This window comes from Pseudarthrobacter sp. NPDC055928 (assembly GCF_042270935.1).
In the GTDB taxonomy this organism is placed as follows: Bacteria; Actinomycetota; Actinomycetes; order Actinomycetales; family Micrococcaceae; genus Arthrobacter.
This window is the reverse complement of sequence record NZ_JBHJZH010000009.1, coordinates 57,672-115,342: the sequence shown is the minus strand read 5'-3', so window position 1 is coordinate 115,342 and position 57,671 is coordinate 57,672. Positions and strand designations below refer to the sequence as shown.

General features: G+C 64.7%; 40 protein-coding genes and 1 tRNA gene (2 of these 41 cut by a window edge). 32 read left to right on the top strand and 9 right to left on the bottom strand.

Annotated features, from left to right (window positions below; genetic code table 11):
- Positions 1-2,992: the 3' portion of a glycosyltransferase family 2 protein gene (locus ACFC25_RS12885; RefSeq protein WP_376045679.1), read on the top strand. The gene continues 356 nt to the left of window position 1, outside the view; the window shows 2,992 of its 3,348 coding nt (coding positions 357-3,348); the start codon falls outside the window, past its left edge; the stop codon is at positions 2,990-2,992.
- Complete coding sequence (locus tag ACFC25_RS12880) at positions 2,985-4,586, top strand: DUF5719 family protein (RefSeq protein ID WP_376045676.1); 1,602 nt, start codon at positions 2,985-2,987, stop codon at positions 4,584-4,586. The genes ACFC25_RS12885 and ACFC25_RS12880 overlap by 8 nt, the downstream gene beginning before the upstream one ends.
- A 34-nt stretch (positions 4,587-4,620) precedes the next feature.
- On the opposite strand, the gene ACFC25_RS12875 is transcribed toward ACFC25_RS12880, so the two are convergent.
- The gene (locus ACFC25_RS12875; RefSeq protein ID WP_376045673.1) at positions 4,621-5,136 is read right to left on the bottom strand and encodes a metallopeptidase family protein; all 516 of its coding nucleotides are present in this window, start codon (positions 5,134-5,136) and stop codon (positions 4,621-4,623) included.
- Between the two features lie 117 nt (positions 5,137-5,253).
- Here ACFC25_RS12875 and ACFC25_RS12870 point away from each other — a divergent pair, with 117 nt between their 5' ends.
- The 4 genes from ACFC25_RS12870 to ACFC25_RS12855 all read left to right on the top strand — a co-directional run bounded on the left by ACFC25_RS12870 (position 5,254) and on the right by ACFC25_RS12855 (position 8,821).
- The gene (locus tag ACFC25_RS12870; RefSeq protein ID WP_337346621.1) at positions 5,254-5,643 is read left to right on the top strand and encodes a DUF3499 domain-containing protein; all 390 of its coding nucleotides are present in this window, start codon (positions 5,254-5,256) and stop codon (positions 5,641-5,643) included.
- 77 nt (positions 5,644-5,720) lie between these two features.
- Positions 5,721-5,966 (top strand): Trm112 family protein, encoded by a 246-nt coding sequence (locus ACFC25_RS12865; protein ID WP_337346620.1) that lies wholly within the window; start codon positions 5,721-5,723, stop codon positions 5,964-5,966.
- A gap of 74 nt (positions 5,967-6,040) precedes the next feature.
- Complete coding sequence (ahcY, locus tag ACFC25_RS12860) at positions 6,041-7,519, top strand: adenosylhomocysteinase (RefSeq protein ID WP_337350038.1); 1,479 nt, start codon at positions 6,041-6,043, stop codon at positions 7,517-7,519.
- A gap of 63 nt (positions 7,520-7,582) precedes the next feature.
- Positions 7,583-8,821 carry an Ig-like domain-containing protein gene (locus tag ACFC25_RS12855; RefSeq protein ID WP_337346618.1) on the top strand — a complete coding sequence of 413 codons (1,239 nt, stop codon included), beginning with the start codon at positions 7,583-7,585 and terminating at the stop codon, positions 8,819-8,821.
- Between the two features lie 3 nt (positions 8,822-8,824).
- Here the strand turns inward: ACFC25_RS12855 and ACFC25_RS12850 are convergent, their stop codons facing one another.
- Positions 8,825-9,625, bottom strand: a complete 801-nt coding sequence (locus ACFC25_RS12850; RefSeq protein WP_337346746.1) for an RDD family protein — start codon at positions 9,623-9,625, stop codon at positions 8,825-8,827.
- Positions 9,626-9,697: 72 nt separating this feature from the next.
- Between ACFC25_RS12850 and ACFC25_RS12845 the strand changes: the two genes are divergently transcribed.
- Positions 9,698-10,690, top strand: coding sequence for a stage II sporulation protein M (locus tag ACFC25_RS12845; RefSeq protein ID WP_337346617.1), 993 nt, complete (start codon positions 9,698-9,700; stop codon positions 10,688-10,690).
- Between the two features lie 123 nt (positions 10,691-10,813).
- Entirely contained in the window at positions 10,814-11,899 is a 1,086-nt protein-coding gene (locus ACFC25_RS12840) for a TIGR01906 family membrane protein (RefSeq protein ID WP_337350036.1), read from the top strand.
- A gap of 34 nt (positions 11,900-11,933) precedes the next feature.
- Here the strand turns inward: ACFC25_RS12840 and ACFC25_RS12835 are convergent, their stop codons facing one another.
- Both ACFC25_RS12835 and ACFC25_RS12830 read right to left on the bottom strand, forming a co-directional pair.
- The gene (locus ACFC25_RS12835) at positions 11,934-13,760 is read right to left on the bottom strand and encodes an AMP-dependent synthetase/ligase (protein WP_376045668.1); all 1,827 of its coding nucleotides are present in this window, start codon (positions 13,758-13,760) and stop codon (positions 11,934-11,936) included.
- Between the two features lie 68 nt (positions 13,761-13,828).
- Positions 13,829-15,559: a dolichyl-phosphate-mannose--protein mannosyltransferase gene (locus ACFC25_RS12830; protein ID WP_376045665.1), complete on the bottom strand. Its 1,731-nt coding sequence runs from the start codon at positions 15,557-15,559 to the stop codon at positions 13,829-13,831.
- Between the two features lie 46 nt (positions 15,560-15,605).
- On the opposite strand from ACFC25_RS12830, the gene rsmI reads away from it, so the two are divergent.
- Both rsmI and ACFC25_RS12820 read left to right on the top strand, forming a co-directional pair.
- Positions 15,606-16,511 (top strand): 16S rRNA (cytidine(1402)-2'-O)-methyltransferase, encoded by a 906-nt coding sequence (gene rsmI / locus ACFC25_RS12825; RefSeq protein ID WP_376045662.1) that lies wholly within the window; start codon positions 15,606-15,608, stop codon positions 16,509-16,511.
- Between the two features lie 215 nt (positions 16,512-16,726).
- Entirely contained in the window at positions 16,727-18,226 is a 1,500-nt protein-coding gene (locus ACFC25_RS12820; RefSeq protein ID WP_337346613.1) for an NAD-dependent succinate-semialdehyde dehydrogenase, read from the top strand.
- A gap of 37 nt (positions 18,227-18,263) precedes the next feature.
- Here the strand turns inward: ACFC25_RS12820 and ACFC25_RS12815 are convergent, their stop codons facing one another.
- The 3 genes from ACFC25_RS12815 to ACFC25_RS12805 are packed head-to-tail and all read right to left on the bottom strand — an operon-like array spanning position 18,264 to position 23,399.
- On the bottom strand, positions 18,264-20,756 hold the full coding sequence (locus tag ACFC25_RS12815; RefSeq protein ID WP_376045659.1) for a transglutaminaseTgpA domain-containing protein: 2,493 nt from the start codon (positions 20,754-20,756) through the stop codon (positions 18,264-18,266).
- A complete protein-coding gene (locus ACFC25_RS12810) occupies positions 20,753-22,258 on the bottom strand; it encodes a DUF58 domain-containing protein (protein ID WP_337346611.1) in 1,506 nt (501 codons plus the stop codon). Before ACFC25_RS12810 ends, ACFC25_RS12815 begins: the two co-directional genes overlap by 4 nt.
- A 10-nt stretch (positions 22,259-22,268) precedes the next feature.
- Positions 22,269-23,399, bottom strand: coding sequence for an AAA family ATPase (locus tag ACFC25_RS12805; RefSeq protein ID WP_376045657.1), 1,131 nt, complete (start codon positions 23,397-23,399; stop codon positions 22,269-22,271).
- A gap of 163 nt (positions 23,400-23,562) precedes the next feature.
- Here ACFC25_RS12805 and ACFC25_RS12800 point away from each other — a divergent pair, with 163 nt between their 5' ends.
- The 5 genes from ACFC25_RS12800 to ACFC25_RS12780 all read left to right on the top strand — a co-directional run bounded on the left by ACFC25_RS12800 (position 23,563) and on the right by ACFC25_RS12780 (position 29,766).
- On the top strand, positions 23,563-24,468 hold the full coding sequence (locus ACFC25_RS12800) for a TatD family hydrolase (protein ID WP_337346609.1): 906 nt from the start codon (positions 23,563-23,565) through the stop codon (positions 24,466-24,468).
- Positions 24,469-24,750: 282 nt separating this feature from the next.
- Positions 24,751-25,908 carry a transglycosylase family protein gene (locus ACFC25_RS12795; protein WP_337346608.1) on the top strand — a complete coding sequence of 386 codons (1,158 nt, stop codon included), beginning with the start codon at positions 24,751-24,753 and terminating at the stop codon, positions 25,906-25,908.
- Positions 25,909-26,070: 162 nt separating this feature from the next.
- Positions 26,071-26,943, top strand: coding sequence for a 16S rRNA (adenine(1518)-N(6)/adenine(1519)-N(6))-dimethyltransferase RsmA (rsmA, locus tag ACFC25_RS12790; protein WP_337346607.1), 873 nt, complete (start codon positions 26,071-26,073; stop codon positions 26,941-26,943).
- A complete protein-coding gene (locus ACFC25_RS12785) occupies positions 26,940-27,902 on the top strand; it encodes a 4-(cytidine 5'-diphospho)-2-C-methyl-D-erythritol kinase (RefSeq protein ID WP_337346606.1) in 963 nt (320 codons plus the stop codon). Before rsmA ends, ACFC25_RS12785 begins: the two co-directional genes overlap by 4 nt.
- A 37-nt stretch (positions 27,903-27,939) precedes the next feature.
- Positions 27,940-29,766, top strand: coding sequence for an ABC-F family ATP-binding cassette domain-containing protein (locus tag ACFC25_RS12780; protein WP_337346605.1), 1,827 nt, complete (start codon positions 27,940-27,942; stop codon positions 29,764-29,766).
- Between the two features lie 366 nt (positions 29,767-30,132).
- Here the strand turns inward: ACFC25_RS12780 and ACFC25_RS12775 are convergent, their stop codons facing one another.
- On the bottom strand, positions 30,133-30,759 hold the full coding sequence (locus ACFC25_RS12775) for a TetR/AcrR family transcriptional regulator (RefSeq protein WP_376045651.1): 627 nt from the start codon (positions 30,757-30,759) through the stop codon (positions 30,133-30,135).
- Positions 30,760-30,883: 124 nt separating this feature from the next.
- On the opposite strand from ACFC25_RS12775, the gene ACFC25_RS12770 reads away from it, so the two are divergent.
- From ACFC25_RS12770 to sufU, 9 genes are all read left to right on the top strand, one after another.
- Positions 30,884-30,955, top strand: a tRNA-Gln gene (locus ACFC25_RS12770).
- Positions 30,956-31,079: 124 nt separating this feature from the next.
- Positions 31,080-32,561: a bifunctional UDP-N-acetylglucosamine diphosphorylase/glucosamine-1-phosphate N-acetyltransferase GlmU gene (gene glmU / locus ACFC25_RS12765; protein WP_337346603.1), complete on the top strand. Its 1,482-nt coding sequence runs from the start codon at positions 31,080-31,082 to the stop codon at positions 32,559-32,561.
- Positions 32,561-33,541 carry a ribose-phosphate diphosphokinase gene (locus tag ACFC25_RS12760; protein ID WP_337346602.1) on the top strand — a complete coding sequence of 327 codons (981 nt, stop codon included), beginning with the start codon at positions 32,561-32,563 and terminating at the stop codon, positions 33,539-33,541. The genes glmU and ACFC25_RS12760 overlap by 1 nt, the downstream gene beginning before the upstream one ends.
- Positions 33,542-33,823: 282 nt before the next feature.
- Positions 33,824-34,420 (top strand): 50S ribosomal protein L25/general stress protein Ctc, encoded by a 597-nt coding sequence (locus ACFC25_RS12755; RefSeq protein ID WP_337346601.1) that lies wholly within the window; start codon positions 33,824-33,826, stop codon positions 34,418-34,420.
- Positions 34,421-34,496: 76 nt separating this feature from the next.
- Entirely contained in the window at positions 34,497-35,087 is a 591-nt protein-coding gene (gene pth, locus ACFC25_RS12750; RefSeq protein ID WP_337346600.1) for an aminoacyl-tRNA hydrolase, read from the top strand.
- Between the two features lie 120 nt (positions 35,088-35,207).
- Entirely contained in the window at positions 35,208-37,946 is a 2,739-nt protein-coding gene (locus ACFC25_RS12745) for a LuxR C-terminal-related transcriptional regulator (protein WP_376045646.1), read from the top strand.
- Between the two features lie 37 nt (positions 37,947-37,983).
- Positions 37,984-40,671 carry a LuxR C-terminal-related transcriptional regulator gene (locus ACFC25_RS12740; protein ID WP_376045643.1) on the top strand — a complete coding sequence of 896 codons (2,688 nt, stop codon included), beginning with the start codon at positions 37,984-37,986 and terminating at the stop codon, positions 40,669-40,671.
- A 463-nt stretch (positions 40,672-41,134) separates the two neighbouring features.
- Entirely contained in the window at positions 41,135-42,460 is a 1,326-nt protein-coding gene (locus tag ACFC25_RS12735) for a SufS family cysteine desulfurase (RefSeq protein WP_376045640.1), read from the top strand.
- A 25-nt stretch (positions 42,461-42,485) separates the two neighbouring features.
- Positions 42,486-42,935, top strand: a complete 450-nt coding sequence (sufU, locus tag ACFC25_RS12730; protein WP_337346596.1) for a Fe-S cluster assembly sulfur transfer protein SufU — start codon at positions 42,486-42,488, stop codon at positions 42,933-42,935.
- 158 nt (positions 42,936-43,093) lie between these two features.
- Here the strand turns inward: sufU and nhaA are convergent, their stop codons facing one another.
- Entirely contained in the window at positions 43,094-44,437 is a 1,344-nt protein-coding gene (gene nhaA / locus ACFC25_RS12725; protein WP_376045635.1) for a Na+/H+ antiporter NhaA, read from the bottom strand.
- Positions 44,438-44,946: 509 nt separating this feature from the next.
- On the opposite strand from nhaA, the gene ACFC25_RS12720 reads away from it, so the two are divergent.
- From ACFC25_RS12720 to ACFC25_RS12685, 8 genes are all read left to right on the top strand, one after another.
- Positions 44,947-45,408: an adenylyltransferase/cytidyltransferase family protein gene (locus tag ACFC25_RS12720; RefSeq protein WP_376045632.1), complete on the top strand. Its 462-nt coding sequence runs from the start codon at positions 44,947-44,949 to the stop codon at positions 45,406-45,408.
- Positions 45,405-46,595, top strand: coding sequence for a DUF1972 domain-containing protein (locus ACFC25_RS12715; RefSeq protein WP_376045629.1), 1,191 nt, complete (start codon positions 45,405-45,407; stop codon positions 46,593-46,595). Before ACFC25_RS12720 ends, ACFC25_RS12715 begins: the two co-directional genes overlap by 4 nt.
- A complete protein-coding gene (locus ACFC25_RS12710) occupies positions 46,595-47,437 on the top strand; it encodes a CDP-alcohol phosphatidyltransferase family protein (RefSeq protein ID WP_376045626.1) in 843 nt (280 codons plus the stop codon). The genes ACFC25_RS12715 and ACFC25_RS12710 overlap by 1 nt, the downstream gene beginning before the upstream one ends.
- A 42-nt stretch (positions 47,438-47,479) precedes the next feature.
- Positions 47,480-48,223: a hypothetical protein gene (locus ACFC25_RS12705; RefSeq protein ID WP_376045623.1), complete on the top strand. Its 744-nt coding sequence runs from the start codon at positions 47,480-47,482 to the stop codon at positions 48,221-48,223.
- The gene (locus ACFC25_RS12700; protein ID WP_376045620.1) at positions 48,220-49,134 is read left to right on the top strand and encodes a hypothetical protein; all 915 of its coding nucleotides are present in this window, start codon (positions 48,220-48,222) and stop codon (positions 49,132-49,134) included. The genes ACFC25_RS12705 and ACFC25_RS12700 overlap by 4 nt, the downstream gene beginning before the upstream one ends.
- 52 nt (positions 49,135-49,186) lie before the next feature.
- On the top strand, positions 49,187-53,620 hold the full coding sequence (locus ACFC25_RS12695) for a PKD domain-containing protein (protein ID WP_376045617.1): 4,434 nt from the start codon (positions 49,187-49,189) through the stop codon (positions 53,618-53,620).
- Positions 53,621-53,676: 56 nt separating this feature from the next.
- Complete coding sequence (locus ACFC25_RS12690) at positions 53,677-55,344, top strand: hypothetical protein (protein WP_376045614.1); 1,668 nt, start codon at positions 53,677-53,679, stop codon at positions 55,342-55,344.
- 469 nt (positions 55,345-55,813) lie between these two features.
- A protein-coding gene (locus ACFC25_RS12685; RefSeq protein WP_376045612.1) for a PKD domain-containing protein crosses the window boundary here: on the top strand, positions 55,814-57,671 show its 5' portion. The gene runs 896 nt beyond the window's last position; the window shows 1,858 of its 2,754 coding nt (coding positions 1-1,858); the start codon lies at positions 55,814-55,816; its stop codon lies off the right edge, out of view.

The following is a 57,671-nucleotide window of genomic DNA, read 5'->3' as shown; positions in this document are numbered from 1 at the left end:
GGTGACGGTCGCCGGCTGCAAACAGCTCGACTGGCACGCCCAGCGCCGGCTGATCGACGTCGGACTTTCCACCAGCAGGTGGGCGGAGCGCCTTACCCTGATCGATGCTGACGAGCTGGACCAAGGCCAATACGATGGCCGCAGCGACACCTTCGCGGTGAACTCAGCCGGGATGCTGGTCCGCCGGGACGTTTGGGAACAGTTGCAGGGATTTGACCCCGCACTGCCAGGCAGCGGTGACGACATCGATTTTTGCTGGCGAAACCGCCTTGCCGGCCACCGGGTGGTGGTGGTCCCTACCGCCAGGATGTTCCATGTGGCCCACAGGCCCCATGCCCTCGGGAACGCTTCCGCCGCCAGGAAGGCACAGGTTCACCTAAGGCTCAAGCACGCACCGCTATGGAAGGTGCCGCTGCACGCGGTTGGCGCGCTCCTTGGGAGCATCTTCAAACTCGTCCTCAGCATCGCGGTCAAGGATCCGGGGTACGGGTTTGCCCAGTTCGCAGCCACCTTGACAGCCTTGGGCCGGCCGCGCGCAGTGGCGAAGGCGCGTCGGGCTGCCGCGCGAACGCGACGCATCCGCCGCTCGGTCGTCAGCAAGCTTCAGACGTCCCGCCGCGAGGTCTGGAGCCACCGCCGCTCCCTCATGGAGGCGCTGGGGTCCGACGCCTCGCCCACGGAAGGCCTCAAAAAGGATCCCCTCGCCGACCAGCCGAGCGGCGATTCAGCAGATGATTTTGCCGCCCTGACCACCAGCGAACGAGGCTGGGTGGGCAGCGGCGCGCTGGCAACGGTATTGATTGCGTCCGTGGCATCTCTGACTGCACTCTCCGGCCTCTTTCGTGCAGAGGCTGTTTCCGGCGGTGCCCTGATACCTGTCTCCTCCACCCTTGGTGAGATCTGGCATCACGCGTCCAGTTGGTGGATCAGCCTGGGCGCCGGTCTGCCAGGCAAGGGTGACCCTTTCGGCTACGTGTTGTGGATCCTCGGCCTGTTGGGCGGCGGCGACGCAAACGGCGCCATGGCATGGCTGCTCCTGCTGGCGGCCCCGCTGGCCGGTCTGACGGCTTGGTTCGCCTCCGGCGCCCTGACGCTCCGACGCAGGTTCCGCCTTGTCGCCGCCCTGTTCTGGGCCGCCGCGCCGGCACTGCAGGTCGCGTTGAACCAGGGCCGGGTTGGCGCCTTGATCGCGCACATCATGATCCCCCTGGTTGTCCTGGCACTGCTGCGCGCCACCGGCACCGCCTTGGGACACGGTCGCTTCCTGCTGCCCTCGCCCGGTGACCGGCGCTTCACCGAGAGGCCGCCGGAGAAGCCGGGAATCAACGGCACGCCGTCCTGGACGGCCGCTGCGGCCGCAGGCCTGGCACTGGCGGTCGTCGCCGCCTCCGCACCTTCGCTGCTGGCCCCGGCCGCCGTCGTCATTGTCCTGTGCGGGCTGCTGCTGGGCCGTCGCGGCCGCACCGTTTGGTGGGCCCTGCTCCCCAGCGCGGCGCTGTTCATCCCGTTCGCCCTGTCGGTGCTGGACAGGCCGCGCGCACTGCTTGCTGATCCAGGCCTTCCGCTGGGTTTCACGGGCGCCCCCTTGTGGCAGCAAATCCTGGGCCAGCCGATCAGGTTCACCGCCGACGGCGGGCTCTCCGGACTTCCGTTCTTCAGCGGCGCCGTCCCGTGGGCCCTGCTGCTCGCCCTGCTGGTAGCCGTGCCCGTGCTGGTCCTCGCGGCTGCGGCGATTCTGGTGCCGGGAAAGCGGAGCCACGCGGCACGTGCCCTCTGGTTGGCCGCACTCATCGTCCTTGCTGCCGGCTGGTTGGCCAGCCACGTCGCCACCGCCGTCAACGCGGACACCTTGGTGACACCCTTCACCGGCCCATCGGTCTCGGCGGCCGGCTTCGCCTTGCTGGGTGCCGCACTCATCGGCGCCGAACGGCTACTCGATGCCGCGGACGGGGTCTCCGCTGCCACAAGGCCGCGGAGAATTCTCCTTCGTTCTGCCGTCGCGCTGGCCACGGTCCTGCTGCTGGCCGGCCCTTTGGCCGGAATGGCAGCCTGGTCCGCCCAGAACCTGCTCAGGCCAGCCACCGCGGCGGGTCCGCCCCAGGATGCAGCAGGCGAACCGCTCGGCGTTCCCCGGCTGGTGGAAGCCGGCGATCCCAGGACACTCCCGGCCACCGCAATCGACCGCGGAACAGGCCCGGAGCAGACCCGGACGCTGCTGATCAGCACCTCCGAAGACGGCACATTCAACGCTGCCCTGATGCGCGGTGCCGGCACCACCTTGGACAGCCTGTCCACCATCGCGTCGTCCCGGAACATCCTGGGCGCGCCTGGCATCGAAACAGTGCGCGACGACGACACCGTCACAAGCACACTCCGCGGCGTCGTAGCAACCATCGTGGCCGGAGAAGGAGTCGACCCCCGCCCTGAACTGGAGCAGCTGGGGGTGGGGTTTGTGGTTCTGCGTTCTGTGGATACTGCTGCCCAGCTGACCGCCAGCAGGATGGACGCAGTGCCTGGACTCATCGCCGTCGGACAGACGGACGTCGGGTGGCTCTGGCGGATCACTCCGTTGAACCAGCCCGTCCTGCAGCCAGCGGATGTTGCCCACCGTGCCCGGATCGTTGACAGCAAAGGCGCCGCTATTGCGCTGCTGCCGTCAGGTTTTGACGACGTCGACACGGCAGTCCCGGAGGGAACTGACGGACGGCTGGTGGTACTCGCTGAACGTGCAGATCCCGGGTGGAGCGCCTGGTTGAACGGCCGGAAGCTCACGTCCACCACCTCAGGCTGGGCCCAGGCGTTTACCCTGCCGTCTTCGGCGGGGCAGCTCACCATCCGCTACGAGAACCCCTGGGCACTGTGGTCCGCCATCCTGCAGATCACCGTCATTGGCCTCACTGTCATGCTCGCGATCCCCATGCCGGCCCGCCGGCCCAATACCGGGCTGTCCCGGGATGAAGGCTCCTTGCGTAAGGAACACCAGAATGCATAAGGACAAAACCCCGGAAGGGGGCAACGCGTCCCGCAAGGGCCTCTTGACCGGCCTGGTCTCCTCCGCGGCGATAATTGCCGCCGCCGGGGGAATCATTGCCGCGGGCACGCTTGCTCCCGAACCGGCGGGCAGCCGAAGCCTCCCGGCCGCGCTGGCTGCTGTGCCGGCAGGCTCCAGCGTTGGCGTCTGCCCGGGTCCTGCCCGGCTCCTGGAAGGTACCGAAGCAGGTACCGATCCTCAGTTCAGTCCGAAATCCGCGACAGCACGCAGCGCCGTCTCCGGCGCCGTCATCAGTGCTCCCGGCGGGGTCCTCCCCGGCAGCCGTCTGTCCGCCCTTGACGGGACGGCCGCCGTCGAAATCGCGCGGGACGACGCCCAGGCCGGCGGGGCCGCCGGTCCGCAGGAGCTCAAAGCCGGCGTCATCGAACAACGGGCCGTGGACGCCGCGAGCGTTTTGAGCGCTGATGCCCGCAACGGCCAAAAGGCCTCGGCGGCGGCACTGATGAAGTTCTCGGCAACCGATGGCGATCTCCAGGGTTTCGCTGCTGCCAATTGCCAGCCGCCTTCCAACGACGTCTGGCTGGCCGGTGCCAGCACCACGCTGGGGCGCACCTCCGTCCTGACCCTCAGCAATGCCTCGACCACGCCAGCTACCGTAAGCCTGGAGCTGTACGGCGCCAAGGGCCAGATCCAGGCGCCAGGAAGCCGCGGCCTGCTGGTGGCACCAGGCAGTACGAGGTCCATCGTCCTGGCAGGACTCGCTCCCGGCGAAGCGCAGCTCAGCGTCCACGTGCGGAGCGCAGGAGGTCCCGTGGCCGCAGCGATCCAGCAGAGCGTATTGAGGGGTCTGACGCCCGGCGGGGTGGATTTCATTTCCCCCGGGGCCGCCCCGGCTGCACGCCAGGTCATGACCGGCATCGACATCCAGGACGCCGGCGCCCTCTCGTCCCTTACCCGCGAAAAGGGCTATGAGGACGCCGGCCCTGCACTGCAAATCACTGTCCCGGGGCAATCAGACGCGGTGGTGGAGATCAAGCTGTTTGGGCGCGACGGCCAGAAAGCGTTGCCGGGCGGGGGAGTGGTTACTGCCAAAGCCGGTTCCGTGACGGAGGTTTCCCTGGCGGGCGTTCCGACAGGCCACTACACCGTGGCCGCCAGCTCCGACGTGTCGTTTGTAGCTGCGACACGGGTGACGCGCGGGCTCAAGGACAACCAGGCGTCCGACGTCGCGTGGGCCGCGGCTGGAATTCGGCTGGGCAGCCAGCACGTGGTGCCGGTGCCCCAGGGCGGCAAACGAATCCTGATTTTTGGCGCACTGGAGGACCGGGCTTCCATTTCTTACTCAGCCATCACAGCCGACGGCAAGATCCAGGCCGCGTCCACGGCGGACATTGCAGGGGGAACCACCACGTCAATCGATGTCCCCGAGAAGGTCGAAGAATCCACAGTGGTGGGGTATATCGTTTCCGCCTCGGGAGACGCCGCGTACGGGGCGCTGTTGCTGCAGCAGGACGGCCGGGAGGACATCTCTTCGCTTGCCCTCATGCCCGCCGCGTCAGGCCAGGAACAAGTTCCGGTCACGCTCGGGTACTGACGCAACCCCTGCCGGCAGGACCACTGTCCGGTAGTCAGTAACGGCGGCGGTACACCGGGTCGAGGGTTTCCGGCGCCACGCCAAGCATCTCGGCTGTGTGTTCCACAACGACGTCGTGGACCAGGTCCTGGAGCTCTTCCCGGCTGGCGCAGCCCTGTTCCACGACTCGGCGGTACAGGGTGATGATGGGTCCCTCGTCGGCGGTGGCCGGAGTATAGGAACCCATGGGGGCCGCACCGGAGTCGGCAACGAGCTGTTCCAGCTGAGGGGGTATTTCGTCCACGGCAAACCGGACACCGTCCAGGGTTTTGCCCCAGATATCGTGGAGCCGTTGCGCGGAGTCGAGAACCATGTCATCGAAGCGGTCTGACCGGGTCCGGTAACCGGGATGGGTGGGCAGCATCAGCTCGCCCCGCAGGCCGCGCCCGTGCCTGTTGCGGCGGCGCATCGCGAAACTCCTGCCCGGGGAGTCCGAACCCGTGTCCCCACTGCGGACACCCGGGTCAGCCAACCGGACCGTAAAGCCTGAATCATGGTTCGATGACTGCATACATTGACTCTAAACCCGGCGGCTCGATTGCGCGACATAAAGTGCCACGGCCGCCATGGCGCGGCGTGCGGGGGCAATGCAGGGAACCGGCGGCGACAGCGAGTAGTCTGGGATGTCGTGGGAGCTATCCGTCAATGTTCAAGATCAGGCTGCCGCCAGTCGGCGGTGGCCACTCTGACGTACGTATACGCAGACTCCACTGCCGTCCTGGGCCCCCTGGCCACGTACGCCGAGCCGCATTGTTACGATTTGTGCGAGCAGCATGCCGGGTCACTGACAGTTCCCCGCGGCTGGGAAGTCCTCCGGCTGGCGATGCCGTCCACACCGCACCAGCCCGGGCCTGATGACCTCCTGGCATTGGCCAATGCCGTCCGGGAAGCCGCAGCCCTCCCACCGCAGGCTCCCGCGTCGCAGGCGCAGCGCCTGACCCACTCAGCACTCGAGGCCCCGGCTGCTGCCGAAGGTGCCCGCCGTGGCCACCTCCGTGTGCTCCGTGAACCGTCCTGACGCCCATCTGGCGGTAGGCTGGAAGCTGCTAATCAGTCAGCCACCGGGGCGAACAGGCCCTCCAGGGAGCATCAAACATGCCAAAGATCAGTCCTGAACTGTTGTCAGTCCTGCGCTGCCCTGTCACCGGGTCGAAGCTGGTCCAGGAAGGCGAGGAACTCGTCTCGACGGCTGCTGGGGACTCCGGCGAAAAGCTCCGCTACGCGATCGAGGACGGCATTCCGCTGCTCCTGCCGCCGGAACTGCTTCAGGCTGCCAACGCCGCCGGCTCGGACCAGCACGACTCCCGGTCTGGTTCGGCCGCCGCTGCCGGCACGCCATAAGCCTTCAGCACCCGCCCCACCCACCGCAGGCGCATTGACGCCGTCGCCCCCATCGGACAGAGCAAAGGATCCCCATGACTTTTGATTACAAGGTTGCCGACATTTCGCTGGCAGAGGCCGGCCGGCACCAGATCCGCCTCGCGGAGCACGAAATGCCCGGGCTCATGTCGCTCCGCGCAGAATTCGGACCCACGCAGCCGCTCAAGGGCGCCAGGATCGCCGGTTCCCTCCACATGACGGTCCAGACTGCCGTGCTGATCGAGACGCTCACGGCCCTGGGCGCGGAGGTCCGCTGGGCTTCCTGCAACATCTTCTCCACCCAGGACGAAGCCGCTGCTGCCGTCGTAGTGGGTAAAGGGACCATTGAGGATCCACAGGGCGTTCCAGTCTTCGCCTGGAAGGGCGAGACCCTTGAAGAATATTGGTGGACTGCCCAGCAGATCCTGACCTGGCCCGGGGCCGACACCGACCCTGACCTCGGGCCGAACATGATCCTCGACGACGGCGGAGACGCCACCATGCTGGTGCATAAGGGTGTCGAGTTTGAGGCCCTTGGCGCCGTTCCGGCAGCCGCCGCGGACGAATCCGAAGAAGGCATTGTCTTCCTGGATGTCCTGCGTGCGTCCCTGCAGGAGGACGCGCAAAAGTGGACCCGCATCGGTTCCCGCCTGCGCGGCGTCACCGAGGAAACGACCACTGGCGTGCACCGTCTCTACCAGTTGGCTGAACAGGGCAAGCTGTTGTTCCCGGCCATCAACGTCAACGACTCCGTCACCAAGAGCAAGTTCGATAACAAGTACGGCATCCGCCATTCACTTCCGGACGGCATCAACCGCGCCACGGATGTCCTGATGGGTGGCAAGGTCGCCGTCGTCTGCGGCTATGGCGACGTCGGCAAGGGCGCCGCTGAGGCGTTCCGCGGTCAGGGTTCGCGGGTCATTGTCACGGAGATCGACCCCATCTGCGCGCTCCAGGCTGCCATGGACGGCTACCAGGTGGCAAAGCTGGAGTCCGTGCTGGGCGAAGGCCACATCTTCATCACCACTACCGGCAACAAGGACGTCATCCTGGCCGAGCACATGGCCGGCATGCGCGACAAGGCCATCGTGGGCAACATCGGCCACTTCGACAACGAGATCGACATGGCAGGACTGGCCCGCATCCCCGGCATCAAGAAAGTGGAGATCAAGCCCCAGGTGCATGAGTGGGTCTTCGACGCCGGGACCGCGGAAGAGCGCTCCATCATCGTCCTGTCGGAGGGGCGGCTGCTGAACCTTGGCAATGCCACGGGCCACCCGTCCTTCGTGATGAGCAACTCCTTCGCCAACCAGACGATCGCCCAGATCGAGCTGTGGACCAAGCGCGACCAGCCCGAAGGGGAGCGCGAGTACGTCAACCAGGTGTATGTCCTGCCGAAGATCCTGGACGAAAAGGTTGCCCGCCTCCACCTCGCGGCCCTCGACGTCGAATTGACGGAACTCTCCAAGGAGCAGGCCAGCTACCTTGACCTCGACGTCGCGGGCCCCTATAAGCCAGAGCACTATCGTTACTGAGGCGTGACGCCCCGGGCGCTGGCCGTGCCCGGGGTTGTTACCTGTTACCCATAAGATCGGTATATGGAGCCTGACAATAAGCCGCGCCGTCCCGGAACCGCCAAGAAGATCTTCCTGGTGGCTATGGTGTGCGTCCTGGCCGCTGCCGGTGGGGCGTTCGCCGCGGTAGCGCCGGGCCTGGCCAATGCTTCTTTGGAATCCGAGGCGGGCTCTGCTGTCCGCTCGGCCCCCGGCGTCGCGTCGCCCGTGATTGCTCCGGTGAAGGTGGATGTCGCACCGGCCGACGGCGCCAAACAGGTCAATCCAGCAGCGCCTGTCGCCGTCAAGGTTGGCAATGGGCGGATCGAGAGCGTCACGCTGACCAGCACGGCCGGCCACCCCGTTCAGGGCACCTTTGCTGACGACGGGAGCAGTTGGACCGCCGCCGAACCCCTCAAGTTCAACACCGAGTACAGCTACACCTACGTGGTCACCGACGGGGCCGGGCGCGAAACAAGCACAACGCACTCGTTCAGTACTGTTTCAAGCACGCATGAAGCGGATGCGGCCATCTACCCCCTGGATGGCATGAAGGTCGGTGTGGGCCAGCCCCTCCAGGTCATTTTCAGCGAGCCGGTGGTGAACCGTGCGGACGTCGAAAAGGCCATCAAGATCACCTCCAGCGCCGGCCAGACCGGAGCCTTCCACTGGTTCAGCGACACTATGGTCCGGTACCGGCCGGAGGCCTTCTGGGCGGCCAATTCCACAGTCACCATGGACATGCAGCTCTTCGGCGTTGACCTCGGAAACGGGCAGATCGCCAACTTCAATAAAAAAGTCAAGGTCAACTTCGGCGACAAGCGGGTGGCCATCGCCGACGCCGCCGCGCACACGTTTACCCTGAGCGTCAACGACCAAGTAGTGAAGACGCTGCCGGTCAGCATGGGAGATGAGCGATTCCCCTCCGCCCGCGGCTATGCCGTTCTGATGGAGAAGAACCGGTACGACCACTTCAGGGCAGCGAGCATCGGCCTCAAGCCCGGGGATCCCGCGTACTACGGCGAAGTGGATGTTGAGTACGCAATCCGCCTGACGCTCAGCGGCGCCTACATTCACCAGGCGCTCGAATCAGCATTCCCGTACATCGGAAACAAAAACGTCTCGCATGGCTGCATCGGCTTCGCCCCCGACGGCGCCGCCTGGGTCTTTGACAACATGACCACTGGTGATGTTGTGCAGATCATCAACACCGAAGGGGATTACGCGGCCCACGAAGACGGCTACGGTGACTGGAACATCCCTTGGGCTGAGTACGACAACTGACCGTCACGACCCAAACGGGAGCCGTTCCAGCCGCTCGCCCACTACGGAATTACGACGACGGGCCTCGGCGAGCCGGGACAGCTCCCGGTTGCGGCGCTCGGCAACCACGGCGGCCAGGTACTCGTCAGGGCCGGTTCCCGGCGGCGGGGGAGGTGCCACATGCCGTGCCAGTTCGGTCGCAATAGAGGCGGCCATGCCTGTACGCGACAGTGGTGACATCCGGCCCGCCTGGCGAATGAACTGGGATGCCTGGCGGGCAGTGGCGTCCGGGATGCGGCCGATATCGGCTGCTGCTGCCCAGGCGCGCAGCCGGGGCGGCATATACACCGGGGCGGCCCCTTCAACGGGCACGCGGCTCCGGAGGGCGTACGTTCCCGCCATGATGTCCCCGAGCCGCTTGGACCTGTCATTGAAGAGCGCCACAGCAATGGCAAGACCGCCGAGGGTGAGGTAGATCTCCAGGAAGCCGGTAAGCCCGCGGATGACGGCGTGCCGGAAGCGGATGGCGCCGCCATCGTCGCGCACCACGCGCAGACCCGCAGCCAGCTTTCCAAGCGAGAGGCCCCGGCTCAGGGTTTCCACAGCCACCGGGACAATCACAAAGCAGAACACCACGCTGGAGAGCATCAGGGCCCGGGCGGCAGCTTCATCGAGTTCGGCGCTGGCGGCGGCCACGCCGAACAGCATGAGAACCAGCAGGACCACGTTGACCATCACATCCAGCAGCAGCCCCAGCGCACGCGCGGCGAAGGAGGCGGGACGCAGCTCCAGGACAACGGCCTCGCCCGTGACGATAGAGCTCAATGCGGTGTTCCGTTCCACGCGAATTATCCTGCAGACGCTCACAGTCTAATGGCGTGAGGTTAGGCTGTAGCCGTGGATATGGATGCCTTCTCCGCCGTCAACGGGGATACCTGGTCGAGGCTGCACAAGCTTGCCTTCAAACGCCGCCTCAGCGGGGCCGAAGCCGACGAACTTCTGCGCTTGTACCAGCTGACTTCCGCGCACCTTTCCCTCATCCGCTCCATCGCCCCCGAAAGTGGGCTCTCGGCGTCACTCTCGGCAACCCTGGCCCAGTCGAGAACTCGCTTCACGGGAGCCCGCTCGAATTTTGCGGCCGATCTGGCCCGCTTCTTTGTAGTCGCACTGCCCGCCGCGCTGTATCGCCTGCGATGGCTGACGGTGGCATGCGGGGCAGCGTTCATCCTGATCGGCGCCGCGTACGCGCTGTGGATTGGGACCTCGCCGGAGGCGCTCCGTGCCGTTGCGTCCGAAGCAGCTGTCCGGCAGTACGTCGAAGAGGACTTCATCGACTACTACTCGGAAAACCCGGCAGCCTCGTTCGCCGGTGCCGTCTGGACCAACAACGCCTGGATCAGCGCGCAGGCCGTTGCCTTGGGGATCACAGGGTTTTGGGTGCCCATGATCCTGTTCAGCAACGCCCAGGGCGTTGGCATTGCTGCCGGAATTTTCGCCGCCTCCGGCAAGACCGACGTTTTCTACAGTTACATCCTCCCGCACGGCCTGATGGAACTGACGGCCGTGTTCATCGCCTGCGCCGCTGGGCTTCGGATCTTCTGGGCCATGGTTTCCCCTGGCCGCCGCACTCGCGGCCGTGCCGTCGCGCAGGAGGGCCGGTCCCTGATCACCGTGGCGCTGGGGCTGGTGCTGGTGCTGTTCGTCTCCGGCCTGGTGGAAGGATTCGTGACCCCCAGTCCCTTGCCTGTGTGGGCGAAGATTGGCATCGGGTCCGCGGTACTGGCCGCGTACTGGCTGTATGTACTGGTCTGGGGCCGGCGGGCCTATCTGGCGGGGGCCCGCGGTGACCTTGGCACCGAGGATGCCGGGTACAGCGAAATCGCAGCCTGAATCGATGCCTGCCCGGGGTGGCACCTCGCACTGCCGGAGGACCGGACGGTAGGCTCGTGAAGAGATACTTGTGCTGCCCGGACCCGAGCCGGCTCCACGGACCCCAACGGAAGTGACGCTGCTGTGAATGACAATTCTCCGACCCCTGCCAAACGCAAGGAGCCGCAGCCGGATCCCCTCTTGGACACCTCGGCGGATTCGGATGAGCCCGCCTTTTCGTGGATGAGTGACTCCCCGTCAGGCAGCCCGGACAAGACGGGGCCCTCAAAACGGCCGGACAGCACCGGGCCGTCGAAGAGCGCAGGCAGCAACGGGGAAACTTCCCCGCAGCCCGAAAGCCGGGCTGGCCGCAAGGCTGCCGAGGCCGCCGTCGAACCTGCGGGCGAGCAAGGTCCGCCGCTGTTCAGCGAACCGCTGCCCACCTCAGCCCTCCAGGTCCGTCCGCCACAGGAAGAAGTTGAGCGGCGCAACGCCGAGCGCGAGAGTGCGGCAAAGGCCAAGCCGCTGACGCCGCGTGTGATGCAGGTGCTGCTGGCCATCATGTATCCCGTCATCCTCCTGGTCCTGGGAGTCCGCGCCGTCACCAGCCCCCTGTTCCTCTGGATCGAGTACAACCGCCCCGGATTTCCGGGCGACGGTTACGGCTTCAGCACCGACGACAGAATGACCTACGGCTCCTACGCCGTTGACTATCTCAGCAACTGGTCCGGGCCCCGCTACCTGGGCGAACTCGTCAACCGCAGCGGAGACGAACTCTTCAAGGGCAGCGAGGTCAGCCACATGGCGGACGTGAAACTCGTCATCCTTTCCGCTTTCGGCGCCGGCGCCCTCCTGATCCTCGTCAGCATCATCGCTATCGCCTACCTGCGCCGCCGAAGCACTGGCGGCGTGCGTCGCGGCCTCTTCGCAGGATCAATCCTGACCCTGGTGATCATCCTGGGTCTCGGTGCGCTGGCCGTGCTGGGCTGGCAACAGTTCTTCACCGAATTCCACCGGATCTTCTTCGCCAGCGGGACATGGACCTTTGCGCTGGAGGACACCCTGATCAGGCTGTTCCCGGGCCAGTTCTGGATCGACGCCGGAATCGTGATAGCCGCCCTCGTGCTGCTTGTGGCGCTGGCAACCCTGGTTCTGACGTGGCCTACACGCCGCCGCCGCGGCCTGACCGATGGCGAACAGGAGGCTTCGGCCAAGGCCGAGGCCGTGTAGGGCCGGGCGGCTCCGCCCCCCCCGGGGGGGCAGTTCAGCCGTAAAGCTTGGTGATTTCCGCCTCAAAATCGCGGACGACGGCGGCCCTCTTGAGTTTGAGCGACGGCGTAAGGTGCCCTGAATCGAGGGTGAACTGGGCGTCCAGCACTGCGAAGCTGCGGATGGATTCGGCCTGGGAGACCAGTGCGTTGGCCTGGTCCACTGCTTCCTGGATGGCCGCCCGCACCCGCGGATCAGCCGCGGCTTCGCGCGGGGACAGTGCCGGCAGCTTGTGCAGCGCACACCAGCTCTCCAGGCCTTCCTGATCCAGGGTGACGAGGGCGGAGACGAACGGCTTCCCTTCTCCCACCACCACAGCGTGGCCCACCAGTTGGTGGGCGCGGATCTTTTCCTCGAGGGGACCGGGAACAACGTTCTTCCCGCCGGCAGTGACCAGCATGTCCTTCTTCCGTCCTGTGATGGTCAGGAACCCCTCGGGGTCAAGCCGGCCAAGGTCCCCGGTGCGGAAGAAGCCGTCCACAAAAGCCTCGGCGTTGGCGGCCTCGTTGGCGTGGTAGCCCTTGAAAACGCCGATGCCCTTCACCAGGATCTCGCCATCCTCAGCGACTCGGATGGTCGTGCCGGGAATGGGTATGCCCACGCTGCCCACCCTGGTCATGGTGGGGGTGTTCACCGTGCACGGTGCGGTAGTTTCGGTCAGGCCATACCCCTCCAGGACCGGAATGCCGGCACCACGGAAAAAATGGGCGTCCTCAGCAGCAAGGGGGCTGGCCCCGGAAACGGTGTAGCGGACCTGACCGCCCATGGCTTGGCGGAGTTTGGGGTACAGCAGCCGGTCGAAGAGTGCATGAGCGGTGCGGGACAGGAAACCGGGCCCGCTGCCCTCACCCCGGGCAGCTTCGTCCTGCTCCTTCGAAAAACGGATCGCAGCAGCCGATGCGGTACTGAAGATGCCCGATTTGCCGGCGATGGCGGCCTTTTGGGCGGCGCCGGCCCGGACCTTTTCGAAAATTCGCGGCACCACCAACAAGAACGTCGGCCTGAAGGTGGCCAGGTCCTCCAGTAGCTGCGCTGCGGTGCCCGTGTGCCCCAGCGTGGCCCCGGCGCTCAGGCACACCACCTGGACCGCACGTGCCAGCACGTGGGCAAGCGGCAGGAACATCAAGGTTCGGGCGTTCTCCTGCACCAGGAGCTCCGGGAGGAAGACCACGATGTTCTTGGCCACCAGGGCGAAGTTCCCATGGGTGATTTCACAGCCCTTCGGGTTACCGGTAGTCCCGGACGTGTACACGAGGGAAGCGACGTCGTTCAGTGCAGCCGCGGAGCGGTGCCGTTCGAGCTCGGCGTCGGTAACCCCCATGCCGGCAGCGGCGAGGCTCGCGAGATCCGGGGCGACGCCGTCGTGGTCCATTCTCACGACGTTAACCAGACGGTCCTTGAGGAGCTCGGAAGCCGCCAGAACCTTGGCTACCAGCGCAACCTTTCCATGGTCCTCCGCGAAGACCCTGAGAGCCCCGGAGTCATGCAGGATCCACTCGATCTGGCTTGCCGACGAAGTTTCGTAGATCGGCACCGTGACGCCGCCGGCGAACCAGATGGCGAAGTCCACCAGCGTCCACTCGTAGCGGGTGGCGGACATGACCGCTACGGTGTCGCCAGGCTCCAGCCCGCCGGCGATCAGGCCCTTTGCCAGGCCGCTGACATCCTGGAGGAACTTCTGCGCCGTAATGTCCGTCCAGCCGTTGGGTCCCTTGCGTGCATACAGGGCGTGGGCAGGATTGGCCTGCTGTTCCAGGAGGAGGTCCGTCACATTGCTGGCAGGATCAAGCTCCACGAGCAGTTCTGTGCTGGCTTCTCTCACAGGCGGTCTCCGTTCGGCTGCCATAGCGCTGCGCGGCTGAAATCGTCAGGGTCTTCTGCAATCCTGCCCTAGATCCAGGAAGGCATCCACATCCTGTGGCGCCACTCATGGTACGGAATGACTTCGGCTGTCCACACTGGGTAGAAGAAGGCCGACAACAGCACTACGCCGGCAACAAAGATTGCTACCAGGTAGAGCCCGGAACGACGGCGCCACAGTGGATCTGTATTCCGTCCAAGGACGAGGCCCAGACAATACACGAGTGCCAGCACCAGGAACGGCTCGAAGGAGATGGCGTAGAAGTAGAACATGGTCCGCTCCGGGTACAGGAACCAGGGCAGGTAGCCCGCAGCCACCCCGGCGAGTACGGCCCCGGCACGCCAGTCGCGGCGTCCCGCCCACCAGAAGAGGAGTACTGCCAGCGAGATGGTGGCTCCCCACCATACGAGGGGATTGCCGACGGAGAGGATGGCTGAAGCGCAGTTGGGGACATCGCATCCCGGGGCTCCCTGCTTCGGGGACTCATAGAAGAAGGACGTGGGCCGGCCCATCACCAGCCAGCTCCACGCGCTCGCCTCATAGGGGTGCTCGGAGCCCAGCCCCTGGTGGAACTTGTACGCCTCCAGGTGGTAGTGGGCCAGCGACCGGACAGAGTCAGGCAGCCAACCCCACTCGGTCGAGGGGTTGGACCCGGCCCAGCGACGGAAGTAGGCGTCATCGGAACGGAACCAGCCGGTCCAGGTGGCGGTGTACACGACGGCTGCGACCGGAACCATGCTGGCGAAAGCCGGCAGCCCGTCCTTGATGACGCCCCCGGTGAACCAGCCGCGGATTCCGGCGACCCGCCGGGCGGAGAGGTCCCACACGACAGATAGCAGCCCGAAGCCCGCCAGGAAGAACAACCCGGACCACTTGGTCCCCACCGCAAGGCCCAGGCACACGCCGGCGGCGATCCGCCACCACCGGATGCCAAGCCATGGACCGGCCAGCAGTTGGCCCGGGGAGGGTCTGCCATCCTTCCCGGCCGCGGCCTGCCTGGCGAGTCGCGCCGCCAGCTTGAGGCGGCCGTCGTCGCGGTCCATTAGCAGGGCGCCGAAGGCAGCCAGGACCCAGAACATCAGGAAGATATCCAGCAGCGACGTCCGTGACATCACCAGGTGGTGTCCGTCCACAGCCAGCAGCAGCCCTGCCGCGGCGGACAGGGGCAGGGACCGGAACAGTTTTTGGGCGATGAGGACGAGCAGCAGGATGGAAACGGTACCGGTAAGGGCCGCTGAGAAGCGCCAGCCCAGGGGGTTGTCGGCGCCAAAGAGCCACATGCCGCCGGCGATCATCCATTTGCCCACCGGAGGGTGGACCACATACTCGGGCGTGCCCAGGAGGACGGAAGGGTTCCCGGCATTGAAGGAGTCGTTGGCCTTGTCAGGCCAGCTTCGCTCATAGCCGCTGACGAGCAACGAATAGCCGTCCTTGACGTAGTACGTCTCGTCAAAAACCAGGCTGGGCGGAGTGTCCAGGCGGGTGAACCGGAGTACGCCACCGATGGCCGTCGTCAGCAGCGGCACCAACCAGAACCACAACCGGAGCGAGGGCGGGTAGTCACGCCAGCTGCGGATACCGCCGATCAGCCGCTCTTGGAGTGCTTGGGTGGAAAATGCCACGGCTGGCCGGACGATCCAGGGCTTGCCGGCTGAGGCGACGGCCAGTGCGGCGCTTTCCGGCGGGCCGATGAGCGGGTCCAGCGGGTGGGCCTGACCGGCCTCGGCGGGCCGCGTGGGGGTCTGCGTCACGTGCCCCATGCTACCTTTTGCAGCTTGTGCCGCCGGCCAGCAGTAGGCTGGTGGCGTGGACCCTAACCCCGAAACCCTTCCCGACTCCAACCTGCCTGACGACGTCATGCCTAACGCCGGCACTGCAGGACCGGGAAGGATCGTGCTGGCCGCAACGCCGATTGGCAACTCAGGCGACGCCTCCGCACGGCTTGTCGAACTGCTGGCCACTGCTGACATCGTCGCTGCAGAGGACACCAGGCGGCTCCACCGCCTGGTGCAGAACCTTGGCGTCACGGTTGCAGGCCGCGTCATCAGCTACCACGAGCACAACGAGGCGACGAAGACAGCCGAACTCCTCGACGCCGTCAGGGCCGGCAAAACAATGGTCATGGTCACCGACGCGGGGATGCCGTCTGTTTCGGACCCGGGCTTCCGGCTCGTTGAGGGAGCCGTTGCCGCCGGGCTCACCGTCACTGCCGCCCCGGGCCCGTCAGCGGTGCTGACAGCCCTGGCACTCTCCGGCCTGCCCACCGACAGGTTCTGCTTTGAAGGCTTCCTTCCCCGGAAAGCGGGGGAGCGGGCGTCCAGGTTGGCAGACCTTGCTGCGGAGCGGCGAACCATGGTGTTCTTCGAAGCTCCGCACCGGCTGGAGGTCATGCTCAGGGCGTTGCGGGAGCGGTTCGGCGCCGAGCGCAGGATTGCGGTCTGCCGGGAATTGACCAAGACCTATGAGGAGGTCATCCGGGGAACTGTGGGCGAGCTTCTGCTTTGGGCTGAAGGCAATGAGGTCCGGGGTGAGATCGCCGTGGTGCTGGGCGGAGCGCCTGAGCAGGCGCCGGGAACGCCGGAAGACCATGTAGCGGCCGTCAATGCGCTGGTAGCACAGGGAATCAGGCTTAAGGAAGCCGTTGCTGCGGTGGCCGAAGACGTCCGGGTCAGCAAGCGGGAACTGTACTCCGCCGTTCTGGCGGCGCGCTGAACCGGCCCTGGAGAGACTTTCCAACGGCCGACTGATAGCGCGAAATCGCGCGGGACAGGGCTGTGCACCTGCACAGAGCCGAGCTCATTCTGTAGTGCGTAGAGGCGTAGACCGCCGGTTGCGGCGGCAGTAGTCTGGCAGTTAATCAGCCAACAAGGCGTGCCGCTCGGGCGCCGCTGCACGGCTGGAAAAACCTTACTGACGAGGGAGTCATCGTGACTGTCACTGCACTGCCAGCTGTTACCGCAGAGCGCGAGAGCGAGCTGCTGGCCTCTGTTCCCACCGGCCTGCTTATCAATGGTGAGTGGCGGCCGGCCGCTTCCGGGAAGACGTTCGACGTCGAGGACCCCGCCACGGGCAAGGTGCTGTTGAGCATTGCTGATGCGGGTGCCGAAGACGGCAAGGCTGCCCTGGACGCCGCCGCGGCGGCACAGGAGTCATGGGCGAAGGTCCCGCCGCGGGAACGCGGGGAGATCCTGCGCCGTGCCTTTGATCTGGTGACCGAGCGTGCCGAAGACTTCGCGCTCCTCATGACCATGGAAATGGGCAAGCCGCTGGCCGAAGCCCGCGGCGAAGTGACCTACGGCGCTGAGTTCCTGCGCTGGTTCTCCGAAGAAGCCGTCCGCGCGTTCGGCCGCTACTCGGTCTCCCCGGACGGGAAGTCGCGCCTCCTCGTGACCAAGAAGCCTGTGGGTCCCTGCCTTCTGATTACGCCGTGGAACTTCCCGCTGGCCATGGCCACCCGCAAGATCGCTCCCGCCGTCGCCGCAGGCTGCACCATGGTGCTGAAGTCCGCCAACCTGACACCCCTGACGTCCCAGCTTTTCGCCGCCGTTATGCAGGAAGCCGGCCTGCCCGCCGGCGTCCTGAACGTCATTCCAACCTCCACGGCCGGTGCCACCACCGGCCCGCTGATCAAGGATCAGCGCCTCCGGAAACTTTCCTTCACCGGCTCCACCGAGGTGGGCCGCCGCCTTCTTGCCGACGCGTCCGAAACCGTCCTGCGGACCTCCATGGAGCTCGGCGGCAACGCCCCGTTCGTGGTGTTCGAGGACGCGGACCTGGACGCCGCAGTCGCCGGAGCCATGCTGGCAAAGCTGCGCAACATGGGTGAGGCCTGCACCGCCGCGAACCGTTTCATCGTGCACGAGTCCGTCGCTGACGAGTTCGCGGAGAAGTTCGCCGCCAAGATGTCCGAAATGACCACCGCCCGCGGCACCGAGCCGGACTCAAAGGTGGGTCCGCTGATCGATGCCAAGAGCCGGGACAAGGTCCACGAACTGGTATCCGACGCCGTGTCCTCCGGCGCGAGGGCAGTCCTGGGCGGTGCCCCGGCAGAAGGTCCGGGCTACTTCTACCAGCCCACCATCCTCACTGGAGTCACCGAAGGAACCCGGATCCTGTCTGAGGAAATCTTCGGCCCCGTCGCACCCATCATCACCTTCGGCACCGAAGAGGAAGCCATCCGGCTCGCCAACAACACCGAGTACGGCCTGGTGGCCTACGTCTTCACGAGGGACCTCAACCGCGGCATCCGGATGGGTGAACGCCTTGAAACGGGCATGCTCGGCCTGAACGCCGGCGTGATCTCCAACGCCGCCGCCCCCTTCGGCGGCGTCAAGCAGTCCGGCCTGGGCCGTGAAGGCGGGCTGGAAGGCATCGAGGAATACCTCTACACCCAGTACATCGGCATTGCCGACCCCTACGCAGGCTGAGGCTTCGCAGAAGCCAGGTGCGCATCGGTTGGGGCAACTAGCCTTCGCTGAGGCGCCGGAGGTCGTCGCGCGCCCGTGACCACGAGCGTGCGACGGCCTTTGCCGTCCGTCGGACCTGCCGGCCAATGAACCGGAAAGGCGCCGTCAACATCCTCCCCCAAAGCGCCATGACCGACGCCGGGAGCCACTCGGCGCGCAGCCTTCTGCCCCGGGTGACGTTGGCCCGCATGGAGCCCTGAAGGGCCACAATCCGGGCGGCGGCCGGCTTGTCCCTGCCCGCCGCGGGGGAATCGCCGACAGGAGGGCCGTAAGCGCGCCGTTCGAAATCGGCGGTGAGCGAGATGACGGCCTGGTGCGCGGCGTCGTCCATTCCGCCGGGTTCACCGAGCAGAGGCGAGCTGCGGAGCCGGGCCGAATACAACCTGGGCGTCTCACTCGGTCCGGGAGGCAAGCCATAGTCCGTGCCGAGGTCACGGAGCTCGGACCACGCCATGGGGATGGCCGTAGGAGACGGAGGATCAGTGGTTCGCAGCCTGCGGGCCCGGACTCCTAGCCGCACGAGCCTGGGTGAGGACAGCAGGAGGATCAGCACTGCCGATCCTGCCAGGCCCAGCAGCCAAGGCAGAAGCTGCGAACCTGCCTCACTGCCCGGGCCGCCGTCACCGGGAACGGGCAATGGTGCCGCGCTGGGCAAAGGCGTGGCTGTCGCACCGTTGGATGGAATGAGGTCGTCATTATTTTCGATGGCTCCCGGGGCGCCTGCTGCCGAGCTTTCGATGGCATACTCGGGGACCACCCCACGCGAGGGGGTGGGCTCAAACGGTACCCACCCGAGCCCCTGGAAGTAGAGCTCCGGCCAGGCATGGGCATCACGGGCGTCCACTTCGTACTCGGAGAGTGGTCCTAGTCCGGCGACGTTCACTGTAGCTCCAGTCAGCCGCCCAGGGGCGTAGCCGACGGCGATCCTGCTGGGGATCCCCTCCAACCGGGCCATGACGGCCATAGCGGAGGCGTAGTGGATACAGTATCCGCTCTTTTGGGTGAGGAAATCAGCGAGCACTGACAGTCCGTTGCCGTCATAGCCGCCTTGGACCGGGGACTGCAGGGAATAAGTGAATTCCGCTGACCGCAGGTATCTCTGGATGGCCATCGCCTTTGCGTAAGCGCTGCCGCCCGATCCGGTGACGGAGTCGGCCGTGGTCCTGACGATGTCAGGAACGTTGCCTGGAACCCGGGTGAAATCCTCCGCAATGCCCTGCACTGCTGCTGAGGACCGGTCGAGCAGACTGGCAGTGAGCCGCGGCGCAGAGGAGACCACGGTGTATTCCTGGCTTCTCGAGTTGGTATCTACCCCTTTGATGCTCAGGGTGGCGGGATCCCAGGACCAGCGCCCGCCCAGCCCCCGGATCGATTCAGGGGCATACGGCACCGGCAGGTATGGGCTCGTGAAGGCGCCCGTTTCCACTGCGGTCACGTAGCGGAGCTGCTCCTCAGCAGGGATCGCGTAGCCAGGCTCGATCGGCCCGGCCACCGGTTGGCGCGATTCCTCACGGTCGTCCGGTCCCCAGGAGTCGCCGTCGAAATTGTCCACCGTGACCGAACGCAGGTAGAGCGGCGTGACGGCGTTCGTAGCGTACGTGATCCGTCCGGTTCCAGCGGGAGTGCGGAGGCTGTTTCCAAGCGTGATCATGGGATTAAGGCCCGTGGACGCGCCCCAGGGGTTCACGCGCGACCCTTGCGGGAATGTACCTTGGTCGAAGCCGGGGATCGCCATCGGAATGATCAGCGTGGCCACGAGGGCAACGGATCCGGTGAGTGCGGCCCGCTTCAGATGCCCGGGGTTACGGGCGGTGTCCGCTGGTGTGCCCGCGTCCGGGGCGAACCACTGGCTGCACGCCAGAATCAGCAGGTAGCCGGCCACCGTGGCGCTGAAACTCCACACTCCCACGCTCTGCGGCTTAACCATGGCGGGCACGATCAGGATGGCGAACAGGCCCAGGCCCGTGGTGGCCGGCGTGCCGAGGGGCAACGCCAATGCGTCGATAAGAATGACCATCAGGCCGAGGACCGCGCAGGTCACCATGACGATTCCGGCGTTCGGGGCCACGGGCGCGCTTTCGGCGAGTACCGTCTCGCTGGCACGGCGTATGAACCTGTCAAACTCCTTCATGGTGGCGCCCGACGGGATGATTCCGGCAATGCCTGTGCTGCGGAAGAACGTCAGCGTCAGGATGGCAATGAGCGAAGCGAAGCCGCCGGCGGTGACGAGGAGAGGCTGCGCCCGGGCGGCCCGCAGCGCGGCCATGGTCAGGCAAACCACAAAAACGGTGGTCAGGACCGGCAGATACCACGCCCAGCCCCTCAGGACACCGTTCAGTGACAAGGCCGCGCCGCACACAGACAGCCCTACCGCCCCAGCCATGACCCACGGGTAGGCGCCGACCCGCGCCCTGCCTGGCGCACGGCCGGATGTCTGAGAAATTGCCGGCTCCGCGGTGGAGGAGGTGTGCTTCTCGGGGGCGAGTGTCATCGCGCCACCCCCGCGCCGCGCCGGACATCGGCTGCTGCGGTATCCAGCGCAGCTCCGCCTTGGTCAAAGTGGCTCCATGCTGCAGGCACCGGAACCGCCGGGGACACGGCAACTGCACGCCACCCTCCGCGCCGCAGCTCTTCAAGCTGTTCGTGGAACTCCGACGGCCTTTCGGCGACGATGATGGCGAACGCATTCGCGCCATAGCCTGCGGCCGGGGCCAAGGCATTGGCTTCGGCCATGGACACCCTGCCCAGGAGCGCGATGATAGGACCCCGCATCCGGTGCGCCGAAAGTTTGTCCATGAGTTCGTCGTCGAACGGGGCCGGACCGGAATCCTGCCCAAAGCCATGGTCCCGCCCGATGGCGGCGGCGTCCTTGCGGGGGGCGGCCGCGGGAGCCGGACTCCCACGGCCAGCCTCATTGTGGCCGTGATGGCCGTGATGGCCGTGATGCGGACCGGAGAGCTGGATGGCGGCCAGGCTTTCGGCGATGGACTGCAGCCCACCCGTGCCCACGTACTCCTCCACCTCCGGTTCAGGCGCCGAGGGCGAACGCAGGAAAGCCGGTTCGCCCCGGGCATCGAGCAGCCGCAGCGCATAATTCCGTTCGGCAAGGTGGGTGCTGACGGAGATGGCCGCCACCACTGCCCACTCGAAGGTGCCGCTGGTGAGCATGTCGTGCCCGTCCACGGCAGCGGATCCGCCAAACCCGATCCCGCCGAATCCGGTCCCGGGGCTGCCGGAAAAGGCGACAAACCGCTGGTCCAGGATAATGGTGGCCTCCGGAGTAGTGACCGACTCCTCCTGCCGGACCATCAGTGCTCCGTGCCGGGCAGTCGCCGGCCAATGTACCCGGCGCATGGGGTCGCCGTGCCGGTACTCGCGGGTCATCACGTCATCGTCGCTCGGGTTGGCCCGGATCCGGGTCGCGGTGACGCCGTCGTTCCCGCGAGCCCCAGCGAGTCCCGTGACCGGAAGCTCGACGGCGGCGGGCGTCACCGTGAGGGTGTCGCCGTCGTCGATTGCCTGCCGGTGAAGGGACAGCCCGAACGGGTCAGTGAACTCCGCCGTTACCGGCCCGATGAGAAATTGACCGCGCTGGCTGGAACGCAGGTGGTATTCATACCGGCTGGTGCCACCGGTTGCCGACCGCGCGGGGAATCGGAACGCCGGTGACTCCCCGAACCGCGGGGGCAGCCGCTCCTCCATGATCGCGCGGCCCGTGCCCTGCCCGGTGCGCGCCACAGCCAGCCGGACAGTGGTGGCGGCCGAGGTTTCCACCGGCGAAGGATTAAACTCCCGGTAGACCTGGAATTTGGGCTTGACCAGACGGATTCCGGCCAGCGAGATGAGGGGAAGCACGATCAGCAGGACGCTGAGGCTCAGGAGATCCCGGCGGCCCATGATCTGAGCGGCCAACAGCGACACGGCACCGGCCGCGAGCAGGCCCCAGCCGCGCTGGCTGAACAGGTGGCGGGGCAGTCGGTCCAGCAGTGCCATGGGACTCTGCCTAGTGATTCCTGCGGAGCCCGGAGCCCGGTGGCGTGCCCGGCGCCGGCTTGGCCCCGAACCGGGTCGCGGCGTCGGCCAGGTCCTGGCTGACGGGAAGCCTGTTCAGGATGCCGCGGATGACGCTGTGTGGGGTCTCCCCGGCACTGGCGGCCTTGCGGTCCAGGATAATCCGGTGGGCAAGGACAGATTCGGCAACGTTGACCACGTCATCGGGAAGCACAAAATCACGTTCGTCCAGGGCTGCCGTGGCCTTGGCCGCGCGGAGCAACTGCAGCATCGAGCGAGGACTGGCGCCCAGTCTGAGCAGGGGACTTTCACGGGTGGCCCTGCCCACGGACACGGTGTATTCCTTGACGGCCTGCGATACATAGACCTTCTGGACAGCGGCAATCATCGCCGCGACGTCTGCGGCGGTGACCACGGCCGAGACCTTTGCCAGCGGCGACGTGGCTTGGTGGGTTTCCAGCATTTCGATCTCGGAGTCCTTGTCCGGATAGCCCATGGAGATACGTGCCATAAAGCGGTCCCGCTGCGCTTCCGGCAGGGGATAGGTACCCTCCATCTCGATCGGATTCTGCGTGGCGACCACCATGAACGGCTCATCAAGTTTGTAGGAGTGCCCGTCCACGGTGACCTGGTGCTCCTCCATGCACTCCAAAAGCGCGGACTGTGTCTTGGCCGAGGCCCGGTTGATTTCGTCACCAATGACGATGTTGGCGAACACCGCACCCGGGCGGAACTCGAACAGGCGGGAAGACTGGTTGTAGATGGACACGCCGGTGACGTCGGACGGCAACAGGTCAGGGGTGAACTGGATCCGGCTTACTGTGCAGTCGATGGTCCGTGCGAGGGTCTTGGCGAGCAGCGTCTTGCCGACGCCGGGCACGTCCTCGAGCAGGAGGTGGCCCTGGGCCAGAAGGACGGTCAGGGCCAGTTTTGCGGCCTCAGACTTTCCATCGATGACTGTATTGATCTCGTCCAGGATGCGCCGGCTTGCAGAGTGGAAGGCGGCCGCGTCCATCGCCTGGACCTTGTGGCCGTTCAGCTGCGTGACCGGTTCCGCAATCCCTGCGAAGGTCCGGCCTGCGGTTTCGATCTCATTGACGGCCGTGCGTCGGTGGGAGTCCATCGGCAACCTTTCAGCCCGGTATCGACTGGGACGGGACAGCAAGCCTGCCTTCGCCCGTCGGTGGGCGTTCGCATCTGTTGGTAACAGACTACTAACAGAACTGCCGTGCCTGACAGAGAGTTCCCGTAATTCTCGGTGCATCGGCCGCCGCTAGGCTAGTGGGATGTGCAATTCGCTGATTCCCGCCGCCTACCGTACCGCCGGGACGGACGGTTCAGCCTCGGTTGCGGCTGCTGGCGGGCGGGCCTTTCCGCCGGCGCCCGAGCCACTGCCGGTCCCGGTCATGGACAACCACACCCACCTTGATTTTCCCGACGGCGCGGGGCCAGTGGGGATCTCCGCTGCCTTGGATGCCGCCCAGGCTGTCGGAGTGCAGGGGGTGGTCCAAGTGGGCTGCGACCTCGAATCCTCCCGCTTCACCGTGGAGGCGGTAGGTCAGGACAGCAGGCTGCTGGGTGCTGTGGCACTGCACCCCAATGACGCCCCGGATTACGCCGCCCGCGGCGAGCTGGAGGACGCTTTGGCGGAGATTGAGCGGCTTGCAGCCCATCCCCGCATCCGGGCTATTGGCGAAACCGGGCTGGATTTCTTCCGCACGGAAGGGGAGGGCCTGGTGCATCAGCGCTACTCGTTCAGGCGCCACATAGACATCGCCAAGAGGCTGGGCCTGACCCTCCAGATCCACGACCGCGACGCCCACGATGACGTTGTTAAGGTCCTGCGGGAAGAAGGGGCTCCCGAGCGCGTGGTCTTCCACTGCTTTTCGGGGGACGAGGAGTTGGCCCGAATCTGCAATGCGGAGGGCTGGAACATGTCCTTCGCAGGCACCCTGACCTTCAAGAACGCCCACAATCTTCGGGCGGCGCTCGCAGTGGCCGAACCGGGGCTGGTGCTGGTGGAAACCGATGCGCCCTTCCTCACCCCGCACCCGCACCGTGGGCGGGCAAACGCCAGTTACATGGTGCCGTACACGGTCAGGGCCATGGCTGATGTGACAGGAGCCGACCTTGCGGGGCTTTGTCAGCAGATTAGCGAAAATACCGTGCGGGCCTACGGATCCTGGGACTGAGACCGCGACCCTAGACTGAGGACCTGCGAATACCGGGTATGCAAAATTCTTGGCCGCTTTATAACGCTACGGTTACAGTGGGTAACTATTAGCCGGGGTCGGGGAAGGCCTTCGGATAATTCACTTCATCCGCTGCAGGATCATGAACGGCCGTGATGCCGCATGCCTGCCGCGTGAAGTGTGGCGGCGCAAAGGTGCCCGGAGCTGACCTCAGGGGTTCTGCGCCGGGTGTTTTACTGCGTTTTTCCCCGTGCCCGGATGGTCCTAAAGTTACGGGCAATCGTGGTCAAGCTTTTCACATCTGACGGCAAGTTCAGTTTCGTCAAGGTTGGTACCCAGCTGGTGGTGCTTTGCGCGCTCGTGCTCGGGCTCGTCGCCTTTGTCGGAAATAACAAAACAATCACGCTTAATGTCGACGGCAAGGTCAGTTCAGTCCAGACCTTCGGCGGCACAGTGGGCCAGGTTGTCAAAAGCGCAAAACTGGACCTGAAGCCGGCGGACCGGGTATCGCCGTCCGTCGACGAGACCGTTGAAAACGGCACCGTTATCAATGTGAACATGGCCAAGGCCGTGAAAGTCAGTCTCGATGGCTCCGAAAAGACCGTCAGCACCACGTCCCCGGACGTCGCCGGACTCGTGACCGAGCTCGGTGTGGCCAGTTCGTCGTCCGTGTCCGTTCCGAAGGACGCCCAGCTGGCCGTGGACGGATCGTTCGTCTCCATCACAACGCCCAAGAACGTCAGCATCGTTGCCGACGGAAAAGTCACCACGACAACTACCACCGCCTCCACAGTGGAGGCCGTCCTTGAGGATGCAGGCGTGAGCCTGGGCGTGAACGACCGGAGCTCGCAGCCGGGCAACGCCCCCGTGGTAAACAACATGGTGGTTAAGGTTTCCCGAGTGGATACCGGCCAGACGGCGGCAACCACGGAGGACGTCAAGTTCGAGACGATGACCTCCGAAAGCGCCGATATGTTCAAGGGTGAGAAGAAGGTGACCCAGGCTGGCGCCGCCGGAAAGGTTGAGCGGACCTTCAAACTGGTTCTGGTTGATGGCCGCGAGGCGTCCCGCACACTGGTTTCCGAGACCGTGACCGTTCAGCCTGTGACAGAGCAGGTCACAGTGGGCACCAAGGCGAAGCCGGCAGCCACCGCCCCCGCCGGCACAAACACCGGTGCCGCTGCCCCGGCCATGATGAATGAAGCCATGTGGGACAAGATCGCCCAGTGCGAGTCGGGTGGCAACTGGTCCATCAACACCGGCAACGGCTACTACGGCGGCCTCCAGTTCGACATCCGGACATGGATCGGCTCGGGCGGCGGTGCCTACGCCCCGAACGCCAGCCTGGCCACCAAAGCCCAGCAGATTGATATCGCCAACCGCGTGTACGCACAGCGTGGCCTCCAGCCCTGGGGCTGTGGCTGGGCGGCCACCAGCTAGGACCGTCGCTCCCGATTCACGGGCCAACCCTGCCGTGGCAGCCGACCACAGCCGCGCCGGGAATGACTGAACAATCAACGTAATGGCCGGCCCCGGACTACCGGGGCCGGCCATTACGTTGATTCCGCATGGCGGGGATGACCGCCGGGATAGGATACCTAGGTGACTGAACCGAGCCCCGCCGCGCCCGCACCCCTCTTCGGTGCCTCCGACATACGCCGGCTGGCGGAAGAGATCGGAATCCGGCCCACAAAGACTCTCGGGCAAAATTTCGTCATCGACGGCAACACCATCCGCAGGATCGTCTCAGTTGCCAATATCGGAGCTGACGAGACGGTCCTGGAGGTGGGTCCTGGGCTCGGCTCCCTGACGCTGGGGCTGCTGGACGCCGCAAAGTCGGTAGTTGCCGTCGAAATTGATCCGGTCCTGGCCGCGAAGCTGCCCCACACCGTTACTGAATGGCGGCCAGGGGCCGTTGACGACTTTCACCTCGTCCAGGCTGACGCGATGAAGGTGACGACGCTGCCCGTGGAACCGACCGCGCTCGTTGCCAACCTTCCCTATAACGTGGCCGTACCAGTGGTCCTCCATCTGCTTCAGCACTTCCCGAGCCTCCAGCACGGCCTCGTGATGGTGCAGGACGAAGTGGCCGACAGGCTCGCGGCAGGACCGGGTTCCAAGACGTACGGTGTGCCGTCCGTCAAAGCCGCGTGGTACAGCAGCATGCGCAAGGCCGGGGTGATCGGCATGAACGTGTTCTGGCCTGCACCTAAGATCCACTCCGGGCTAGTGGCCTTCACACGGAGGGAGCCGCCTGCCACCACTGCTACCCGGGAACAAGTCTTCGCTGTGATCGACGCTGCGTTTGCGCAGCGTCGCAAGACCCTGCGGGCAGCCTTGGCCGGCTGGGCGGGTGGCGCGGCCGAGGCCGAGCGCTGCCTGGTGGCAGCTGGCGTCGATCCCACGGCCCGGGGCGAAGTCATCGATATCTTAGCCTTCGCAAGGATTGCCGAAGCCCGCGAGGCCACCGCGTGAATGCGCTTGCAGGACGGTTCGCCGCGCGGACCGTCCGCGTTAAAGCCCCCGGGAAGGTCAACGTTTCCCTGGATGTGGGCCCGCTCCGGCCGGACGGCTACCATTCGGTCGCCAGCGTGTACCTGGCGGTCTCTCTTTACGAAGAGGTCTCCGCCACCAGCATGGAGGCCCCGGGCATTACAGTCAGCATCAGCCCGGACAGCACCCTTGACCTCGACGGCGTGGACATCCCGCTGGATGAGAACAACCTTGCCTACAAAGCCGCTGCCATCATGGCCGATGTCTCCGAACACGCCACGGGGGTCCACCTCGAGATCACCAAGCGCGTGCCGGTGGCTGGAGGCATGGGCGGTGGTTCGGCGGATGCTGCTGCGACGTTGCTGGCGTGCGATGCGTTATGGAACAGCGGCCTGTCGCGGGAGGAACTGGCCCACTTGGCGGGGGAGCTGGGTGCCGACGTTCCGTTCTCCCTGCTGGGCGGGACGGCCGTGGGCCTGGGCCTGGGTGACGAACTCTCGCCGGCGCTGGCCAAGGCCCAGACCGACTGGGTGCTGGTGGCAGCTGAGTACGGCCTCAGCACCCCGGAGGTATACCGGACCCTGGACAGGCTTCGCGAGGCCGAGGGCGTTGTGGCAGCCGAGCCTGACGGCGTGGATCCCAAGATCCTGCAGGCACTGCGCAGCGGAGACGCCGAAGCGTTGAGCAGGGTGCTGGTGAACGACCTGCAGCGTGCTTCCATTGAACTGGCCCCGGACCTCCGCAGCACGTTGGGCATGGGCGAATCGCTCGGCGCCATCGCCGGCATCGTCTCAGGCTCGGGTCCCACTGTGGCCCTGCTGGCCCACAGCCCGGCGGCGGCCGAAAGCCTCGCGGAGGACCTGCTGCACCACGGTCTTACGGCCTGGGCTGTGCACGGGCCCGTGCCGGGTGCCCGCATCATCTCCGATACCCTCCTCTAAGAGCCCTCTTCGTATTAAGCAGTAGAAAGCAGTTCCCTTGGCACACCTTCTTGGCGGCGAAAACCTCACGGTTTCGTACGCGACGCGCACCGTCCTGGACGGCATCACCCTCGGACTTGAGGAGGGCGACCGGATCGGCATGGTGGGCCGGAACGGCGACGGCAAGTCGACGCTCATGCGCCTGCTGGCTATGCGCTCCACCCCGGATTCCGGCCGCGTGACCAAGCGCAGCGAAGTCAACATCGGATACCTGGACCAGAGTGACGTACTCGACGGCGACCTTACCGTCGGTGCTGCGATCGTTGGCGACCAGGCCGACTACGAATGGGCCCGCAACCCCCAAATCCGCGAGGTCATGGGCGGACTGGTGTCCGACGTCGACTGGCACGCGAACGTCCACGCCCTGTCCGGTGGGCAGAAGCGGCGGGTGGCGCTTGCCAAGCTGCTGATCGAGGACCATGACGTCATCATGCTCGACGAGCCCACCAACCACCTTGACGTCGAAGGCGTCGCGTGGCTGTCCCGGCACCTGAAGACCCGGTGGCGGGCCAACCAGGGCGCCTTCCTCGTGGTCACACACGACCGCTGGTTCCTCGACGAAGTTTGCACCAAGACCTGGGAAATCCACGACGGCATCATGGACCCGTTCGACGGCGGCTACGCAGCCTACGTCCTGGCTCGCGCCGAGCGTGACCGCTCGGCCACGGTGATGGAAAGCAAGCGCCAGCAACTGGTGAAGAAGGAGCTGGCGTGGCTGAGGCGCGGCGCCCCTGCCCGCACGGCCAAGCCGAAATTCCGGATCGAGGCAGCCAATGCCCTGATCGCCGATGTTCCGGAGCCGCGCGACTCCACGGCACTGAGCAAGATGGCCACGGCCCGCCTGGGCAAGGACGTCCTGGACCTGGAAAACGTGTCGCTGGACTACCTTGGCGGCGACGAAGGGCAGAAGCTCTTCGACAACATCACCCTGCGGCTTGCGCCTGGTGAGCGGCTGGGCCTGGTGGGCGTCAACGGGGCCGGCAAGACCACCCTGCTGAAGCTCCTCAACGGCCAGATCGAGCCGTCCTCCGGCAAGCTGAAGCGCGGCAAGACTGTGGTCACCGCCGTGCTGACCCAGGAAGTCAAAGAACTCGACGACGTCTCGGACCTCCGTGTTATCGAAGTGATCGAGCGCGAGAAACGATCCTTCAACGTGGGCGGCAAGGAATTCACGGCTGGCCAGCTGGTGGAGCAGCTTGGCTTCACGAAGGAGAAGCAGTGGACTCCGGTGAAGGATCTTTCCGGCGGTGAGCGCCGGCGCCTCCAGCTGCTGCGGCTGCTGGTTGGGGAGCCCAACGTGCTGATGCTCGATGAGCCCACCAACGACCTTGACACGGACACCCTCGCCGCCGTCGAGGACGTCCTGGACGGCTGGCCGGGCACCCTCGTGGTGGTGAGCCACGACCGCTACCTGCTGGAGCGCGTCACCGACCACCAGATGGCACTCCTGGGTGACGGGAAGATCCGCGCCCTGCCGCGTGGCGTGGACCAGTACCTGGAGCTCCGCGAATCAGCGTTGGCCGGATCCACCATCACCGGCGGCGGCAATCCCGTCACCGGTCCGAGCGGCAGCGCAGCTCCCGCATCCTCCGGAGCCTCCGAAGCCGAAAAACGCGACGCCCGCAAGGCCAAGAACCGGATCGAACGCCAATTGGGCAAGCTCGAACAGCAGGAAAAGAAGCTCCACGACCAGATGGTCAAAAGCACCGCGGAGAACGACTTCGATGCCCTGGGCGAGCAAAACAAGAAACTCAAGGACCTCGCCGGTGAACGCGAAGCGCTGGAACTCGAATGGTTAGAGGCCCTGGAAGTCCTCGGCGAATAGCCTGTGGGGCCTCGCCGGCCTCGGTCGCCTTGGGCGAGGGCACGTTACCTTGCCGCCGTGGAACAGTAGGCAACCCACACGGAACCTTCGGCAGGTTGTGGGTGAGGGTGCCTTGCGGCTGATCCCCAATGGAACCTTCGGCAATCGCGGGGCAGGGGGTCTTCGTGTAGTCGCGCATCGCGGCGCATCGGGCGCTGGAGGTCGCTCAGCGACCGCAGGTGCCCCTATGCGTCGTGTCTAAGCGACGGCGAAGGGCCACTGCGCCGCAAAGGTGACCAGGGGACGGCGAAGGGCCACTGCGCCGCCGTGGTGACCACGGACGACCGCGAAGGGCGCCTGCGCCGTGGTGGTGACCACTGCCGGAAACTAAGCCTCGCCGCGGAGCTCCGGTTCCTTCTTGAGGCCTGTGAGGCCGTTCCAGGCGAGGTTGACCAGGTGTGCCGCGACCGTGTGTTTGTCCGGCTGGCGGCTGTCCTGCCACCACTGGCCGGTCATGGCCACCATGCCCACGAGCATCTGCGCGTACATGGCGCCGTCCTCGGCGCTGAAGCCGCGGCGGTCGAATTCGTCGGAAAGAATGTGTTCCACCCGGGCGGTGACGTGGGACAGCAACGTGGAAAAGGCGCCTTCCGGCTGGGACGGCGGGGCGTCACGCATCAGGATGCGGAAGCCGTCGGTGCGGTCCTCGATGTAGGTCAGCAGGGCGAGGGCGGCGCGCTCCACCATGATGCGCGGCTTGGCTTCTTCGGTCAGGGCGCTGTTGATCGCGTCGAGCAGGATGCGGAACTCGAAGTCCACTACCTCCGTGTACAGGCCTTCCTTGGAACCGAAGTGTTCATAGATGACCGGTTTGGATACCCCGGCGCAGGCGGCAATCTCCTCAATCGTTGTTCCGTCGAGCCCTCGGATGGCAAAGAGCCCGCGTCCCACCTCGATCAGCTGGCTGCGCCGCTGCAGGCCTGTCATGCGAATCCGAGGAGGGTTGTTGGTCACATTTCCATCATGCCTTACCGTCGGGCAGCGCCTCGATGATGGCGGATTCCGGCCGATGTCGCATCGGGCCCCGAACCCATGGCAAAATAAATACTTGTGCCCGGGCCTTGTGCCGGCGGCATGGTCCGCTCTGGTGTAATGGCAGCACCCCGGCCTTTGGAGCCGTGGAGTATAGGTTCGAATCCTATGGGCGGAACTGCTGTGCGATGACCGTCCAGTAGGATGAACTCGGTGCCGCACCAGGCCGCCGGCCCGGCCGGCACCGCGGCGGCGCACGGCGCACGCAAGCACCGCGCAAACAAAGCAAGGAGAGCCCGTACGTGATCCCCGAGACTACCGGCCCAGCCGCCGTCATCGTTCTGGCAGCAGGCGCCGGTACCCGGATGAAATCCCGTACCCCCAAGATCCTCCACGAAATTGGCGGCCGCTCCATGGTGGGGCATGCCTTGCTGGCCGCCCGCAGCATCAACCCCCGGCAGCTGGCCCTTGTTGTCCGGCATGAGCGTGACCTCGTGGCCAAGCACCTGGTGGACCTTGACCCGGACGCCGTCATCGTTGACCAGGATGACATTCCGGGCACCGGCCGCGCCGTTGAAGTTGCGCTCCACGCCCTCGACGCACACCAGCCGCTGACCGGCACGGTCGTTGTCACTTACGGGGATGTTCCGCTTTTGACCGGCAGCCTGCTGGCCGAACTGGTTGCCACCCATGAACGCGAATCCAACGCGGTGACCGTCTTGACGGCTGTGCTGGACGACGCCACCGGCTATGGCCGCATCCTGCGCGGCGACGACGGAACCGTCACCGGCATCCGTGAGCACAAGGATGCTTCCGAAGCAGAGCGGCTCATCCGCGAGGTCAACTCCGGCATTTACGCCTTCGACGCCGGTGTCTTGCGCGATGCGCTGGTGCACGTCACCACCGAGAATTCGCAGGGCGAAAAGTACCTCACTGACGTCCTGGGGCTGGCCAGGCAGTCGGGCGGCCGGGTCGCCGCCGTCGTCACCGAGGACCGCTGGCAGGTTGAGGGTGCCAACGACCGCGTCCAACTGTCGGCGCTCGGGGCAGAACTCAACCGCCGGACAGTCGAGGCCTGGATGCGGGCCGGCGTCACCGTGGTAGACCCCGCCACAACCTGGATCGATTCCACGGTCACACTCGATGAGGACGTCCGGATCCTGCCCAATACGCAACTGCACGGCGCCACGAAGGTGGCCCGCGACGCCGTCGTCGGCCCCGACACCACCCTGACTGACGTTGTAGTGGGTGAAGGAGCAAAGGTGGTCCGCACCCATGGTTCCGGCGCGGTGATTGGAGCGGATGCCGCCGTCGGGCCCTTCACGTATCTCCGTCCCGGCACCGTCCTGGGCGACACCGGCAAAATTGGCGCCTTCTACGAAACGAAGAACGTCACCATCGGCCGCGGCTCCAAACTGTCCCACCTGGGCTATGCCGGCGACGCCGAGATCGGCGAGGACACCAACATCGGTTGCGGCAACATCACGGCCAATTACGACGGCGAGAAGAAGCACCGCACGGTCATCGGCTCCGGCGTCCGCACAGGTTCCAACACAGTGTTTGTGGCCCCCGTCACCGTGGGTGATGGGGCCTACAGCGGTGCCGGCGCCGTGATCCGCAAGGACGTACCGGCAGGCGCGCTGGCAGTGACGCTCGCCGCGCAGCGAAACTCAGAAGGCTGGGTCCTGGCCAACCGTCCCGGCACACGCTCCGCAGAGCTGGCCCAGGCGGCCACCGAAGATTCCTCAAGTACCCAGGCACCTACAGAAGAGGGCAAGCAATAATGAGCGAAATTACGGCGCACGGCGAGAAGAAGCTGGTGCTTGCCGCGGGGCGGGCACATCCCGAGCTTGCCCGGGAGATCGCTAAGGAGCTGGGAACCGAGCTGCTGCCCATCGACGCGTATGACTTCGCCAACGGGGAAATCTACGTGCGCGCCGGTGAGAGCGTCCGCGGCACGGATGCCTTCGTCATCCAGGCGCACCCGGCACCGCTGAACAACCACCTCATGGAGCAGCTGATCATGATTGATTCGCTGAAGCGGGCATCCGCCAAGCGCATCACCGTAGTTTCACCGTTCTACCCTTACTCCCGGCAAGACAAGAAGGGCCGCGGCCGCGAGCCGATTTCCGCCCGTCTGGTCGCAGATCTGTACAAGACTGCCGGTGCTGACCGCATCATGAGCGTTGACCTGCACACTTCCCAGATCCAGGGATTCTTCGACGGCCCCGTTGACCACCTCATGGCCATCCCGCTGCTCGCTGACTACATCCGCACACGGGTTGCCGCGGATAACATCACGGTCGTCTCCCCGGACACCGGACGCGTCCGGGTGGCCGAGCAGTGGGCGGAGCGCCTCGGTGGCGCCCCGCTGGCCTTCGTGCACAAGAGCCGCGACCTCACCGTTCCAAACCAGGCAGTCTCCAAAACCGTTGTTGGCCAGATCGAAGGCCGCACGTGCGTCCTGATCGACGACATGATCGATACGGGCGGAACCATCTCCGGAGCCGTCCAGGTGCTCAAGAACGCCGGGGCCAAGGATGTCATCATCGCCGCGACCCACGCCGTCTTCTCCGACCCTGCCGCCCGCCGGTTGTCCGAGTCAGGCGCCCGCGAAGTGGTGGTCACCGACACCCTGCCCATCCCTGCCGCCAAGCGCTTCCCCCAGCTGACGGTGCTGTCCATCGCGCCGCTGATTGGACGCGCCATCCGCGAAGTGTTCGACGACGGATCCGTCACCAGCCTGTTCGACGGCAACGCCTGATCCTGGTGGTGGGGCCAGCCGGGACCCGGCTAGCCCCACCACGCCTTATCCGTATCGAGCCCCCGTTTTCAGGAATTGGGCCCGGCGCTGATAAGCTGTTCCACGAAACCTTGGCGAGGGAGAGCACCTGGTTGCCGTTCTGCGGACATCAGATTGCAGGTCTCCGTTATCGACTGGGTCTGAACCTCCCTTCTTGAAGGGCCGCCCGCGGGCCGCCCGGCGTGAAGGTCGCAACAGACCTCCGCCCTTGCTGAACACCGTTTAGTCTTCAAGGAGAAACACATGTCTGAGCAGAAGCTCGCAGCAGAAGTACGCACTGAATTCGGCAAGGGCTTCGCCCGCCGCGCCCGGATGGCCGGCCAGATCCCGGCCGTCATCTACGGCCACGGTGCAGAGCCGATCCACATCACCCTGCCGGCAAAGGCCACCACCCTGGCCGTCCGCACCGCCAACGCCCTGCTGTCCCTGGACATCAACGGCGAAGGCCACCTGGCACTCGTCAAGGACGTCCAGCGCGACCCCATCAAGCAGATCATCGAGCACATCGACCTGCTGACCGTCCGCAAGGGCGAGAAGGTCACGGTCGACATCCCCGTCCACGTCGTAGGCGAACTTGCCCCGGGCAACGTCTACAACCAGGAACTGACCGTAATCTCCCTCGAAGCCGAGGCAACCCACCTGCCCACCGCCGTCGAGGTGAGCATCGAAGGCCGCAGCGCCGGCGAGCACATCCACGCTTCCGACCTCGTTCTTCCCAAGGGCGCTGTCCTGCTGGCCGACGCTGACGCCCTGGTTGTCAACATCTCCGAGGCCACCGAGGTCACCGAAGAAGAGGCATCCGAAGGCGCCACTGAGGCTTCCTCGGCAGCAGCCGAGTAATTTCGGACCGCAGCAGCAGTGGCCGGATCCCCCACGGGATCCGGCCACTGCCGTTTTACCACCTTAGGATTGACGCATGACTGACACGTGGCTGATCGTTGGCCTCGGGAATCCCGGGACCGAGTACAAAGGCAACAGGCACAACGTAGGCCAGATGGTCCTGGATGAACTAGCCAGCCGGATCGGCGGCAGTTTCAAGACGCACAAGGCCCGGGCCCAGGTACTCGAAGGCCGCCTGGGGATTGGTGGCCCCCGCGTTGTGCTGGCCAAACCCATGAGCTACATGAATGTTTCCGGCGGCCCCGTCGCAGCGCTGGCCAATTTTTACGGCATCGGACCGGACCATGTCGTTGCAGTGCACGACGAGATCGACATCCCCTTTAATACGGTCAAACTGAAGTCCGGCGGTGGGGAAGGCGGGCACAACGGATTGCGCGACATGTCCAAGGCCCTGTCAACCAAGGATTATCTGCGGGTCCGGGTTGGGGTCGGACGGCCTCCCGGGCGGATGGACACCGCCGACTACGTCCTTCGCGACTTCGGCACGGCTGAGCGCAAGGAGCTGCCGTTCCTGCTGGATGAAGCGGCAGACGCCGTGGATGTGCTGGTCAGGGAAGGACTGACCGTGGCGCAGCAAAAGTTCCATCCGGCAAAGTCCCAGTTGTAGCAAAAAAAACTTAATCGCCAGTTAGCTGTCTAGTAGTCAGTACCTCGGGGTAGTCTTCTTCCTAAGCGGGGGAGCGATGGGGCTTTATCTCCGCTAGGGCGGGATCTAGGGGATAAGTTCATGTCAATCGAGCCACTCAGCTGGGGACGTGGGTCAACGCTCAACGACGTTGAGTTGCCCACGGACACGGCTGCACAGTCCGAGCACCAGAGATGGTCCGTCCCTGCCCGGAGTGCCAACCTCGAAGCCGTACGCACAGCGCTGACGAGCAAAGATTCCTATGGCGTGATCATCACCGGCGGCAGGGGAGTGGGGAAATCCTCCCTGGCCAGGACCGCCGTTGCCGAGTTGGGCCCGGATATCTGGGCTCTCCAGCTGCGCAGCGGCCACCCTGCCTCGAAGACCCCCTACGGCTGCCTCTCCTTTTTACTGGCACGGCTTCCCCAGGCCTACATGGGTTCCCCGACTGCCATCCTCCGGGGCATCACGTCCCTGATCAGGAGTGACGCAGCAGGCCGGCCCTGCGTTATCACCCTGGACACGGCGGGGAGCATCGACGACATGAGCGCCGGTGTCCTCCTGAACATCCTCCTGACCGGGACAGCCAGGATCGTCGCCGTGGCCCCGAAGAGCAGCGACTTGCCCGCAGACTTCCATTGGCTGCTCACCGAGCGCCGCCTGACCGAAGTCAGGCTAGACAACCTGAACGAGCTTCAGACCCGCCAGGTGCTGTTGTCTTTGCTGGGCCATCGCGTTTCCGCGTCGCTGGTGAGCATCTACCACAACATGGTGGGCGGCAATCCGCTGTTGTTAAAGGCGCTGGTGACGGAGCAGCAGCTGTCCGGGAACCTGGTGCTCTCTGATTCTGTGTGGACACTGCGGGACAAGGTGGTGCTGGACGGCGCCGCAAGCCTGGACGACATTGTGCGTTCCAGATGGGCGAGGAAGACTCGTGAGACGCGGGACGTCATCGAAATGCTCTCGTGTGCCCGGAGCGTGGAGTTGTCCGCCCTCACATCGATTTTCGGTGCCGGCATCGTCGCTGATATGGAAGACGCGGGCCTCCTGGATATCGATGGCTCGGACAGCCGCTGGGTATCGCTCCGCGAAAAGTACCTTGGCGACGTCGTCCGCTCCTGGCTCAGCATCGCCCGTCGCAGGGAACTCCGCTCCCAGCTCCTAGGCGGCAAGGAACCGGACCCGGGCTCCATGACCGTCGAGGAGCTGATGGCGTTTGCCGCCTGGACCCGGGAATGCGAGGCCGAACTCAGCCCAGCGATGGCCCTGGCTGCCGCCGAAGCGTCCATTCAGCTCTTCGATCCGCATTCCGCCCTCGCCTACGCGGAGACCCTGACCAGGGGTGACCCCCAGTGGGTGCCCGGTCAGCGGCAGAAGGCCGCAGCGTACCTCCTGTTAGACCTCCCGATCCAGGCCATGGCTGCCCTCGACGACATTACGCAGCCGCAGCTGGACAACCTGGATGCGGATGAATACGCCCAGGTTGTGGCCGCTAAGGCCAAAGTCATGGTTTGGCTGCCCGAACACACCGGAAGGGTCCCGGGCCTGCTTGAGGAGGCAAGGACACGGCTGGGCGTAGGCCCGGAACTTGCCAAGGGATGGCCCTCCCCCCTAGCCATTGCCGCCAACCGCATCAGCCTCAGTGAATTCGAATACAAGGCTTTCGTGGGCGACTTCGCGTCCATGGTTCCCGCGCTCGAAGCTGCCTCCGACGCCACCCGCAACCCGGACGTCTCGTTCAGGATGAATGCCTCAATCATCCTGATGACTGCGCTGTCATTGACCGGGCAGGAAATGGACGCCCTCAGCCTGATGCGGACCCTCGGTGGCCAGATTTCGGACGCTGCCCAGATCGTTGGCCTGCGCGAGGAATACACCAGCCGCGCCTACTTTGTCCTGCTGATGGCAGGGCAGTGGCGGCGCTGCATCGACCTCCTGGACCCGCCGGCGGTGACGGATGCGCACCGTCTCCCGTACCGCAGCGCGGCCACTGAGTTGGCTGCCGGCATCGCGTATGTGTACAGCGGAAGGGGAGCGGCCGCTCTGGACCCGCTGCTCTCCGCTGCGGCCCAGCTCGAACTCCGGCCGCTGCACAGCTCCCTGCGTTCCGCATACGCCGCGACCGCGTTGGCCTACGCCCAGATTGGGACCGCCGGCCAGTCCCGCAGGTACCTGGAGAAGCTCCAGCGTACGACAGGTCCTTGTGACTTCATGACCGGAAGCATTATCGAATTCTGCTCCGACATGGCCGGCAGGTGGCTGGGGGAGCACGACGCCGCCGCCCGCCTCAAGGAGTCCGCTCGCCGGAACATCGAGGCGGGACGGTTCACCGTTGCCGGGATCAGTCTGCTGGGAGCAACGGTCAATGGCACAGACGCCGACTTCAGGCTCCTGGAACAAGTGGCGGGGCATCGGCAGGGACCGTTGGCGGAAATCTCCCGCCTGATCGCCGTGGGCAGCAGGACGAAGGATGCAAAGACCCTGCTGGCCGGCGGAGAACTCGCGGCAACCCTGGAACTGGACGCCGTGGAAGCACGGTGCATGGCCCTTGCAGTGGACTACGCCCGGCAGGCAGGGGACTCCGTGTCGGCCAGGACTGCGCAGGCACGGCTGGATATACTGGCTGCCACTGTCGCCAACCTTCCGATCGTGCCGAGCACCGGCAGCCCCCTGCTGACAAGCCGGGAGCGCCAAATTGCACGGCTGGCCGGAAGGGGAGCGTCAAACCGGGACATTGCGCTGGAGATGGGTGTCTCGGTCCGTACCGTTGAAGGCCACCTGTACCAGGTCTTCACCAAACTCGGAGTTACTTCCAGGGGTGATCTGACTGGACTCGTCTAATGGCCACGCACCAAGATCAGGCGCATCGTCCCGACTTTTGACGGGACGGCGGGAGCCGCTGGACCGGATCTGCAACATCATCCGCAGCCGCACCAGCCAGGCCGTCTTCCTGATGGCGGGGCCCGGCATCGGCAAGTCCGCGCTGGCCGAAGCCATCACCGAGCGGCTGTCCCCGGAGATGATCGTTCTGCGCATCCACGGCAGTTCATCCCTGTCAGGGGTCCCCTTTGGGGTGCTGACCCCGTACACGGCTGAGCTGACGGCGGAAGATTCCGTCTCCCCGGTGGCTGTCCTTAGGTCCGTGTGGAAATACTTCGAAAAACTCAAGGACGGGAAGGACACTCCGCTGCTGCTGGTGGTTGATGACGCCCATCAGCTCGACGAAGCCAGCGCTGGCATCGTGGCAGATATGATCTCCGCCGGCTGGGCGAGCGTGGTAGCCGCCGGCAGGCCGCGCCCTGGCCTCCCGCAGCCGCTCGACCAGCTCTGGTACGACGGTCTGGCGGACCGGGTGGACCTGCGGCCGCTCAACCGGGAGCAGATCGAAGAAGTCCTGGCACACGCCCTGGACGGCAGCGTTCCCGCAGGAACGGTTGACTCCATCTGGAACGCCTCAGGCGGCAACCCCCGGATCCTCGATGCCCTGCTCCACGACGCGGCAGAGCAAGGGGTCCTCGCCAAGCGGAACGGAATTTGGATGCTGCTCGGGCCGCTGCCCTCCGAAGGACCCAGGCTTTCGTCCGTGGTTTCCAAGGATCTCCTCCGCCGCCGGCCTGAGGAACAGGAAGCACTGAAGCTGGTCGCCCTGGCCGAGCCCGTGGGCCGCAAGGTGATCGAGGACATCTGTGGAGCCGAGCTGGTCCGTTCATTACTGGACCAGCAGACTGTTGTGGAAAGCAACGGCAGCCCTGCCGTGCTGAGGATGTGGAACGGCCTCATTGGTGACGCTGTCAGGAAAAGCGTGTCCGTCTCACGCAGCCTGCAGCTCCTTGAAAAACTCCGCGCCCAGCAGGAAGCGCCGCCCTCCAGTCCTGAAGGCAGGCTGCGGGCCGCCGCATGGGCGCTCGAATGCGGCCTCCGGGTTCCGGACACGGAACTGCTGGAGGCGGCGGGTACGGCTATCGCAGGATACGGGAACGGGAACGCCCGGATGTTGGCCACCAGGGTTCAGGATCCAGTCCTCGCACCACACGCCCGCGCCATTCAGGCAAGGGCCCTGTTCAACGAGGCGCATTATTCCGAGGCAGCCGGCGTGCTGGACCGGTGCTGGCTGGAACTGGCGGACAGTTCCGAGGCGGCCCACGTCCTGCTGCTGCGCATAGCTGCCCATCAGGCCCTTGGACAACCCGTCGCAGCCATCGTCGCCGAATCCCGGGAACTCCTGCGCCAGGCCGGGCTCCTGGAAGAACCCTCGGCTCCCCATCCGGACGGGGCGGAATCCGGCACGTCCGTGGATTCCACTGCAGCCGCCGGCACGGGGCCCTGGCAGCTTCAGATGCTGCGCCTCCTGGAACTAGGCGAAGCAGGGGACTACAACGCCCTTGGGACAGCCGTCCAGGACATTAGGAGCCGTAACCCCGCAGAGCCCGTGGACGACGCCCTCCGGGCCATCGGACTGGCGCTCTATTCCCAGGCGCTGTCAGTGGCTGGGCGCGGCGTCCAGGGCCTCGATGCCGCTTTGCTGGCCGCCTCTGAACTTCCTGCCCTTCGCGACGGTGTGTTCTTTTTCAACGAGTTTGTCCTGGGTCGCATGGTCATGGGCTACTTGGCCATGGGCGAATGGGAATCCGCCGAACGGGAGCTGGCCAACTACGCGTTGGAACAGGCCCCCGGAGCCCCATGCTTCAGCGGAGCCGTCCAGCTCCTCCGGGGTTACTCGCTGCTGCGCCAGGGCCGGATTGAACGTGCCTACCAGATGCTGCTTCCGGCAGTTGAGGCACTCAGGCTCAACGATCCCCTCCAGCTGTTCCGGTTCGGCTCATCGCTGGGCTTCTACGTGGCCGCAAGGCTCGGAGATGCCGCGCAGGCCAAGCGGTTGGAGCTGGACTATAAGGACTCAATCCCAGGCTCGCCCTCCAACGAGCTCCTTGCCAAAGCCTATGCCGACGCTGCTGCCGAGTACGCGGGCCGTGATGGCAAAGGGCTGGCCTCGATCCACACCTTGGCCACTACTCCGGAAGTCTCGGCCAGGGAGGGGATGAACCTGGAGTTCCTGGCCATCTGCTGGGACCTGGGCGACCACTCCGTCATCCCGCTCGTGCTGGCCCTCGCCGGTAAAGTGGAAGGCCGGTGGGCGGCGGCCATGCTGACGCTGGCCCGGAACTGGGAATCCGCGGACGCCGACGCCCTGATGGAAACCGCTACGAACCTTGAAGCAACTGGATTCGTCAACCTGGCCCGCGAGGCCTATGCCAGGGCAAGCACGCTCCTGGAACAGTCCGGTGAGCGGCGGCGGTCCAGGCAGGCAATCGCCCTTCGGGAGAAATGCGACCACGAACTGGGCGAGCGGTTCCGCGAAGGACACTTCATCGCCGCCGCGCCGGCAGTGCACCTGACCCGGCGCGAACAGGACATCGTGGAGTTGGCGCTGCAGGGCCTCACTGACAGGGAGATCGCCCAGCGGCTGATGGTGTCAGTACGCACGGTGGAAGGCCACCTCTACCGTACCTACGTCAAGCTCGGTGTCCGCAGCCGCGACGAACTTGCCTCGGCCCTGCCAAAGTAGGCGCCGCGACCAAACCCTGCCCGGACCGCCTTTCCTTGGGATAGCGGTGCTTTTGGCGTGTGGGGGAGTACCTAGGTGGTTTTATTTCCAAATACGCGTATCGGCAGTGCGTAACCCGTAGTAAGGCCGCTTGAAAGTCGAGTACCACCTACTCGTGTACTGGGCTGCCTGGCGCGATTAACTAATACAAGCAGGAAGAAGCGGACCGAAAGAAGCCGCAGACTCCGCCGAAGTACTTACTCAGGCCTCCTCGCACTATAACTTCCGGCCCGCAACAGCCGGACTGAGACGGGGCCGGCGACGTCAGAGTCTTCTGAGACCGAGGCTCTCCCCCCAGCCGTCGCCGGCCCTCCACTCTCCGGCTGAAGCCCGGAACGACTGTGGCGGCCACCTTTTAGGGGGCCGCCACAGTCGTGCTGTGGGACAATTGAGTGTCATCCATTGACATCTCAAGGAGTGAGTGTTGGCCGTAGTAACAACCCCAGCAACGCTGGAACGGGCTTTGCCGGCCATGGACAACGCCGAAGTGCTTCGGATCCGGAACGACTTCCCGGTGCTTGGGCAGTTGGTGAATGGCCGTCCGCTGGTCTACCTCGATTCCGGTGCTACTTCGCAGAACCCCCTCAGTGTGATTGAGGCAGAGCAGGAATTCTACGAGCAACGGAATGCGGCAGTGCACCGCGGTGCCCACTTCCTTGCCGTTGAAGCTACAGAGGTCTTCGAAGACGCCCGCCGGACTGTGGCCGACTTTATCGGGGCCGACTACTCAGAAACAGTGTGGACGTCCAACGCCACCGAGGGACTCAACCTGGTCAGCTACGCACTGTCCAACGCTGCACTGTGGGCTGCCCAGGGACGCGGGGACGCCAGGCTCAAGGACTTAGGTATAGGGCCGGGTGACCAGATTGTGGTCACCGAAATGGAACACCACGCCAACCTCATCCCCTGGCAGGAGCTTGCCTTCAGGACCGGGGCTACGCTCCGCTATATCCCGATCAACGACGCCGGCAGCCTGCAGATGGACGAGGCTGCCCACATCCTGGGCAGCAGGACCAAAGTCCTTGCCTTCACCCATGCGTCCAATGTGCTTGGAACCATCAACCCCGTCCAGGAACTGGTGGAGCTGGGCCGCAAGGCCGGAGCGCTGGTTGTCCTGGACGCGTGCCAGTCCGCCCCACATCTGCCGCTGGACGTCAAAGCCCTGGACGTTGACTTCGCTGTCTTCTCCGGGCACAAGATGCTTGCACCCACCGGAATCGGTGTGCTGTATGGCAAGCAGGAGATCCTGGACATCCTGCCTCCGTTCCTCACCGGGGGCTCCATGATCACCACTGTGACCATGGACCGGGCGGAGTACTTGCCGGCCCCGCAACGGTTTGAAGCCGGCACTCAGCGCATTTCCCAGGCTGTTGCGTTGGCAGCAGCGGCAAATTACCTCACCGAGACGGGCTTGGAGCGCGTCCACCGCTGGGAATCTGAGCTTGGCCAGCGCATGGTGGCTGGACTGGAAAACATTCCGGGGATACGCGTCCTTGGCCCTGCTGCGGGTCAGGAGAGGATCGGCCTCGCGGCCTTCGCCGTTGAAGGAGTGCACGCCCACGACGTCGGACAGTTCCTCGATTCGCAGGGCATCGCCGTCCGGGTGGGGCACCATTGTGCCCAGCCGCTGCACCGCCGCCTGGGACTGACCGCAACGACACGGGCCAGCGCCTATCTGTACAACACCACCGACGACGTCGACGCATTCCTGGAATCCGTGGCTGAGGTCCGGTCCTACTTCCGCGTCTAGAACGATTTCCCGAAGGTAAACGATCATGAGCCTTGACCAGTTGTACCAGCAGATCATCCTGGACCATTCCAAAGTCCGCCACGGCAGCGGCCTTGCCGGTGCGGCTGCGCCCGAGGGCGCCTCCACCGGGCAGTCACACCAGCTCAACCCCGTCTGCGGCGACGAAGTCACACTCCGGGTTGCGGTGGCGGACGGCAAGGTTGCACAGGTTTCCTGGGACGGCGAGGGCTGCTCCATCTCCATGGCCTCAGCCTCAGTCCTGAGCGAGCTGGCCGAAGGGCTGTCAGTGGCCGAACTCCACACGATCATCGATAACTTCCGCGAAGTCTTGCGGTCCCGCGGAAAGATCCACGCCGATCCTGAGATCCTTGGCGACGCCGCCGCGTTTGAGGGTGTGGCCCGTTACGCAGCCAGGGTCAAGTGCGCCATGATTTCCTGGGTAGCGGCAGAGGACGCCCTGAACCAGGCATCCTGAGCCTGATGCCACCTTCCTGAGTTCCCCGCGGCCTCGTCGGAGTGCTGGTAGCCGTGGTGCTGTTCCCGGGCAGGGTCGCACACTTCGTCACGGTCCACGCTTTGGACCCCGACCACGCCATCATCGATGACGCCTCCACATGTGCGGGCCGGATAAGGTCACGGGCGGCGGTCTTCTTCGTAAACGTCCGGGACTCCGTCCCGGTCAGTGTCGACGGCCTCCTCCGCCTCTACGGCACGGTACTGACGGTTCCGGGTGCCCAGGACTGCCGCGGCTAAGAGGGCGGCCAGCAGCGATGCGGCGAGGATCCCCACCTTGGCGTGGTCATCGTGGGCGCTGCCCTGTCCGAAGCTCAGCTCGGCCACGAGGAGCGAAACCGTGAAGCCGATCCCGGCCAAAAGGGACATCCCAAATACATCAATCCACTTCAAGGACCTGTCCAAGGACGCTCTGGTGGCCTTTGTGAGGAGCCATGTGGTGCCCAGGATCCCAATCGGTTTGCCCAACACCAACGCCACGATGATGCCGATGGCTACAGGGTCAGTCAGAGCCGAGATCAGACCATCCCGGCCACCCACGGCGACACCGGCGGAGAAGAAGGCAAAGACCGGGACCGCGATGCCGGCTGAAATCGGCCGGAAGCGGTGTTCGAAGATCTCAGAGAGGCCAGGTCCTGCAGCGGGGCCGCCGCTGGCCTGCGACCGGATGACAGGGATGGCGAACCCCAGCAGTACACCGGCGACGGTGGCGTGGATGCCGGAGGCGTGCACCAATGCCCAGGTGATCACGCCCAAGGGAAGGAGGATCACCCACGCCGCAGCGGGTCTGGTCCCGAAGAACCGGCGGTACTTCTGGGCCAGGAAGGTGTACACCGCCAGCGGAATGAGGGCCAGCAGCAGCGGCCCGGCCTGGATGTTGCTGGAATAGAACACCGCGATGATGCTGATGGCCAGGAGGTCATCGACCACGGCCAAAGTCAGGAGGAAGATCCGTAGCGCACTGGGCAGGTGCGACCCGATGATCGCCAACACGGCCACGGCGAAGGCGATGTCCGTCGCCGTGGGGATAGCCCAGCCCCGCAGGGTCCCAGGACTGGTCAGATTGATCAGCGCATAGATGACTGCAGGGACTGCGACGCCTCCAACGGCCGCCGCGATGGGCACCACGGATTTACTGAATTGGCGAAGGTCTCCGGCCACGAACTCACGTTTGAGTTCCAGCCCGACGAGGAAGAAGAAGATCGCCAACAATCCGTCGGCGGCCCACGCCCCCAGGCTGAGTTCCAGGTGCCACGGCTCGAAGCCGATGCGGAAGTCGCGCAAAGCGAAGTAGCTGTCGGAAGCCGGGGAGTTTGCCCAGATCAGGGCAATGACCGCTGCGGCGACCAACAAGATACCGCCAACGGTTTCCTTCCGCAGGATCTCGCCGATGCGCAGCACTTCGGCGTAGCTTCCTCGTCCCAAAACGGAGGAGCGCTGAGGAGCAGACGGGTTTTTATTCACGAAGGTGTCCTAAACAAGGGGTCGACAAAAATATTGCCGACCAGACTTCCCGGCGCACCTTTGACCAGTCTAGACGACGCTTCCCTCGGGGCGGGCCAGGGCATGGCCTCATTCAAGTAGCTGCCCCGGATCCACCTGAGTACAAACAGGTAGCCGCCAGTAGTCAAGACAGGTAGCAATTACGGGTGCACCCCATGTGCCAAGGGGCTTGACTTGTACTAATTCCAGGAACCCACCCAGAAGAGGTCTCAGGATGAGCCAGGTCAGGGTATTCGCCGTCCCTAAAAGCGAACACTACCGAAGTGCGGGCATTGTTTCGAGCAACGGGACGCCGCGCCTTTTGGCTCACCAACCTGACTCCTGCGAACTCACAGCACTTATTGCTCCTGCATCAGGGCGCGCCGGATCCGCCGGCGCTGCGGTCAGAGCCGAAGTCTTGGAACTTCCTGAGACTAAGCCCTCCCACACACCGCTGGCTTAGCCGGCCAAGAATTGGAAGGAGGCATGGCGTGGGCCTAAGAATCGGCTATGCAGCAGGCGCGTTTGACCTGTTTCACATAGGTCACCTCAATATCCTCAAGCACGCCAAGGCGCAATGCGACTATCTGATCGCCGGCGTCGTCTCCGACGAGATTCTCGAAAGGGCCAAGGGCCACCTCCCGGTGGTGCCGCTTGCCGAGCGGTTGGAGATCGTCAAAAACATCACGTATGTCGACAAGGTGTATGCGGAGCTGATTCCGGACAAGCTCCAGGTGTGGGAAGAACTGAGGTTCAATGTGTTCTTCAAGGGTGATGACTGGCGTGGTACGCCCGAAGGTAAGCGGCTGGAGCGGGCATTCGGCGAGGTTGGCGTCGAAGTTGTCTACTTCCCCTATACCGTGCACACGTCAAGCTCGGTCCTGCGCACTGCCCTTGAACTTATCAATCACCCGGTCGGCCCGGAAGGCCGGATCCACGAGGTACAGCGATGAATGGACTGAGAATCGCGATGGTGGGGACGCGTGGTGTCCCCGCCCATTACGGCGGATTCGAGACAGCCATCGAAGAGATTGGCCAGAGACTGTGCGCCCGGGGACACAAGGTGACGGTTTACTGCCGTGACCTTGATGGCAGCGCGACGCGTGAATCGACGTACCTCGGCATGGACCTGGTCTACTTGCCGGCGATGCATAAGCGAGCACTGGAGACGTTGAGCCATACCGGCCTTTCAGTAATGCACCTGCTGCGTCACCGGCCCGACGCGGCCATCGTCTTCAACGCGGCCAACGCCCCGTACCTACCCCTCTTCAGGGCTGCCGGCATACCTGTCGCAACGCACGTGGACGGCCTTGAATGGAAACGGGCCAAGTGGGGCCGGGGAGGGCAGCGGTACTACCTAAGCGTGGAGGCTTTGGCTGTCCGCTGGTCCGATGCGCTGATCGCGGATGCTGTGGGCATCCAGAACTACTACCGGGACAAGTTCGCCGCCGAAACCGTCTATTTGGCGTACGGTGCGCCAATACTGGACAACGCCCCATCGCACAGGCTGGCAGAACTCGGGGTTGAGCCCCGCAGCTATCATCTGGTCGTAGCGCGCTTCGAGCCTGAAAACCACGTCGACCTGATCGTGGAAGGCTACGTCCGCAGCCAGGCGAAGGCACCGTTAATAGTGGTGGGCTCGGCACCGTATTCGGATGAATACACACGCTTGGTTCACCATCTCGGCGACGAACGCGTTCGGTTTGTTGGTGGCGTCTGGGACCAGGAATTACTGGACCAGCTCTACGCCCACTGCCTCGTCTACTGGCACGGCCATTCGGTAGGTGGCACCAACCCCTCTCTCCTCCGTGCGATCGGTTCCGCGGCGGCGACAAATGCGTTCGACGTCGACTTCAACCGCGAGGTGCTTTCGGACTCCGGCCGGTATTTCGTTGGCCCCGACGACGTCACGGCGCTTGCAGAGGAGGCTGAGGTGCAGCTGCCCGCTCTGCGGGAGAGGGGCGCGCTGGGGCAGCAGCTCGCCCGGAGGTTCGACTGGGACATGGTCGCGGCGGGATATGAACAGCTGTGCGGCGACCTCGTCCTGGCACACCAGCCTGCTCGTGCCCTGGCACGGCCGGACCGCCAGCGGAGTCCCAAGCACGCCCTCAAGCGGCGTAACACCGTAGGAGCGCGCTGATGTCCGGGCAACATGCGAAGGTGGCCGCCGCCGCAGAGCTCATGCCCTACGCAGGCTACCGCGACGCCGTCTCCCGGCTTTCAGGCGCGCAAAAGACGGCGGCGCGGGGTGCGCCGGCCTACTCGAGGTTCGTGAACCGGCGGCTGGGACGGTATTTGGCGGCAGCCGCATTTGGTTTGGGACTGACGCCCAATGCTGTGACGGCGATCAGCGCAGTCTTCACCTTCTCCGGCATCGGTCTGCTCGTGGCCTTCCCGCCGTCGTGGGGGCTGGGCATCGCGGTCTCGCTGTGCCTGGTTGTGGGGTACGCCCTGGATTCGGCGGACGGACAGCTCGCGCGACTTACAGGCAAGGGCTCGCCTGCCGGTGAGTGGCTCGACCACATGGTGGACTCCGTCAAGACGTCGGTTCTGCCCCTTGCGTTGCTCGTTGCCCTCTACCGTTTCGAAGCAGTGGACCAAATTTGGCTGCTTGTTCCCTTGGGGTCCGCCGTCGTGGCAGCAGTGTTGTTCTTCAGCATGATTCTCACCGAGCAACTGCGCAGGCAACGCGGAGTGGTTTCGCTGGCCAACGATGCGTCAGGACCCTCGTGGCTTCGTTCTGTCCTCGTGGTCCCCATGGACTACGGCGTCCTGTGCCTGAGCTTCTTCGTTTACGGCGCCACCCCACTGTTCATGGCCATTTACACCGCAATTTTCGCCGCAACCGCAGCCTTCCTGGCGATGGCTTCGGTGAAGTGGTTCCGGGAGTTGCAAATCCTCTATGGCACGCCGTCCACTACGCCTCCGAAACGGAACCAGGCCGGAAGCGGCGTAGCGACACTATCTGATCTTGGGGCATAGGACATGAGCGAGCCGGGGAACAACGCAAGGGACCATGGACGAATGAGTCCACGGTGGGTCGGCTTCGCCCTGGTGCTGGCCCTGTTGGCAGCGGCCGGAGCAATCTGGACCTTCACTCAATGGGGGGCATCCGAAATGTCCGCACAGAGCCCGGGTTCGGTGCAGAGCCCGGATTCGCTTGGGCCCTCCGCGAGCCCGACCGAATCAGCAACGCAGACGGCCGGACCTTCCGCTAGTCCTACCACGACCCCTGACCCCGGCAGTTCCTCACCACCGCCGGAGACCACTGGCCCGGCCACGGCGGCGGCTGTTCCGCAGCCCGGCGATCCGGCTCCCGTGGACCGTTCGAACAAGAGCGACGAAGAACTGGCAACCATCGACCAACCCGTGGCACCACCCGTACCGCTGGTCGCCACGAAGGTTGTGAAGTCAGGCGTGTCCGCGACGATCAGCGAACTTGTTGCCGTGGAAGGGGAAGCCATCGGCATCGGCGAGATCGCCGGCCCCGCTATCCGGTTCAAGGTGACCGTGCAGAACGATACTGGCGCCGAGATTTCCTTGGACCCGGCTGTCATCAACGTCAGTTACGGACAGGACGACTCTCCAGCAAGCACGCTGAGCGGCCCCGGTACTGTGCCGTTCCCCGCCAGCGTCGCCCCAGGCACGAGCGCTTCGGGGGTCTTTGTCTTCGGAGTTCCGAAGGATGCCCGGAACCTTGTGAAGATCTACCTTAACCTTGACGCCGCCACCCCGATAGCCGCTTTTGAAGGGCAGGCACCGGCATGAGCGCTCATCCCGTGGCACGGTCCGCCGTCAAGCGTGTCCGTAAGGTATTCAAGCGGATCCGTGCCTATGGCGGCCTGCTGATTCTTCGGTGCCGAAACCTGCTGGTGCGTGAACCGGTCACGGGCACGGCCGACGTCGTCGTGTCCATGACAAGCTACGGCGCCCGGCTGCGGACGGTGGACATCGCCCTTGAGTCGATTGCGAGGGGGACAGTCAAGCCGAAGCGGATGATCCTGTGGTTGGACGATCCGGCGGCATTCGAGCATCGGACCCCCGCTTTGCTGCGTCTTCAGCGGCGTGGCCTGGAAACCAGGTTGACCAGGAACTTCGGCCCGCACACAAAGTACTTTCCGTATGTTGAGTCTTCGGCTGAGTTCGATTGCCCCCTCGCCACAGCCGACGACGACATCATCTATCCGTCACGGTGGCTCCAAACCCTTGTCGAGGCCAACCACGAGCATCCGGATATGGTCCATGGACACTGGGTGCGGATGATCAGCCTCAACGACGGAAGCATCTCCCGTTACAAGGATTGGACGCAACGCCGGGACACTTCCCCCGGCCTCAACAATTTTGCGCTGGGCGTCTCGGGAGTCATCTACCCGCCAGGCATGCTGCGGGAACTCAGGACGCGTGGGGACCAGTTCATGGACTTCTGCCCGGGAGCCGACGACATCTGGCTCCATTGGGTAGCCCTTGGGGCAGGCATCCAGACAAGGCAGGTGCGCGAGGTAGCCCGTCACTTCCCAATGATCCCCGGCAGCCAAGCCCACGCCTTGAGCGACGTGAACGTGGGATTACACCGCAACGACGATTGGATCCGGGCTCTGTACTCAACCTCGGACGTAATGGCCCTTATGACTGCCGGCGACGCCGGAACCCTCAAGGATGGAGAGAGCAATGCGAGTTAACGGACAATCGGGGGGCGGGAATCGCATCGTGCCCGAAGCGACGGCGCTACGGATGGTCCGCACAAAGCTGCGCCTCCTAAGATCCTTCCTTGCAGTCTCCCTCAGCGCGGCCCTGGCGATTTCTCTCGGTGTGGTGGGCGGAGCCTTGCCGGCGGCCGCAGACACTGCACCCGCTGCAGGGGTACCTGTCACGGTATCCGCTGACGGACTGCCGACTGCCCAGATCAACGGAGTCGCATGGACTCAGGTGATCATCGGCAACACGGTCTATGTGGGCGGAAACTTCACGGAGGCCCGGCCAGCCGGAGCGGCACCCGGTACCGGAGGAGTAGTTCGAAACAACATCCTTGCCTACAACCTCACCACGGGTGCGCTGCTGCCGTTCGCTCCCAGCTTCAACGGTGAAGTGACCGCCTTGGCAGCGTCTCCGGATGGAACACGGCTGTACGTCGGCGGAGCCTTCACGTCCATCAACGGCTCCACGGTCTGGCGTGTAGTTGCGTTGAACCCCACCAGTGGAAACCTCATCACAAGTTTCCTGCCGCGGATGTCTGCATCCGTGCGGGCCATCGTGGCGACTCCAACCACCGTCTACCTTGGCGGACTTTTCAACGCGGTTGGCTCGGTCAGCCGCGATCGGCTGGCTGCCGTCTCGGCGTCGAACGGTGCGCTCCTTCCTTGGAATCCGCTCGCCGTCGGCGGCCGGGTAAACGCCCTTGCATTGTCACCTGACGGAGCGAGCATGGTGGTCGGCGGTGCATTCACCTCGTTGAACGGCTCCGCCAATCCGGGTTTCGGTCTGGGCAAGGTGGACACCAACCTTGGCGCAAACCTCCCGTTCCAGATCAACAACGTGGTCCGCAACGGCGGAACAAACGGCTCCATCACAACGTTGGCCTCCGACGGAACCAACGTGTATGGCGGCGGCTACACTTTCGGCCGCACGAGCACCCTCGAAGGCGTGTTCTCCGTCAACTGGTCGGACGACTCCACCAAGTGGATCGAAGACTGCCACGGCGACACTTATTCAGTCTTTCCAATGGATGACGTGGTCTACTTGGCAGGTCACGCCCACTATTGCGGGAACGTCGGAGGATTCCCGCAGGCGGAACCTTGGGAGTTCCAGCGGGGCCTGGCGTTCAGCAAGGCAGCTACCGGGGTCCTGACGCAGGAAACCCATGGGTACACAAACTACGCGGGCACACCTGCGCCCTCGTTGCAGAACTGGTTCCCGTACATGAATTCCGGAACGATCACAGGGCAGGACCAAGGCCCCTGGACGGTCACTGGCAACTCAGACTATGTGGTCATGGCCGGTGAGTTCACCATCGTCAACAACCAACAGCAGCAGGGCCTTGTCCGCTTCGCGAAGAGCAACATCGCTCCCGACCTGAGGGGCCCCCGGGTCGACGGCCTGAACTTCAACCCGACGCTCTCCACGCCGGCTGCCGGCCAGGTCCGCGTCCGCTGGCAGGCAAACTGGGATCAGGATAACGAGAACCTGACCTACGAGGTCCGGCGCAACGGCGCAGTCATCGCCACGATCGACCAGGCTTCCACATTCTGGAACCGCCCCGGCATGACGTTCCTGGACACGGGGCTGGTCCCCGGACAGAGTTACGGATACAGGATCTTCGCCATTGATCCGTTCGGAAACGATGCCCGCAGCGAGACCATCAACATCACAGTGGCCGGCTCAGTTACGCCGCCAGGTTCCTACGCCCAAAGCGTCCTGGCGGACGAGCCGAACAACTACTGGCGGCTCGGCGATCCAAGCGGCACCGCGGGCGTCGATCTCGCAGGCAAGGATGACTTGCTCTTCCGCCCGGGCGTGACCCTGGGTGCGCCGGGCGCGATCGGCGGGGAAACCGATACGGCTGCAACTTTCAACGGCACATTGGATGGGATTGCCGTCGACCGAACACTGGACTTCAGGCCGCAGGTCTTCAGCCAGGAGGCCTGGTTCAAGACCGGATCCATCACTGGCGGCCAGATCTTCGGATATGGCAACACCCAGACCACGGTGTCCACCGATTTCGATCGGGTGCTTTACATGTCCAACCTCGGCAGGCTGTTCTTTGGAGTCCGGCCAAATGGAGTCACACGCCAAACAGTGAGCTCTGTAGCCAGCTACAACGACAACCAATGGCACCACGTAGTGGCCACCCTGGGCAGCAACGGCATGCAGTTGTTTGTCGACGGCGTGCTGGTGGGAAGCCGAACCGACGTCACGTCAGCGTGGCAGTTCGACGGCTTCTGGAGGATCGGCGGGGACAACCTCGGAAGCTGGACCAACCGGCCAACCAACCGGTACTTCAACGGCCAATTGGACGACGTCGCCATCTACCCCTCCGTCCTCCCGCTGTCCCGGATCCAGGCGCACTACGTTGCTTCAGGCCGGAACGTCAACGCTCCGCCGGCCCCGCCAGTGGCAGCATTCACCTCGACTACAGAAGGCTTGACAGCCTCTGTTGACGGCACAACATCCTCCGACGCGAACGGGCCGATCACAGACTACGCCTGGAACTTCGGCGACGGCGGCACAGGCTCCGGCGTCACTGCCCAGCACGTTTACGCTGCAGGAGGGACGTACGACGTTACACTCACCGTGACTGACAACACGGGCCTCACTAATTCGGTGACCCATCCCGTGACGGTGACGGCTCCGCCGCCCAACCAGGTGCCGGTGGCTGACTTCAGCTTCACTGCCAGCAATCTCGCGGCGGCCTTCGACGGCTCAGCCTCGGCAGACGCCGACGGCACCATCGCCGGCTACGCCTGGGACTTCGGCGACGCCACCAGTGCAACGGGCGCGACGGCGAACCACACCTACGCGGCCGAAGGCACCTATGCGGTGAAGCTGACAGTGACGGACGACGACGGTGCCACCGGAACAGTGACCAAGAACGTCACGGTGACGGCACCCCCGGCTAACACAGTCCTGGCCGCCGACGCCTTCGGCCGGACCTCCACGGGTGGTTGGGGCACCGCCGATACTGGCGGGGCCTGGACCATAACCAGTGGAACGTCCAGCTTCGCCGTCAACAATGGCAGCGGAGCAGTCTCGCTGGGTGCAGGCCAGAGCCGAATGGCACTTCTGAAGTCCGTTTCCACCGCGGCCAACGATTCGCGGGTGACCGTGACCGCCGACAAGCCATCCACCGGCGGAGGCTGGTTTGCCTCCTTGCTTGGACGCAGGCTTGCCGACGACGCCGCCAACACCGACTACCGCGCCAAGATCAAAGTGGCGAGCAACGGTGTGGTGACGCTCTACCTGACCCGCGTGGTCAGCGGAACGGAGACGACACTGGCCCAGGTCAACGTCGCCGGACTCACAGTCGCGGCCAACGATCCGGTCGTCCTGAGGCTACGGCTTGAGGGCACGTCCCCGACGTCCCTCACAGCCAAAGTCTGGCGGGCATCTGCAGCGGAGCCTGCCGCCTGGCAGCTGACGGCAAGTGACAACACGGCAGGCCTACAGGTCGCTGGTGGGACCGGCCTCGTGTCCTACCTGTCCGCCAGTGCAACCAACGCACCCGTCACGCTGCGCTACGACAACCTCAACGTCACCGCGGGCGGCGCCCCGGTGGCAAACGCGGCGCCTATTGCCGCCTTCACGTCCACCACCAGCGGACTGACGGCCAACCTGAACGCCGGAACATCCTCGGATAGCGACGGCACGATCACCAACTACGCCTGGGACTTCGGTGACGGCACCACGGGAAGCGGCGCGACGCCGTCGCACGCCTATGCCGCCGCCAACACCTACCAGGTGACGCTGACGGTGACAGATGACGACGGCGCCACGAACGCCGTGACGCAACCGGTCACTGTGGCTGCTCCGCCGCCGCCAGGCGTCCTGGCAGCAGACGCTTTCGGCAGGACCGTGGCTTCTGGCTGGGGCAGCGCCGACAACGGCGGCGCCTGGACCGTAGGAGGTGGCTCCTACAATGTTGGAAACGGCGTTGGAACCATGCTCTTGGGAGCTCCAAATGCAGGACCTTGGGCAGGCCTGCAGGCCGTCAGTGCAACCGACACCGATGTACGCGTCAAAGTCTCCCAGGACAAGATAGCCACCGGGGGAGGATCGTTTGTCGGCGTGATAGGCCGCAAGGTCGGTACTGGGAACGAGTACCGGGCAAAGCTGCGGATCTTTGCCAACGGGACGACTTCGCTGTATCTGACGAGGCTTTCGGCCGGAGCGGAAACAACCTTGCAGTCGATCTCGATCCCGGGACTCACGCTCGTAGCCAACGATCAGGTACAGATACGGCTCCAGGTCACCGGGACGAATCCCACCACGCTCCGGGCGAAAGTCTGGCGGGACGGAGCCACGGAGCCAGCGGATTGGCAGCTGACGGCGACGGACACAACGGCGGCCCTGCAGGCGGCGGGTTACGTTGGCCTGATGTCCTACTTGTGGGGCACCGCAACCAATGCTCCCGTAGCCGTCCGCTTCGACGACTTTGCCGTGACCACACCGTGAGCCGGCGGAGCCTATGACTGGTTCACAGCCGTCCGCCTAGTGCGGGAAGGAACAGTATGAACCACGTACTAAAAGCACACGTTTCACGAAAGGGCGGCGGCAAGCCGGTCGCCGCCCTCGCAGCTGGTTTTATGCTGCTTGCCGCCTCCATCATCGCTATGCCCCAAGGTTTTGCCGATACGGCACCGACGAATCCAAACGATCCTAAGACACCGGTAACTGTGTCGGCGGATGCCCTGCCAACAGTCCAGATAGACGGAGTTGTCTGGTCGCAGACGATCATCGGGAACACCGTCTATGCTGTGGGCAAATTCAGCTCTGCCCGTCCGGCCGGTGCAGCACCGGGATCACAGACTGTGCCACGACAGAACATCCTGGCCTACAGCTTGACCACGGGCGCGCTGATTTCGTCCTTTGCCCCGACCCTCAATGCCCAGGGCCTCACGATCACCACTTCGCCGGACAAATCCCGGCTCTATGTCGGTGGCGATTTCACGTCGGTCAGTGGCCAGACCAGAAACCGGGTGGTAGCGCTCAACCCAACCACGGGCGCAGTGCTGAGCGGCTTCGCGCCCAAGGTGAACGGCTCGGTCCGTGCGGTGGTCGCTTCTGCAGACACAGTGTGGGTGGGCGGCCTCTTCACCACAGTCGGCACTGTGGCGCGCAACAGGCTGGCGGCCTTCCGGTCCTCCGATGGATTCATGTTGGCGTGGAACCCTAATGCCAGCGGTGGCCGGGTCAATGCCCTGGTAGTTTCGCCCGATTACAAGCGCGTGGTCGCCGGAGGGGCCTTCACCACGCTGAACGGTTCCTCGAAGCCCGGGTATGGTCTTGGCGCAACGGATGCGGTATCCGGCGGCATCATTGCGACGCCAGTCAACGATGTGGTTCGCAATGCAGGCAGCGGTGCGGCAATTACGTCTCTGTCTACGGATGGCACCAACTGGTACGGCACGGCTTACGACTTCGCCGGCACAGGCCTTTTGGAGGGTGCTTTCTCGGCCAACTGGTCGAATTTGGGACTTAAGTGGCTTGAGGATTGTCATGGAGACTCGTACAGCCTGTTCGCGAACAACACGGCTGCCTACGTCGCAGGGCATCCCCACTATTGCGGAAACCTTGGTGGCTTCCCGGAGACGAGTCCAAGGACATGGCATCGGGCGATCGCGTTCAGCAAGGCAGCTACCAGGACCTTAACGGCGGACACCCAGGGGTACAAGAGCTTTACAGGCCAGCCAGCGCCAGAGTTGCTGACCTGGTTCCCGGACATGGATACGGGCACGGCCACGGGCCAGAACCAAGGTCCTTGGCATGTCACGGGCAACAGCCAGTACATCCTGATGGGAGGGGAATTCAAGACGGTGAACTTCAAAGGCCAGCAAGGTCTTGTGCGTTTTGCCGTTTCTTCGCTTGCGCCCAATAAGGAAGGTCCGAGGTCGTCGGCCGCCGCCACGAACCCGGCCCTGAGCTCGCCCGCCAAGGGCCAGATCAAGGTCCGCTGGCAGTCCAACTGGGACCGGGACAACAGCAACCTCACATACCAGGTTTATCGGGACGGCGTTGTGGTCAACACCCAGGCGAAAGCGACGACATTTTGGAACAGGCCTACTTTGGAGTACTTGGACACGGTGGCCTCCGGGTCTGCGCACAGTTACAGGATTGTGGTCAAGGATCCCTTCGGGAATTCAAAGCCCTCCACAACCGTCAGCTTCACGGCGAAGTGAAGCATGGGAGCTATGTTGTGGGAGTTACCGGCGCGAAGGCCAGCAATGACAATCCTCGCGGAGAAACTCGAAATAAGTCCAACGAAAGCGCTAACCTATATATGACGGAAATCACAGGCGGAAGAGTTCCCACCGCCCGAGTTTCCCGTCGTGTCGCAGCGGGGACGATCTCCAGTTGCCAATAAAAGTGGGCGGCTCAGCGCCCAGGAAACGCACCCGCAATGGTGCGCTTCGATGACGACAGCGTGACTTCCACTGGATGATCCGCTGAAGGCGAGCTTCGAGCTGAAAGGCCACTGAGATGTCATGGCAACCACGAAAGTATGGGCGCCATTGGGCGACTGAGCCGGCGCGGCCCGATACTGACGAATTGAGGCCCCTGCCGCCGGCGGATAGTTCCCCGGGGAGTGCGCCCAAGGGACGGGTACGGGACGTCCGGGTCCATCTGTATCTTCGGATGCTCTGTACGATGGCTGCCTGGATCCTGGCTGTTTCCGGCGTGATGGTGGGTGCGCCTGCCTTCGCTGACTCGGCACCGGTGAACCCCAATGACCCTAAAACACCTGTCACGGTGACGGCGGACAGCCTCCCCACTGCCCAGCACGATGGCGTGGCTTGGCACGCGGTCACGGTCGGTAACACGGTCTATGTGGCCGGAAGGTTCAACAACGCACGACCCTTCGGGGCTGCACCTGGAACGCAGCTGGTTTCGCGGCGCAATATTCTTGCCTTCGACCTGGCGACCGGCCAGCTCAGGACCAGCTTCGCCCCGGTCCTGAATGGCCAGGCTTTGGCCATAACGGCCTCGCCGGACGGCAGCCGCATCTACGTCGGTGGTGACTTCACTACGGTGAACGGAGTAACACGGAACCGAATTGCCGCTTTGGATCCGAACTCCGGAGCACTTATCAGCGGTTTCGCTCCCAATGTGGGCGCAACCGTCCGGGCCGTCGTGGCCAGCGACTCCACGGTCTGGTTCGGCGGCACATTCACAAATGTGGGCTCGGCGTCCCGCAACCGCCTCGCCGCGGTAAACGCCAGCAACGGGGCGTTGCTGTCCTGGGCCCCCAATGCGGCGAACGGCCGCGTCAATGCCTTGGCACTCTCGCCCGAAGAAGAGCGCGTGGTTGTCGGCGGCGCTTTCACTACCCTCAACGGTTCAAACCGACCCGGCTATGGGCTTGGCATGGTCAACGCGACCACCGGTGCGACGCTTGCTATCCAGGCAAACGACATCGTGCGCAATGCCGGTACCGACTCGGCCATCCTTTCCTTGTCCAGCGACGGGACCACTTTCTACGGCACAGGCTATATTTTTGGCACTGGCGGTAACCTCGAGGGCGCCTTTGCAGCCAACTGGTCCGACGCCAGGATTAAATGGATCGAGGACTGTCACGGAGACTCCTACGGTGCGTTCGCCACGAACACTGCCGTGTACGTAGCCGGTCACCCGCATTACTGCGGGAATTTTGGCGGCTTCCCCGAAACCACTCCGCGGACGTGGCACCGGGCTGTGTCCTTCGGCAAAGCGGCGACCGGAACCCTCACGAAGGACATCTACGGCTATCCGTCCTTCACCGGCCAGCCCGCCCCCTCAATGTTGAACTGGTTCCCCGATATGGACACCGGGACGGCCAGCGGACAAAGCCAGGGCCCGTGGGCGGTTACTGGCAATAACAACTACGTCGTGATGGTGGGCGAGTTCAGGAACGTAAACCAGAGCCCGCAGCAGGGCCTGTCACGCTTTGCCGTGAAGGAGATAGCTCCCAACAACCAGGGACCACGGGTTTCCGGCTCCAACTTTGTGCCATCGCTGAGCAGCCCTGGGGCGGGCCAGGTTCGAGTTCAATGGCAGTCGAATTGGGACCGCGACAACTCCAACCTGACATATACGGTCCTCCGAAACGGGTTGCCGGCCTACACGGTCTCACAACTCTCCACGTTCTGGCAGCGGCCCACCCTGACATTCAATGACAGCGGGCTTGCTGGCGGAACGCACAGTTATCGGATCAGGGTTACAGATCCGCTGGGCAACACTGTCACGGGGGACAGCCGGACGATATCCATTGCCGGAACCAGCAATGAGCCGCCCGTGGCCAGCTTCTCCGAGTCCGTCAGCGGACTGACGGTCAGCGTCAACGGCTCCGCCTCCTCCGATCCGGACGGCAGCATCAGCTCATATACCTGGGCCTTCGGAGACGGAGGCACCGCTACGGGCGCCACCGCCAGCCATACCTATGCTGCGTCCGGCACCTACAGCATCAGCCTGACGGTCCGGGATAACAGTGGGGCAAGCAGCAGCACCTCCCGGAACGTCACGGTCAGTT

Bases quoted from the DNA above. Each gene is read 5' to 3' on its own strand.
- ACFC25_RS12690 (WP_376045614.1), top strand. From the start codon at position 53,677: ATGAACCACGTACTAAAAGCACACGTTTCACGAAAGGGCGGCGGCAAG.
- ACFC25_RS12755 (WP_337346601.1), top strand. From the start codon at position 33,824: ATGTCTGAGCAGAAGCTCGCAGCAGAAGTACGCACTGAATTCGGCAAG.
- ACFC25_RS12875 (WP_376045673.1), bottom strand. From the start codon at position 5,136: ATGCAGTCATCGAACCATGATTCAGGCTTTACGGTCCGGTTGGCTGAC.
- ACFC25_RS12815 (WP_376045659.1), bottom strand. From the start codon at position 20,756: ATGACACTCGCCCCCGAGAAGCACACCTCCTCCACCGCGGAGCCGGCA.
- ACFC25_RS12855 (WP_337346618.1), top strand. From the start codon at position 7,583: ATGGAGCCTGACAATAAGCCGCGCCGTCCCGGAACCGCCAAGAAGATC.
- ACFC25_RS12830 (WP_376045665.1), bottom strand. From the start codon at position 15,559: ATGGGGCACGTGACGCAGACCCCCACGCGGCCCGCCGAGGCCGGTCAG.
- ACFC25_RS12800 (WP_337346609.1), top strand. From the start codon at position 23,563: ATGTGCAATTCGCTGATTCCCGCCGCCTACCGTACCGCCGGGACGGAC.
- ACFC25_RS12865 (WP_337346620.1), top strand. From the start codon at position 5,721: ATGCCAAAGATCAGTCCTGAACTGTTGTCAGTCCTGCGCTGCCCTGTC.
- ACFC25_RS12705 (WP_376045623.1), top strand. From the start codon at position 47,480: ATGAGTCCACGGTGGGTCGGCTTCGCCCTGGTGCTGGCCCTGTTGGCA.
- ACFC25_RS12810 (WP_337346611.1), bottom strand. From the start codon at position 22,258: ATGGCACTGCTGGACCGACTGCCCCGCCACCTGTTCAGCCAGCGCGGC.
- ACFC25_RS12700 (WP_376045620.1), top strand. From the start codon at position 48,220: ATGAGCGCTCATCCCGTGGCACGGTCCGCCGTCAAGCGTGTCCGTAAG.
- ahcY (WP_337350038.1), top strand. From the start codon at position 6,041: ATGACTTTTGATTACAAGGTTGCCGACATTTCGCTGGCAGAGGCCGGC.
- pth (WP_337346600.1), top strand. From the start codon at position 34,497: ATGACTGACACGTGGCTGATCGTTGGCCTCGGGAATCCCGGGACCGAG.
- ACFC25_RS12710 (WP_376045626.1), top strand. From the start codon at position 46,595: ATGTCCGGGCAACATGCGAAGGTGGCCGCCGCCGCAGAGCTCATGCCC.
- ACFC25_RS12805 (WP_376045657.1), bottom strand. From the start codon at position 23,399: ATGGACTCCCACCGACGCACGGCCGTCAATGAGATCGAAACCGCAGGC.
- ACFC25_RS12880 (WP_376045676.1), top strand. From the start codon at position 2,985: ATGCATAAGGACAAAACCCCGGAAGGGGGCAACGCGTCCCGCAAGGGC.
- ACFC25_RS12715 (WP_376045629.1), top strand. From the start codon at position 45,405: ATGAATGGACTGAGAATCGCGATGGTGGGGACGCGTGGTGTCCCCGCC.
- ACFC25_RS12760 (WP_337346602.1), top strand. From the start codon at position 32,561: ATGAGCGAAATTACGGCGCACGGCGAGAAGAAGCTGGTGCTTGCCGCG.
- sufU (WP_337346596.1), top strand. From the start codon at position 42,486: ATGAGCCTTGACCAGTTGTACCAGCAGATCATCCTGGACCATTCCAAA.
- ACFC25_RS12745 (WP_376045646.1), top strand. From the start codon at position 35,208: ATGTCAATCGAGCCACTCAGCTGGGGACGTGGGTCAACGCTCAACGAC.
- ACFC25_RS12695 (WP_376045617.1), top strand. From the start codon at position 49,187: ATGGTCCGCACAAAGCTGCGCCTCCTAAGATCCTTCCTTGCAGTCTCC.